Source organism: Nocardia sp. NPDC055053, from assembly GCF_053608285.1.
This window is the reverse complement of record NZ_JBSGVD010000012.1, coordinates 1-55,407: the sequence shown is the minus strand read 5'-3', so window position 1 is coordinate 55,407 and position 55,407 is coordinate 1. Positions and strand designations below refer to the sequence as shown.

The 55,407-nt window shown below is 67.8% G+C and carries 56 protein-coding genes and 2 tRNA genes (1 of these 58 only partly in view); 28 read left to right on the top strand and 30 right to left on the bottom strand.

Features of this window, described 5'->3' with window-relative positions; all coding sequences use genetic code 11:
* Positions 1-397 carry the 5' portion of a TetR/AcrR family transcriptional regulator gene (locus ACWF82_RS15100; RefSeq protein WP_452501520.1) on the bottom strand. The gene continues 239 nt to the left of window position 1, outside the view, so only the first 397 of its 636 coding nucleotides appear in the window; it begins with the start codon at positions 395-397; its stop codon lies off the left edge, out of view.
* A 337-nt stretch (positions 398-734) separates the two neighbouring features.
* Positions 735-1,343 (bottom strand): helix-turn-helix domain-containing protein, encoded by a 609-nt coding sequence (locus ACWF82_RS15095; RefSeq protein WP_452501518.1) that lies wholly within the window; start codon positions 1,341-1,343, stop codon positions 735-737.
* A gap of 15 nt (positions 1,344-1,358) precedes the next feature.
* On the opposite strand from ACWF82_RS15095, the gene ACWF82_RS15090 reads away from it, so the two are divergent.
* The gene (locus ACWF82_RS15090) at positions 1,359-2,270 is read left to right on the top strand and encodes an MBL fold metallo-hydrolase (protein ID WP_452501516.1); all 912 of its coding nucleotides are present in this window, start codon (positions 1,359-1,361) and stop codon (positions 2,268-2,270) included.
* A 182-nt stretch (positions 2,271-2,452) separates the two neighbouring features.
* Here the strand turns inward: ACWF82_RS15090 and ACWF82_RS15085 are convergent, their stop codons facing one another.
* Entirely contained in the window at positions 2,453-4,621 is a 2,169-nt protein-coding gene (locus ACWF82_RS15085) for an MMPL family transporter (protein ID WP_452501514.1), read from the bottom strand.
* A 144-nt stretch (positions 4,622-4,765) separates the two neighbouring features.
* On the opposite strand from ACWF82_RS15085, the gene ACWF82_RS15080 reads away from it, so the two are divergent.
* Positions 4,766-5,362: a TetR/AcrR family transcriptional regulator gene (locus tag ACWF82_RS15080; protein ID WP_452501513.1), complete on the top strand. Its 597-nt coding sequence runs from the start codon at positions 4,766-4,768 to the stop codon at positions 5,360-5,362.
* Positions 5,363-5,395: 33 nt separating this feature from the next.
* On the opposite strand, the gene ACWF82_RS15075 is transcribed toward ACWF82_RS15080, so the two are convergent.
* The 7 genes from ACWF82_RS15075 to ACWF82_RS15045 form a co-directional block, all read right to left on the bottom strand.
* Positions 5,396-6,850, bottom strand: a complete 1,455-nt coding sequence (locus ACWF82_RS15075; RefSeq protein WP_452501512.1) for an NAD-dependent succinate-semialdehyde dehydrogenase — start codon at positions 6,848-6,850, stop codon at positions 5,396-5,398.
* Positions 6,850-8,190 carry a 4-aminobutyrate--2-oxoglutarate transaminase gene (gabT, locus tag ACWF82_RS15070; RefSeq protein WP_452501510.1) on the bottom strand — a complete coding sequence of 447 codons (1,341 nt, stop codon included), beginning with the start codon at positions 8,188-8,190 and terminating at the stop codon, positions 6,850-6,852. The genes ACWF82_RS15075 and gabT overlap by 1 nt, the downstream gene beginning before the upstream one ends.
* A 67-nt stretch (positions 8,191-8,257) precedes the next feature.
* The gene (locus ACWF82_RS15065; protein WP_452501508.1) at positions 8,258-9,688 is read right to left on the bottom strand and encodes a gamma-aminobutyraldehyde dehydrogenase; all 1,431 of its coding nucleotides are present in this window, start codon (positions 9,686-9,688) and stop codon (positions 8,258-8,260) included.
* Positions 9,689-9,697: 9 nt separating this feature from the next.
* Entirely contained in the window at positions 9,698-11,080 is a 1,383-nt protein-coding gene (locus tag ACWF82_RS15060; RefSeq protein WP_452501507.1) for a flavin monoamine oxidase family protein, read from the bottom strand.
* A gap of 19 nt (positions 11,081-11,099) precedes the next feature.
* Complete coding sequence (locus ACWF82_RS15055) at positions 11,100-12,440, bottom strand: NAD(P)/FAD-dependent oxidoreductase (RefSeq protein WP_452501506.1); 1,341 nt, start codon at positions 12,438-12,440, stop codon at positions 11,100-11,102.
* On the bottom strand, positions 12,437-13,408 hold the full coding sequence (locus ACWF82_RS15050; protein ID WP_452501504.1) for an alpha/beta fold hydrolase: 972 nt from the start codon (positions 13,406-13,408) through the stop codon (positions 12,437-12,439). The genes ACWF82_RS15055 and ACWF82_RS15050 overlap by 4 nt, the downstream gene beginning before the upstream one ends.
* A complete protein-coding gene (locus ACWF82_RS15045; protein ID WP_452501503.1) occupies positions 13,401-14,966 on the bottom strand; it encodes a flavin-containing monooxygenase in 1,566 nt (521 codons plus the stop codon). The genes ACWF82_RS15050 and ACWF82_RS15045 overlap by 8 nt, the downstream gene beginning before the upstream one ends.
* 244 nt (positions 14,967-15,210) lie before the next feature.
* Here ACWF82_RS15045 and ACWF82_RS15040 point away from each other — a divergent pair, with 244 nt between their 5' ends.
* Positions 15,211-15,705 carry an SRPBCC family protein gene (locus ACWF82_RS15040; protein ID WP_452501501.1) on the top strand — a complete coding sequence of 165 codons (495 nt, stop codon included), beginning with the start codon at positions 15,211-15,213 and terminating at the stop codon, positions 15,703-15,705.
* Between the two features lie 26 nt (positions 15,706-15,731).
* Here ACWF82_RS15040 and ACWF82_RS15035 read toward each other — a convergent pair whose 3' ends face one another.
* The 5 genes from ACWF82_RS15035 to ACWF82_RS15015 all read right to left on the bottom strand — a co-directional run bounded on the left by ACWF82_RS15035 (position 15,732) and on the right by ACWF82_RS15015 (position 20,219).
* Positions 15,732-16,958: a PucR family transcriptional regulator gene (locus ACWF82_RS15035; protein WP_452501499.1), complete on the bottom strand. Its 1,227-nt coding sequence runs from the start codon at positions 16,956-16,958 to the stop codon at positions 15,732-15,734.
* Between the two features lie 88 nt (positions 16,959-17,046).
* A complete protein-coding gene (locus ACWF82_RS15030) occupies positions 17,047-18,204 on the bottom strand; it encodes a Zn-dependent alcohol dehydrogenase (RefSeq protein ID WP_452501497.1) in 1,158 nt (385 codons plus the stop codon).
* 87 nt (positions 18,205-18,291) lie between these two features.
* Entirely contained in the window at positions 18,292-19,083 is a 792-nt protein-coding gene (locus tag ACWF82_RS15025; RefSeq protein WP_452501495.1) for a phytanoyl-CoA dioxygenase family protein, read from the bottom strand.
* Between the two features lie 335 nt (positions 19,084-19,418).
* Positions 19,419-19,670 carry a hypothetical protein gene (locus tag ACWF82_RS15020; protein ID WP_452501494.1) on the bottom strand — a complete coding sequence of 84 codons (252 nt, stop codon included), beginning with the start codon at positions 19,668-19,670 and terminating at the stop codon, positions 19,419-19,421.
* Between the two features lie 369 nt (positions 19,671-20,039).
* Entirely contained in the window at positions 20,040-20,219 is a 180-nt protein-coding gene (locus ACWF82_RS15015) for a hypothetical protein (RefSeq protein ID WP_379310343.1), read from the bottom strand.
* A gap of 544 nt (positions 20,220-20,763) precedes the next feature.
* Here ACWF82_RS15015 and ACWF82_RS15010 point away from each other — a divergent pair.
* The 4 genes from ACWF82_RS15010 to ACWF82_RS14995 all read left to right on the top strand — a co-directional run bounded on the left by ACWF82_RS15010 (position 20,764) and on the right by ACWF82_RS14995 (position 24,892).
* Positions 20,764-22,134 carry an ATP-binding protein gene (locus tag ACWF82_RS15010; RefSeq protein WP_452501491.1) on the top strand — a complete coding sequence of 457 codons (1,371 nt, stop codon included), beginning with the start codon at positions 20,764-20,766 and terminating at the stop codon, positions 22,132-22,134.
* 61 nt (positions 22,135-22,195) lie between these two features.
* Positions 22,196-23,071, top strand: coding sequence for an ABC transporter permease (locus ACWF82_RS15005; RefSeq protein ID WP_452501489.1), 876 nt, complete (start codon positions 22,196-22,198; stop codon positions 23,069-23,071).
* Positions 23,064-23,897 (top strand): ABC transporter permease, encoded by an 834-nt coding sequence (locus ACWF82_RS15000; protein ID WP_189032919.1) that lies wholly within the window; start codon positions 23,064-23,066, stop codon positions 23,895-23,897. The genes ACWF82_RS15005 and ACWF82_RS15000 overlap by 8 nt, the downstream gene beginning before the upstream one ends.
* A 2-nt stretch (positions 23,898-23,899) precedes the next feature.
* Positions 23,900-24,892, top strand: coding sequence for an ABC transporter ATP-binding protein (locus ACWF82_RS14995; protein ID WP_452501487.1), 993 nt, complete (start codon positions 23,900-23,902; stop codon positions 24,890-24,892).
* 1 nt (position 24,893) lies between these two features.
* On the opposite strand, the gene ACWF82_RS14990 is transcribed toward ACWF82_RS14995, so the two are convergent.
* Positions 24,894-25,214, bottom strand: coding sequence for a hypothetical protein (locus ACWF82_RS14990; RefSeq protein ID WP_379030081.1), 321 nt, complete (start codon positions 25,212-25,214; stop codon positions 24,894-24,896).
* Positions 25,215-25,559: 345 nt separating this feature from the next.
* Between ACWF82_RS14990 and ACWF82_RS14985 the strand changes: the two genes are divergently transcribed.
* Positions 25,560-26,090 (top strand): DUF4254 domain-containing protein, encoded by a 531-nt coding sequence (locus tag ACWF82_RS14985; protein WP_452501485.1) that lies wholly within the window; start codon positions 25,560-25,562, stop codon positions 26,088-26,090.
* A gap of 3 nt (positions 26,091-26,093) precedes the next feature.
* Here the strand turns inward: ACWF82_RS14985 and ACWF82_RS14980 are convergent, their stop codons facing one another.
* Genes ACWF82_RS14980 through ACWF82_RS14970 form a run of 3 tightly spaced genes read right to left on the bottom strand, consistent with a single transcriptional unit; the run spans position 26,094 to position 28,683 of the window.
* On the bottom strand, positions 26,094-26,408 hold the full coding sequence (locus ACWF82_RS14980) for a hypothetical protein (protein WP_452501483.1): 315 nt from the start codon (positions 26,406-26,408) through the stop codon (positions 26,094-26,096).
* Positions 26,409-27,557, bottom strand: a complete 1,149-nt coding sequence (locus tag ACWF82_RS14975) for a fatty acid desaturase family protein (protein ID WP_379310349.1) — start codon at positions 27,555-27,557, stop codon at positions 26,409-26,411.
* A 34-nt stretch (positions 27,558-27,591) separates the two neighbouring features.
* Positions 27,592-28,683: a ferredoxin reductase gene (locus tag ACWF82_RS14970; RefSeq protein WP_452501481.1), complete on the bottom strand. Its 1,092-nt coding sequence runs from the start codon at positions 28,681-28,683 to the stop codon at positions 27,592-27,594.
* 143 nt (positions 28,684-28,826) lie between these two features.
* On the opposite strand from ACWF82_RS14970, the gene ACWF82_RS14965 reads away from it, so the two are divergent.
* Positions 28,827-29,480, top strand: a complete 654-nt coding sequence (locus tag ACWF82_RS14965; RefSeq protein ID WP_452501479.1) for a TetR family transcriptional regulator — start codon at positions 28,827-28,829, stop codon at positions 29,478-29,480.
* A 200-nt stretch (positions 29,481-29,680) separates the two neighbouring features.
* Here the strand turns inward: ACWF82_RS14965 and ACWF82_RS14960 are convergent, their stop codons facing one another.
* On the bottom strand, positions 29,681-31,006 hold the full coding sequence (locus tag ACWF82_RS14960) for an MFS transporter (protein ID WP_452501477.1): 1,326 nt from the start codon (positions 31,004-31,006) through the stop codon (positions 29,681-29,683).
* A 114-nt stretch (positions 31,007-31,120) separates the two neighbouring features.
* On the opposite strand from ACWF82_RS14960, the gene ACWF82_RS14955 reads away from it, so the two are divergent.
* Both ACWF82_RS14955 and ACWF82_RS14950 read left to right on the top strand, forming a co-directional pair.
* The gene (locus ACWF82_RS14955; protein ID WP_452501476.1) at positions 31,121-31,675 is read left to right on the top strand and encodes a PadR family transcriptional regulator; all 555 of its coding nucleotides are present in this window, start codon (positions 31,121-31,123) and stop codon (positions 31,673-31,675) included.
* On the top strand, positions 31,672-33,702 hold the full coding sequence (locus tag ACWF82_RS14950; protein WP_452501474.1) for an oxidoreductase: 2,031 nt from the start codon (positions 31,672-31,674) through the stop codon (positions 33,700-33,702). The genes ACWF82_RS14955 and ACWF82_RS14950 overlap by 4 nt, the downstream gene beginning before the upstream one ends.
* 194 nt (positions 33,703-33,896) lie before the next feature.
* On the opposite strand, the gene ACWF82_RS14945 is transcribed toward ACWF82_RS14950, so the two are convergent.
* Positions 33,897-35,009 carry a phosphotransferase enzyme family protein gene (locus ACWF82_RS14945; protein ID WP_452501472.1) on the bottom strand — a complete coding sequence of 371 codons (1,113 nt, stop codon included), beginning with the start codon at positions 35,007-35,009 and terminating at the stop codon, positions 33,897-33,899.
* A 313-nt stretch (positions 35,010-35,322) separates the two neighbouring features.
* On the opposite strand from ACWF82_RS14945, the gene cmrA reads away from it, so the two are divergent.
* The 3 genes from cmrA (at position 35,323) to ACWF82_RS14930 (ending at position 38,069) form a co-directional block, all read left to right on the top strand.
* Positions 35,323-36,126: a mycolate reductase gene (gene cmrA / locus ACWF82_RS14940; RefSeq protein ID WP_452501470.1), complete on the top strand. Its 804-nt coding sequence runs from the start codon at positions 35,323-35,325 to the stop codon at positions 36,124-36,126.
* Positions 36,127-36,280: 154 nt separating this feature from the next.
* Positions 36,281-37,576 carry a diaminopimelate decarboxylase family protein gene (locus tag ACWF82_RS14935; protein ID WP_452501468.1) on the top strand — a complete coding sequence of 432 codons (1,296 nt, stop codon included), beginning with the start codon at positions 36,281-36,283 and terminating at the stop codon, positions 37,574-37,576.
* A gap of 178 nt (positions 37,577-37,754) precedes the next feature.
* Complete coding sequence (locus tag ACWF82_RS14930) at positions 37,755-38,069, top strand: hypothetical protein (protein ID WP_452501466.1); 315 nt, start codon at positions 37,755-37,757, stop codon at positions 38,067-38,069.
* 11 nt (positions 38,070-38,080) lie between these two features.
* Here the strand turns inward: ACWF82_RS14930 and ACWF82_RS14925 are convergent, their stop codons facing one another.
* Positions 38,081-39,733: a helicase HerA-like domain-containing protein gene (locus ACWF82_RS14925; RefSeq protein WP_452501464.1), complete on the bottom strand. Its 1,653-nt coding sequence runs from the start codon at positions 39,731-39,733 to the stop codon at positions 38,081-38,083.
* A gap of 101 nt (positions 39,734-39,834) precedes the next feature.
* Between ACWF82_RS14925 and orn the strand changes: the two genes are divergently transcribed.
* From orn to ACWF82_RS14910, 3 genes are all read left to right on the top strand, one after another.
* Positions 39,835-40,473 carry an oligoribonuclease gene (orn, locus tag ACWF82_RS14920; RefSeq protein ID WP_189032886.1) on the top strand — a complete coding sequence of 213 codons (639 nt, stop codon included), beginning with the start codon at positions 39,835-39,837 and terminating at the stop codon, positions 40,471-40,473.
* 55 nt (positions 40,474-40,528) lie between these two features.
* Positions 40,529-40,601: transfer RNA gene (locus tag ACWF82_RS14915), tRNA-His, on the top strand.
* Positions 40,602-40,727: 126 nt separating this feature from the next.
* Positions 40,728-42,038 (top strand): FAD-binding oxidoreductase, encoded by a 1,311-nt coding sequence (locus ACWF82_RS14910; protein ID WP_452501462.1) that lies wholly within the window; start codon positions 40,728-40,730, stop codon positions 42,036-42,038.
* 15 nt (positions 42,039-42,053) lie between these two features.
* Here ACWF82_RS14910 and ACWF82_RS14905 read toward each other — a convergent pair whose 3' ends face one another.
* Positions 42,054-42,578, bottom strand: coding sequence for a CGNR zinc finger domain-containing protein (locus ACWF82_RS14905; protein WP_452501461.1), 525 nt, complete (start codon positions 42,576-42,578; stop codon positions 42,054-42,056).
* A 25-nt stretch (positions 42,579-42,603) separates the two neighbouring features.
* Between ACWF82_RS14905 and ACWF82_RS14900 the strand changes: the two genes are divergently transcribed.
* Positions 42,604-42,780, top strand: a complete 177-nt coding sequence (locus ACWF82_RS14900; protein ID WP_452501459.1) for a hypothetical protein — start codon at positions 42,604-42,606, stop codon at positions 42,778-42,780.
* Between the two features lie 108 nt (positions 42,781-42,888).
* Entirely contained in the window at positions 42,889-43,242 is a 354-nt protein-coding gene (locus ACWF82_RS14895; RefSeq protein ID WP_189032880.1) for a hypothetical protein, read from the top strand.
* A gap of 84 nt (positions 43,243-43,326) precedes the next feature.
* Here the strand turns inward: ACWF82_RS14895 and ACWF82_RS14890 are convergent, their stop codons facing one another.
* The gene (locus ACWF82_RS14890) at positions 43,327-44,535 is read right to left on the bottom strand and encodes a L,D-transpeptidase (protein ID WP_452501457.1); all 1,209 of its coding nucleotides are present in this window, start codon (positions 44,533-44,535) and stop codon (positions 43,327-43,329) included.
* 354 nt (positions 44,536-44,889) lie between these two features.
* Here ACWF82_RS14890 and ACWF82_RS14885 point away from each other — a divergent pair.
* The 3 genes from ACWF82_RS14885 (at position 44,890) to ACWF82_RS14875 (ending at position 46,646) form a co-directional block, all read left to right on the top strand.
* A tRNA-Lys gene (locus tag ACWF82_RS14885) sits at positions 44,890-44,962 on the top strand.
* Positions 44,963-45,582: 620 nt separating this feature from the next.
* Positions 45,583-46,227 carry a transglycosylase SLT domain-containing protein gene (locus tag ACWF82_RS14880; protein ID WP_452501455.1) on the top strand — a complete coding sequence of 215 codons (645 nt, stop codon included), beginning with the start codon at positions 45,583-45,585 and terminating at the stop codon, positions 46,225-46,227.
* Between the two features lie 74 nt (positions 46,228-46,301).
* Positions 46,302-46,646 carry a hypothetical protein gene (locus ACWF82_RS14875; protein WP_452501453.1) on the top strand — a complete coding sequence of 115 codons (345 nt, stop codon included), beginning with the start codon at positions 46,302-46,304 and terminating at the stop codon, positions 46,644-46,646.
* Positions 46,647-46,656: 10 nt separating this feature from the next.
* Here the strand turns inward: ACWF82_RS14875 and ACWF82_RS14870 are convergent, their stop codons facing one another.
* Positions 46,657-47,277 (bottom strand): LysE/ArgO family amino acid transporter, encoded by a 621-nt coding sequence (locus ACWF82_RS14870; protein WP_452501452.1) that lies wholly within the window; start codon positions 47,275-47,277, stop codon positions 46,657-46,659.
* Positions 47,278-47,349: 72 nt separating this feature from the next.
* On the opposite strand from ACWF82_RS14870, the gene ACWF82_RS14865 reads away from it, so the two are divergent.
* On the top strand, positions 47,350-48,246 hold the full coding sequence (locus ACWF82_RS14865) for a LysR family transcriptional regulator ArgP (RefSeq protein ID WP_452501450.1): 897 nt from the start codon (positions 47,350-47,352) through the stop codon (positions 48,244-48,246).
* Positions 48,247-48,278: 32 nt separating this feature from the next.
* On the opposite strand, the gene ACWF82_RS14860 is transcribed toward ACWF82_RS14865, so the two are convergent.
* The 3 genes from ACWF82_RS14860 to ACWF82_RS14850 all read right to left on the bottom strand — a co-directional run bounded on the left by ACWF82_RS14860 (position 48,279) and on the right by ACWF82_RS14850 (position 50,440).
* Positions 48,279-49,082 carry an alpha/beta fold hydrolase gene (locus ACWF82_RS14860; protein WP_452501449.1) on the bottom strand — a complete coding sequence of 268 codons (804 nt, stop codon included), beginning with the start codon at positions 49,080-49,082 and terminating at the stop codon, positions 48,279-48,281.
* A gap of 80 nt (positions 49,083-49,162) precedes the next feature.
* Positions 49,163-49,753, bottom strand: coding sequence for a hypothetical protein (locus tag ACWF82_RS14855; RefSeq protein ID WP_452501447.1), 591 nt, complete (start codon positions 49,751-49,753; stop codon positions 49,163-49,165).
* Positions 49,754-49,975: 222 nt separating this feature from the next.
* The gene (locus ACWF82_RS14850; RefSeq protein ID WP_378847696.1) at positions 49,976-50,440 is read right to left on the bottom strand and encodes a MarR family winged helix-turn-helix transcriptional regulator; all 465 of its coding nucleotides are present in this window, start codon (positions 50,438-50,440) and stop codon (positions 49,976-49,978) included.
* 68 nt (positions 50,441-50,508) lie between these two features.
* Between ACWF82_RS14850 and ACWF82_RS14845 the strand changes: the two genes are divergently transcribed.
* Both ACWF82_RS14845 and ACWF82_RS14840 read left to right on the top strand, forming a co-directional pair.
* Positions 50,509-51,486, top strand: a complete 978-nt coding sequence (locus ACWF82_RS14845; protein WP_452501445.1) for a pirin family protein — start codon at positions 50,509-50,511, stop codon at positions 51,484-51,486.
* Between the two features lie 135 nt (positions 51,487-51,621).
* A complete protein-coding gene (locus ACWF82_RS14840; protein ID WP_379039782.1) occupies positions 51,622-51,918 on the top strand; it encodes an excalibur calcium-binding domain-containing protein in 297 nt (98 codons plus the stop codon).
* Between the two features lie 70 nt (positions 51,919-51,988).
* Here the strand turns inward: ACWF82_RS14840 and ACWF82_RS14835 are convergent, their stop codons facing one another.
* Positions 51,989-52,222: a DUF3618 domain-containing protein gene (locus ACWF82_RS14835; protein WP_373291758.1), complete on the bottom strand. Its 234-nt coding sequence runs from the start codon at positions 52,220-52,222 to the stop codon at positions 51,989-51,991.
* A 71-nt stretch (positions 52,223-52,293) separates the two neighbouring features.
* Between ACWF82_RS14835 and bcp the strand changes: the two genes are divergently transcribed.
* On the top strand, positions 52,294-52,767 hold the full coding sequence (bcp, locus tag ACWF82_RS14830) for a thioredoxin-dependent thiol peroxidase (RefSeq protein ID WP_452501443.1): 474 nt from the start codon (positions 52,294-52,296) through the stop codon (positions 52,765-52,767).
* On the opposite strand, the gene ACWF82_RS14825 is transcribed toward bcp, so the two are convergent.
* On the bottom strand, positions 52,768-53,490 hold the full coding sequence (locus ACWF82_RS14825) for a TetR/AcrR family transcriptional regulator (protein WP_452501441.1): 723 nt from the start codon (positions 53,488-53,490) through the stop codon (positions 52,768-52,770).
* A 116-nt stretch (positions 53,491-53,606) separates the two neighbouring features.
* Between ACWF82_RS14825 and ACWF82_RS14820 the strand changes: the two genes are divergently transcribed.
* Positions 53,607-54,563, top strand: coding sequence for an ATP-binding cassette domain-containing protein (locus tag ACWF82_RS14820; RefSeq protein WP_452501439.1), 957 nt, complete (start codon positions 53,607-53,609; stop codon positions 54,561-54,563).
* A gap of 25 nt (positions 54,564-54,588) precedes the next feature.
* A complete protein-coding gene (locus ACWF82_RS14815; protein WP_452501437.1) occupies positions 54,589-55,377 on the top strand; it encodes an ABC transporter permease in 789 nt (262 codons plus the stop codon).
* Positions 55,378-55,407: the final 30 nt, after the last annotated feature.

Sequence of the window (55,407 nt, the reverse complement as noted above, 5' to 3'; positions counted from 1 at the left end):
TCAACCGGGCGCGGACGGGCGCGAGCCGGTCGGCTATCCGGGCCCGCGACCCGGCTTCGTCCAGGCGCAGCAGCAGCTGGAACTCGTCGCCGACAGCCCACAGCGCGACCGCCATATCCGCGGTCGCCCGGGCGGGCGGTTGCGCGGTGTCGATACCGTCGAGTGCGCGACCGACCTGCTCGAAGGCCTCGTCGAGCATGCCGTCGATCAGCGCTTCCCTGGTGGGGAAATGACCGTAGAGGGTGCGGCGGACCATCCCCGCGGCCACAGCGATGTCTTCCATACTCGCCAGGGGATTTCGCAGCAACTCGTCCCCGGCCACAGCGACGATGCGTCGTCGGTTGGCCAGCGCACGCGGCCCGAGGCCGACGGTGGTCGAATGCGTCGTCGCAGTCACGTCCGTCCTTTCACCCACCACCATCCCACACCTGCGCAAAGGTGTGCAAAAGGCCGTCCGCGGCTCACCGGGCTGATGATCGGCGACCACAACGACTCATTTGATGGAGGCGTTCGTCGCCTGTATCCGGATGACACGGAAGCATCCCGTGATCGCGCGCGTTGGAACCGGACCACTTCGCGACTGCCGTGATGCGGCACTGCTGCGATTGGGAGTCTGGTGGTGGCCGCACTGCGTTGGTACGCCGTACGACATCCTCCCGAATCAGCTGCCTGATCTCCTGCGCCATCCCTCAGCTTGCCGGAGGGGCCAGATCCGGCCCGCAAGCTGCGGCCGTTCAGGTTCTGCGCGAGATGACCATGATGTATTCGCAGGGAGCGTCCGTTCGGTTGGCGAAGCCGTGGTCCGCGTCGGCCTGGAAGAACAGGGAGTCGCCTGCATTCAGGATCTCGCTGATCCTGCCGATCGCGACGGTGAGGGTGCCTTCGAGCACCACGAGTTGCTTCTCCGAACCCGGCGGATACGCGGGCAGCAGCCCGGTAGAGACCTGTGCGGGGAGGTAGTGGACAACCATCTCGCCGCCTCCCGCGCCCGGGGCCGCCGACACCATGTGCCGTTCGAATCCAGTTTCCGGATCACGGAAAACGGGGCGATCGTTCTTGCGCAGGACAACGGCCACACCGGACGCGGCGGCAGCTGCTCCACCGATCAGGTCCGAGAGTGACGCGTCGAGCGCGTGGGCGATCCTGGACGCGACGCCGATCGTCGGGCTCTTCTCACCGCGTTCGACCTTGGACAGCATCGCCCGGCTGACCGACGACTGCGTGGACAGCTGTTCCAGCGTCAGGCCCGCGTCCTCGCGGCGTCGCCGTACGTTGCGGCCGAACGCGCCTGCCAGGTCATCACGGTGCTGTGGTTCGGCCACGTTTCCGTCTTGCTCGACCACCGTGCTCCTCGATCGATGGATACCTCGCTGCAGTGTAGACTTTCTCCTAAAGAAGATTTAGTCTTCCATCGGAGAGGCGCGATACGCGCCCACCACGATGGAGGTTCCATGCGTTTGATCTCGAGTGGCCGGCACCATGCCACGTTCGAATTCGGCGGTCTGCAGGTGATCTCGTTGCGAGACGGGTACATCGACATGCCACCGACACGGCTCCGCGACGAGGAGGGGCGCATGCTCCCCGCGCTGCCGACCGCCGTGCCGCTGGCCGGCGGCAACTTGCGGCTGTCGGTCAACGCCTTCTTCGTCACCGACGGCACGCGGTCGGTTCTCATCGACACCGGCGCGTCCGACGTCTGGCACGACCCCACCATGGGATTGATCTACGACGCACTCGACGAAGCGGGAATCGACCGCGCGCAGGTCACCGACGTAGCCATCACCCACAACCATGAAGACCACGTGAGCGGCCTGATCACGCCGGACGGTTCAGAGGCGTTCCCCGAACTCGAGCGCGTGTGGATCGGCGCGGGCGACACCTCGGTGTTCACAGGGCGGCTCGAGCCGATCCGCGACCGGGTAGTACCCGTGTCGGAGAAGGTCGCGATCAATGACTGGGTCACAGCGATCCCGACGCCGGGCCACACACCCGGTCACACCGTCTACGACGTCAGGAGCGGCACCGACCACCTTCTCGTCTGGGGCGACACCGTTCACGTTCCCACGCTCCAATTCGATCAGCCGAACGTGTCCTGGGAGTTCGACGGCAACCAGTTCCAGGCCCGCGCCGCGCGAGCGGCCCTGCTCGAACAGCTGATTCAACCGGACCACTTCGTAGCAGGCGCCCACCTCGACTCACCCGGCATCGCCCGCGTAACCCCCTCCAGCGATGGTTACGCGCTGGAATATCTCGCACCCCCGATCGGCTGATCGAGCCTGTCGGCACCGTGGCCGCGCTCGCAATGGCGGCCGAGGAGGACGAGCTCGTCTGCTCCGCGTAGATCACCTCGTCGACTCGAATCCGGGGAGCACCTGTGGCCCGCGATACGACGCAGGACGACGACCGGACGACCCCGGCATGTGAGTGCCGGGGTCGTTGTCACCGAAGCCGGTCAGGCGTGCACGGTTTCACGCCTTGGTGTGGATGTCGACGTGGTCGGTTCGGGCAGTGATTCCCCCTCGATGTCGACGTGGGGCAGAAGGCGTTCGAGCCAGCGGGGCAGCCACCAGGCGTGGCGGCCGAGCAGGGCCATGACCGCCGGGATGAGGGTCATCCGGACGAACAGCGCGTCGAACAGCACGCCGACACCCATCGCGAATCCGATCGGCCCGATCATCGTGTTGTGGCTGAACAGGAATCCGGCGAAGACCGCGATCATGATCACCGCCGCCGCGGTGATCACCCGAGCGCTGCCTGCATATCCGATGCGCACCGCGGCCAGCGCGGAGTACTTCCCGCTGACGTAGGCCTCCCGCATCCGGGACATCAAGAACACCTGATAGTCCATCGCCAGGCCGAACAGGACGCCGATCAGCAGGATCGGCAGGAACGCCAGGATCGGTGCGGGCTGGTGCACGTTCAGCGCCGAGCCGAGCCAGCCCCACTGATAGACCGCGGTCGTCGCGCCGAGCGCGACCGCCAGCGACAGCAGGAATCCCAGCGCCGCGGTGAGCGGCACGAGTACCGACCGGAACGCCAGCATCAGCAGTGTCAGTGCCAGACCAACCACCACGATCAGAAATGGGACCAGCGCGTCGGAAAGCTTGCGGGCTACGTCGATCCCGATCACGGTTTCGCCGGTCAGGTGCAGTGCCGCCCCCTGCTCGGCGCGCAGTTCGGGTCCGGTGTCACGGATGGCACGCACCAGATCGGCGGTCTGTTCCGAACTGGGTGCGGTCGTGGGGACGACCACGAACTGCGCGGTGTCGCCCGCGCCGTTGACCTCTGACGGCAAGACCATCGCGACGCCGGGCAGAGCGCTGATCCGATGCGCCGCGGCCTGGGTCTGGGCCTGGATCCGGGCGGAGTCGCCTTCGACGACCGCGACGAGTGGACCGTTCAGCCCGGGGGTGTAGGCCTGGGCGATCAGGTCGTAGGACTCGCGCGACACGGTGCCGGTGGGGTCCTGCCCAGCGTTGGGCAGGCCGAGCCGCAGTTCCAGAACCGGCAGCGCGAGCACGGCGAGCGCCGCGATTCCGGCGACCAGAGTGATGATCGGATGGTTGGTGACGGTCTGGCCCCAGCGATTGGGTCGCCTGGCGCCCTCGGTCGCCATCAGCCCTCGCCCATACGGGATGAGCCGTGCACCGGCGAAACCGAGCACCGCGGGCAGCAGGGTGATGGCCAGCGCCACAACGATGCTGACGCAGGCTGCTGCGGCCAAGCCCATGCTGGTGAGGAACGGGATCCCGGCGATCGCCAGCCCGCACAGGGCGATGAGCACCGTCGCGCCGGCGAACACGACAGCGCTGCCCGCGGTCCCGATCGCCCTCGCCGCCGACTCACGCACCGCCATGCCGTCGGCGAGCTGCTGACGGTGGCGCGAGACGATGAACAGCGTGTAGTCGATGCCCACCGCGAGACCGAGCATCAACGACAACGCGAGGGTCGCCGAAGACGCATCGAACAGGGTCGAGACCGCCACCACACCCCCGGTGCCCACACCGACGCCGACCAGCCCGATCAGGATCGGCAACCCCGCGGCCAGCAGCGACCCGAAGGTCACCAGCAGCACGCCCATCGCGATCGCGACACCGACCACCTCGGTAGGACCGACGAACGAGGACTCCGAGTAGTACGGACCGCCGGTGAGCAAGGGCCGCAGGCCCATCGCCTCGAACGTCGTGTGCACCTGGTCGACTGCTGACTTCGCGGCCGGATTGATCGGCCGGGCGAAGGTGATGTCGGTGAACGTGACATCACCGCGGGCGGCGACCGTTGGCGAGGCGGGGGTAACGGTCTGGATGCCCGGCGTGCTGGTCAGCGTGGACAGCTCGGCGTCGATCCGGTCCAGCGGCAGACCCTGGCCGGCCGGTGCCCGCAGCACAAGGCGAGCCGCCGCCTCGCCGGGTGTGGTCGGAGCCCCTTCGCCGAAGCTGTCCACCAGCACCTGCTGGGCGCGATCGGATTCGGTTCCCGGAATTTCGAACTTGTCGGAAACCTTGGCGCCCAGGGTGATTCCGACGGCAGCGACGACAACGGCGATGAGTGACCAGGCCGCGACCACCCACCACCGATTTCGGAAACAGAGATCGCCGAGGCGATACAGAAGACGAGCCATGCCTACCTACCTCCGGGAAGTAACCTACAAGTGATGGTTTACCGACAGATGTCGGTTTACCTACAGGTGTAGGATAACGAGGAGAGACCTGCAATGGTCAACGTGTTGCGCGACACAGGGGTCGTAGATGTAAAGGTGGAGATTGTGAATCGAGCGCAGACCGATCAACGCAAACCGGCCGCCGACGACGCGCGGGTGCTGCGCAGCCGCGGCCTGTTGCAAGACGCGATCCTCGATCTCGGGCAGGGAGGCCCGGTGGACGGCATCGCGATCTCCGACATCACCCAGCGTGCGGGCGTGAGCCGCAGTACGTTCTACGACCACTACACCGACAAGGAGACGTTGCTCGCCGACGCCATCGAACGTCACGCGCTCGATGCGGGGGTGTCACTACGAACTGAGGGGCTCGACGGTGGGCTGCCCGATCAGCCGCCGCAGTTCCTGATCGACTACATCGTGCACATCGCCGATCACGCGCAGCTGTACCGCAATGTGCTCGGCGCCCACGGCTCGGCGGCGGTGCACGCGCGACTGGCCCGCAGCATCGCCACCGTCTTGATCGACGGCATCCGACTGCTCGAGGCGCACGAGCCGGTGGTGTCGACGGTCCCGGCCGCGGTCGACGCGGCCGCGCTCGCAGGTGCGATGCTGGCTGTCATCGCCCACTGGCTCGAAGAGCTACCGGACACGCCTGCGACCGTGGTCGCGGCCTGGATCTGGGAGATCCTCACCCGGGGGTGAAGTCCAGCGCGGCCCGGAGGCCGGCCGAGAGCTCTACTGCAGGGCGATGTACTTGGTTTCGAGGTATTCCTCGATGCCCTCGGTTCCCGCTTCGCGGCCGAGGCCGGATTCCTTGATTCCGCCGAATGGAGCGGCGACGTCGGAGATGATTCCGCGATTCACACCGACCATGCCGGTTTCGAGGGCGTCGGACACGCGCAGCGCCCTGTTCAGGTCTCGGGTGTAGATGTATGCGGCCAAACCGAATTCCGTGTCGTTGGCGGCGGCGACCCCCTGGTCCTCGCCGTCGAATCCGATGATCGCGGCCACCGGCCCGAAGACCTCTTCGCGCACGATGCGCGCGTCGGCGGTGACCTCGGCGAGCACGGTCGGGGTGTAGAAGTAGCCGTCCCCGTCCGCGTAGGTACCGCCGGTGGTGACCACCGCGCCCTTGGCAACCGCATCGGTGACCAACTCGGCGACAGCGCGCCGCTGTTTGTCGGTGATCAGCGGGCCCACCTGAACGCCGTCGAGATGACCCGGACCGATCTCGAGTGCCCGCATCCGTTCGGTGAGCCGCTCGGTGAATTCCATCCGCACTGCGTTGTCGACGTGGAAGCGATTCGCGGCGGTGCACGCTTGGCCGGTGTTGCGCATTTTGGCCGCCATCGCGCCGTCGACCGCGGCGTCCAGGTCGGCGTCGGCGAACACCACGAACGGCGCGTTGCCGCCGAGTTCCATCGAGCTGCGCAGCGCCTGTTCGGCCGCACGGGCCAACAGGAGCTTGCCCACTGCGGTGGAACCGGTGAAGGTGAGCTTCCGAAGCCGGGGGTCGGCGAACATCGGATCGGTCAGTTGTGCTGATCGCGAGGTAGGCAGGATCGACAGCACGCCCGACGGCAGCCCGGCCTCGGCGAGAACTTGGCCGAGTAGCAGCATGGTGAGTGGAGTTTCGGAGGCAGGCTTGACCACCATGGTGCAGCCGGCGGCGAGCGCCGGGGCGATCTTGCGGGTACCCATGGCCAAGGGGAAGTTCCACGGCGTGATCGCCAGGGTCGGGCCGACCGGCTGTTTGGTCACCAGGATTCGGCCGGTCCCCGACGGTGAGGAGGTGTAGCGTCCGCTGATCCGCACGGCTTCCTCGGCGAACCAGCGCAGGAACTCACCGCCGTAGCCGACCTCGGCGTAGCTGTCGGCGAGCGGTTTGCCCATTTCCAATGTCATCAGCAGGGCGAAATCATCTGCGCGAGCTGTCACCAGTTCCCATGCTCGGTGCAGGATTTCGGCTCGTCGACGTGCTGGGGTCGCAGCCCAGTCCGGCTGTGCGGCTGCTGCTGCGGCCAGCGCCGTTGTGCCGTCGGTCACGTCGGCGTCGGCCACTTCGACCAGTACCGCGCCAGTGGCGGGGTTGTGCACAGGGAATGTTGCCCCGGTGGCCGCGGGGACTTGCGCACCGCCGATCCACAGGTTCTTCGGCAGCGTGGCGAGCAGGGCGTCGCTGCCGGTCATCAGCGACTCACCGCTGCGCGCAGTACGTCGCCGAGCACGGTGATGCCATCGGCGAGCAAGTCGTCACCGATCACCAGCGGTGGCAGCAATCGGATCACATTGGCGTTGGTACCGCACGTCAGCAGCACGACGCCCTGGGAAAGTGCTTCGGCGGCAACCCGCTTGGTGAGATCGGGGTCTGGATCGGTGCTGCCGGGATGGACGATTTCGATAGCCAGCATCGCACCGCGGCCGCGCACGTCGCCGATGACACCGGTCTGGTCGGCCAGGTTCTGCAGGCGTGGTCTCACCGCGCGCTCGATCGCCTTGGCCCGGGCCGGAAGGTCGAGGTCGCGCATCGTCTGCAGCGTTGCCAGCGCGGCCGCGCAGGCCACCGGGTTGCCGCCGTAGGTGCCGCCGAGCCCGCCCGGGTGCACCGCATCGAGCAGTTCGGCGCGGCCGGTGATCGCGGCCAGCGGCAGGCCGCCGGCGATGCCCTTGGCCATGGTGATGATGTCGGGCTCGACCGTCTCGTGTTCGCTGGCGAACCAGGTGCCGGTTCGCGCGAACCCGGTCTGCACCTCGTCGGCGATGAACACCACACCGTGCTGTCGGGCCCAGTCCGCCAGTGCCGGAAGGAAACCCGGGGCCGGAGTGATGAAGCCGCCTTCGCCCTGAATCGGTTCGATGATGATCGCGGCCAGCGAGTCCGCGCCGATCTGTTTGTCGATCTGATCGATGGCGCGGCGGGCGGCGAGATCGCCGGTCAGCCCGTCGCGGTAGGGATAGGAGGTCGGCATCCGATACACCTCGGGCGCGAACGGCCCGAACTGCGCCTTGTAGGGCATCGATTTCGCGGTCAAGGCCATGGTGAGGTTGGTGCGACCGTGGTAGGCGTGGTCGAAGGCCACCACCGCGGTCTTGCCGGTAGCCAGCCGCGCCACCTTGACGGCGTTTTCCACTGCCTCGGCGCCGGAGTTGAACAGCACGGTGCGCTTGTCGTGTGCGCCCGGGGTCAGTGCCGCGAGATGTTCGGCAACCTCGATGTATGCCTCGTACGGGGTGACCATGAAGCAGGTGTGGGTGAAGCGGCGGGCCTGCTCGGCCACCGCGGCGGCTACCGCCGGGTTCGCGGCGCCGACGTTGGTCACCGCGATGCCCGAGCCCAGGTCGATGAACGAGTTACCGTCGACGTCGACGATCACGCCGCCGTCCGCGTCAGCGGCGTACACGGGCACCGTTGAACCGACCCCGGCAGCGACCGCGCGCTTGCGCCGATCCGCCAGTGCCGCCGAACGCGGCCCTGGCAGCGTGGTGACGATATTGCGTTGCTGCGCAAGACGGTAGGCGATGTCGATCATCGGAATGTTCCCCTCTGAATGGATCGATAGTGTCGGAAATTCGGAGTTTGCTCCACACCGACGACGTTCAGTCGTGCGTGCTCATCACGTGCTTTATCCGGGTGTATTCCTCGACGCCGTAGGCAGACAGGTCTTTGCCGTATCCGGAGTATTTGAATCCACCGTGCGGCATCTCGGCGACCAGGGGGATGTGGCAGTTCACCCAGACGGCACCGAAATCCAGTGCCCGAGTGAGTCGTTCGACGGTGCCGTGGTCCGTGGTCCACACGCTCGACGCCAAGCCGTAGTGCACGTCGTTGGCGTACTCGATGGCTTGGGCCTCGTCGGTGAAGGATTGCACGGTGAGCACCGGTCCAAAGGTTTCCTCCTGCACGATGTTGTCGTGCTGGCGGACCCCGGTGATGATGGTGGGTTCGAGGAAGTAGCCCTTGTCGCCCACGCGTTTGCCACCGGTGGCGACGTGGGCGTGCGGTGGCAACGCGTCGAGCTTGCCGGTCACCGAGGTGAAGTGGTCGATGTTGTTCAGCGGGCCGTAGAAGGTCCGCGGATCCTCGGGCAGGCCCGGCACCAGATGCTCGGCCCGCTCCACCAGCGCCTCGACCAGTTGATCGTGGATGGAGTGGTGTACCAGGACCCGGGTCGCGGCGGTGCAGTCCTGTCCGGCGTTGAAGAAGGCCGCCTCGGCGATTCCGCCGGCCGCCTTGTCGATGTCGGCATCGCCGAACACCACCGCGGGTGCGTTGCCACCGAGTTCGAGATGGACACGCTTGACCTGCTGCGCCGCCGCGGTAGCGACCTCGATCCCCGCCCGCACCGATCCGGTGATCGACACCAGACCGAGTGCGGGGTGCGAGACCAGTTCCGCGCCGGTGCCGCCGTCGCCGAGCACCACGTTGAAGACCCCGTCGGGCAGAATGCCTTTGGTGAGACGGGCCAGCACCAGAGTGCTTTCGGGAGTGGTGTCGCTGGGCTTGAGGACCACGGTGTTTCCGGCCGCCAGTGCCGGACCGATCTTCCAGATCGCCATCATGAACGGGTAATTCCATGGCGTCACCTGCCCCACCACCCCGATCGGCTCCCGGCGCACATAGGAGGTGAAACCCTCCCTGTATTCCCCGGCAGCTTTTCCCTCGAGCAACCGGGCGGCCCCGGCGAAGAACCGCAGCTGATCGGCGGCAACCGCCACCTCCTCGGTGGCGATGACCGCCCGGGGCTGACCGGTGTTGCGGCACTGCGCTTCGACGATGTCGCCGCTGTGCGCCTCGATCGCATCGGCGAGTTTCAGCAGCGCCATCTGGCGGAGGGCGGGTGTGGTCTTACCCCAGGTAATGAACGCTCGTGCGGCGGCCGCGACCGCTGCCTCGACATCCTCGCGTGTCGAGATGGGCGCCCGGCCGACCACGAACTCGTCCACCGGATTGATCAGGTCGAGAGTCTCGGTGGACCGGGATGCCACGAACTCGCCATCGACATAGTTGCGCAACAAGGTGATCGACATGATTCCCTTTCAGCGTTGCTGTGACAGGGTTCGGCCGACGTCGTCGGCTGCCCGTTGGCCCGCGCTCACCGCGCCGTCGATGTAGCCCTGGTTGAGGGTGGCGGTCTCGGTGCCTGCCCAGTGGATTCGTCCGACCTGTCGGCGGTCGGCGTCGGTGTACTGGGTGATGACGCCGGGCGGGCGGGAGCTGACGCACCCGCTGATCCATGGTTCGTGCGTCCAGTCCTTTTCCAGATAGGCCCTCGGAGACGCTGCCTCGCGACCGAACAGGATGCTCAGGTCGGCCAGGAACGCGGCACGGCGTGCATCGGGATTGTCGAGGATTTCGTCGCTCCACTGCAGGCCGTACCCGGAGCCTGCGGTGCCGACGAAGGTGAGCAGGATTCCGACGCTGCCGTCGGGAGGCGAGTTGTCGACGACGTAGTTGGCGACCGGGAGATCGGTGATCGCTTGGCCGCTGAACCCCTTGTCCCGCCAGAACGGTGTGTCGTAGATCGCGAACAGCTTGCTCTCGGTCCCGTTGCACCACCTGCGCTGCAACATCGCCCGGCGAGTGGGCAGGTCCGGAGAGAACCGGATCCGGTTGGCGTCCGAGGGCGCCATCGCGACGATGACCTGTTCGGCACGGATGTCGACTCGCGCGGAGGACACCAGCACCCCGTCGCTGTCCTGGGTGATCCGCGAGACCGGCGAGTCGAGAACGACCTGTCCCGCCAGGGCTTCGGCCATGCGCAACGAGATCAGCTGGGTGCCGCCGACGACCCGGGATTCCTGGGCGCCGCCGGTGATGTTGACCAGGTGCTCGATCCCGCCGCAGCCCGCGATTCGGGCCAGCTGCACCAACAGCGATGTGCTGTGCAGATCTTCACCGTCGGTGACGGTGAAGGCCAGCTTGAACAGCAATCGAACTTCCTTGGTGAAGGAATTGGCATCGATCCACTGCCCGAAGGTGATGCTGTCCCAGTGGCGAGCCTCGGCGGCAGTCCATGGCGCGTCGAGCGGGACCGTTTTCGCCATCCGCTCGAGGCGCAGCTGCAGCTGCGCATAGTCGGCCATGACGATCGGGTTCAGCGGCGGTATCGTCCCGCGGAACAGCTTCTTCTTGCCCTTGCGCAAGTAGATGGACTTGCCCTCGACGTAGGTTTTGAACGTGTCGAGGCCGAGTTCCTTCAGCAGCGCCAGCACATGGTCCTGGCCGGGCCCGACCCATTGCCCGCCGCCCTCGGTGATCACGCCGGGGCCGACATCCAGGTTGACGGTACGTCCGCCGACCCGGTCGCTTGCTTCCAGCACGATGACAGAATGTCCGGCCTGTTCGAGTCGGCGGGCCGCGGTGAGGCCCGACACTCCTGCACCGACGACGACGACGTCGGCTGTCAGTTGCTCGGTCATGAGGTGCTTCCTCCTGTGACTATCGAGTGAGTGGGTTGCGGCGGTCGAGCCGATCCGCGAAACGATCGAGCCTCCACACCGCGCGAAGCGCCGCTGGGCTGGAAGCGGGCGAGGGAGCGAACCGGGGTCGCGGCCGCCATACCGCCTGGAGGTCGTCGGCAGGGTCGTCGCCGCAGAGCCGGTCGGCGAGCAAGCTCCCGAGGTAGGGGCCCTGCGCCAGCCCGTGACCGTTGCAGGCGATCGCGTAGTAGATGTTCTTCTCCGCTTCGCCGGCGACCGGGAACCACGATGCTGTCATCGCGATCCACCCGCCCCAGGCACGCTGCGGTGCCACATCGTGCAGCGAGGGGAAACGATCGCGGAATCCTCGTACCAGGTCGGCGACAACGCCCGGGTCCGGAGTGCGGGCTCCGAGCACTCCGCGGGTGGTTTCGGGCTGGCGGACACCGAAGATGATCGTGTTGTGCGGGGTGAGCCGGAAGCTCTCGAGGACCAGGTGGTGGGTCGAGATACCCACTCGGCTCGTCCAGCCGGTCTCACGCAGACGTTCGGGGTCGATCGGCTCGGTTTCGACGAGGGTGACCCACAGCGGCGCGGTCATGTTCCGTGGGGCTGCCGCCAGGTCGCGGGAGTGGGCGTTGCTGGCGATCACGACGCTGTCCGCGTGGAGATGGCCGCCGCCGGTGGTGACCGTCACGCCCCTGCTGGTGGGCTGGATCGATCCGACTGGGCTGTGCTCGAAGACCTTGACCCGCGAGTTGAGCAATGCTGTCCGGAGACCACGCGCATACTTGCCGGGATTGATCAGCCCGCCGGCACGCTCGTAGATGCCGCCGAGAAAAGCGGTCGGTAGCCCGAACTCCGGGCCGTCGACGAATTCGGCGTCGGCTCCCGCCTTGGCGAGGATCTCGGCGTTCCATCGCGATCGCTTGAGCTGTCCCCGCGTGACAGCGGCGATCACGTTCCCGGTTCGTTCGTAGTCGCAGTCGATTCCGTGCCGGTCGATCAACGTGTTGGAGAAGTCGACCGACGCATCGGCGAATCGGATGACCCGGCGCAGGCGCCAGGGATGCATCGCGGCCAGCATCTGTGCATCGCCGGCCAGGGTGTTGGTCAGGTATCCGGCATTGCGCGACGCGGCGCCCCACCCGAGGAATTCCGATTCCAGCAGTGCGACGTCGGCGCCTCGTTCCGCGAGCCGCAGAGCGGTGGCCATGCCGAGATACCCGCCGCCCACCACAGCGACGTCAGCGGTGACCTCGCCCGCGAGCGGCGAGGAGTACTCGGCAGGCTGGTCGATCCAGCCGCTGAACGAGGAGTACACGATCCCGTCCTCGGCGATGGTGTCTGTCTTTTTCATCGGTTTCCTCCCGGTCGCTTTCTGGGTGCGGGACGGCGGCGGCGCTGTGCCTTCTCCGGTCGCGCGCTGTGCTTGTCGATGTGGGCGGCGATGCGTTCGACGATCAGGTCGGCCAGCGAGTCCGGGATGTGGTGGCCCATGCCGGCGATGACGAGGTGCCGCGAGTTGGGGATGGCGGCCGCGGTGGCCTCGCCTCCTGAGGGATCGACGAGGGGGTCGCGGTCGCCGTTGAGGACGAGCGTGGGCGCGCTGATCGTGCGCAGGTCGGCCGTGCGGTCACCGGTTGCTTGAATGGCCTGCAACTGGCGTTGCATGCCCGCGGCGCCGTCGCCGGCGGTCCTGTCCCATTGGGTGGCTGCGTGCTCTGCCTCGGCGAGCTCGTCGATGGGATACCCCGCGCCCGCCAGATTGGCGGTCAGCCGCAGGTGTGCTTCTACCGCCTGTGGTTTCGTCCGCGGTGACTGTGTCGCCAGGATCAGGGTCGTCCTCAGCGATGCGCGGCCGACTGCGGGATTGCCGGTTGTCGAGTAGATCGACGTCAGTGATGCTGTGTGCGTGGGGAATTCGGCGGCGACCGTCTGCGCGATCATGCCGCCCATCGATCGCCCGACGAGATGGGCTGGACCGACGCCGAGGTGCTCGAGCAGGTGCGCGCTGTCGGTTGCGCAGTCGGTGAGGGTGTAGGCGTCCGGGCGTGGCCGTGCCGCCGCCAGACGCAGAATCCCTGGGGCGGGGGCCGAGACGAAGGTGGACCGTCCGCTGTCTCGATTGTCCATGCGGACGACGAGGAAACCGCGCGACACGAGCGCTGTCACGAAGTGCTGTGACCACATGGTCAGGCTTTCGCCGAGACCGCCGATCAGCAGGACAGCGGGCTGCCCGGGCTGACCGTCGACGCGATAGCAGACACGGACACCGCTGGGCAGTCGGGTGAATTGATCCGGCGCATGCTCGGGGGACTTACGCATGGCCGGATTCCTGTGCCGTTCCGGCCAGTTCGCCGACCGCGATGCTGGGCTTCCCGGCGCTGAAGGGCCGGTCGGTGCTGGCACTGAGGTGGAGGCTCTCGTCGAACAGCGCGCCCCGAAGCAATTTGGCGTCCTCGGGATAGGACAATCCCATCCGCCAGGGCAATTCGGTTCCTTGCCGGGGCACGGTGTGCTGCGAACGCAACACATACCCGGCGCTGATGTCGAGCACCGGCCTGGTCTGCATTCCGGGCTCGGCCACCGCGACCGCGGTGTCGTAGCCGTAGCTGTCCATGTGCGCGAGCAGGTCGCAGAAGTAGCGGCACATCAGGCTGATCTTCAGCGTCCACGACGAGGTCGTGTATCCGACCGCGATCGCCCAGTTGGGGACACCTGAGAGCAGCATGCCGCGGTAGGCGATCGCCTCGGCGAGGTTGACCGGGTTCCCGTCGACTCGCAGGTCCATGCCGCCGAGTAGCTGCAGGTTCAGGCCGGTGGCCGTGACGATGACGTCGGCGTCCAGCTCGCGACCGGATTCGAGCAGGATGCCGGTCTCGGTGAACCGCACGATCTTGTCGGTGACGACCGAGGCGTCGCCGTTGCGGATCGATTCGAAGAAGTCGCCGTCGGGCGCCAGGCACAGCCGCTGGTCCCACGGATCGTAGGGCGGGTTGAAATGGGTGTCGACGTCGAAACCCTGCGGTAGCAGGCCCTTGTTGACGTGGCGGATCAGCGCGCGGCCTGCCCGCGGGAACATGCGCAAACCCTTCACGACCCCGCGATCGAGCCAGATGTTCTTGAACCGGGTCAACGCGTAGCCACGCCGCTCTCCGAACAACTTGGTCAGTGTCAGCGCGAGCGAGTCCACCCGCGGCAGCGACATCACATAGGTCGGGGTGCGCTGCAGCATGGTCACGTGCTCGGCCGCACCAGGGCCAGAGGCCATCGACGGAACGAGCGTGATCGCGGTGGCACCGCTACCGATCACCACCACCTTCTTGCCGGCGTAGTCGTAGCCCTCCGGCCAGTGCTGCGGATGAATGATGTCGCCGGCGAAATCGTCGCGGCCCTCGAAACGCGGGGTGAAGCCCTCGTCGTAGCGGTAATAACCGGTCGCTGCGAAGACCCAGTTCGCCTTGATCTGCTGGTGGGTGACCGACGCACCGCCGTTGTCGATCCGTACCTGCAAGGTCCAGGCCGCCTCGGCGGTGGACCACTCCGCCGAGATCACCCGGTGCCGGAAGCGGATCAACGTCTCCAGCCCGTTCTCCTGCACGGTCTCGCGCAGATAGTCGCGGATGAGCGGGGCATCGGCGATCGCGGCCCTGTCCTTCCACGGTTTGAATTCGTAACCGAAGGTGTGCAGGTCGGAATCGGATCGAATGCCGGGGTAGCGGAACAGATCCCATGTGCCGCCGATGTTGTCGCGGCTCTCGAGCAACACGACGCGTTTGGTCGGGAACGCCTTGGTGGCGTAGCGCGCTGCGCCGATTCCCGAGATCCCCGCACCGATGATCACGATGTCGAACTCCTCGTTGACGATCGTCGACGTGTTCATCACATTCACCCCTTTTTTCCGTTGGTTAGGCGATAACCCCACCCTCCCCGCGGGGCTGCGCCGCCAACTACAGCGCCGTGCCCCCACCTGCCACCACGACAGGTGCACAGTGCACACCGAGCTGGTCCGGGCGATGGTTTTGTCCGGCATGCGCGGGAGAGATGGTGCACTCTGTCGCACCAGCGAAGGATGAGGGTGCATGGCGGCGTGGCGGCAGGCACAGCCTTCGCGCCAGGCTTCAGCCATGTCAGAATTTCACGAATTCAGCGCTTCACGGCTGATGGCGGTGCCGGTGGCGGCGGTGTGGGAGTTCACCGACGACCCTCGGCGCAACGCCCACTGGTGCAACAACGTGCGCGAGGTGACCCGGGTCGACAGCCCGTTCGGAATCGGTCGCAGTTTCGAGGAGATCAGTGTCGTGGCTGGGCCGTTGACGTCGGTCACGACCTGGACCCTGCGCACCACCGTTCATCAACGCGAACGCACCTTCACCGGGAAAGGGTTTCCCGGTGTCGGCGAGATTCGGCCATTCGTGCGGATGGAGGCGGTGACCGACTCCTCGGGTGCCGAGTTCGCGCATGTCACCTACGGGTCATCGATCGAGCTCTCCTACGGCCGGTTCACCCCGATCGTGACACGGTTGCTGCGGCGAATGCTCGCAGCGGAGTTCACGGCCTCGCTGGCCAATCTCGAAAGGCTCGCAGGCCGGTACGCGGCCCGCAACACCGGCAGGCTCTAGCCACAACGCCACTGCCGGCCGCCCGGTCAACGGTCGTCGCGCAACTGCAGATACATCAGCGCGGCGACCACACTGGTCGCGTTCCGGACCAGCGGTTGCGGTAGCAGCCGGTCTGCGCGGGCAATTCGTCGCTCGATGGTGTTGCGGTGGGTGAACAAGCGCTCCGCGGTGCTGGTGGCGTTGAATCGCTCTTGCACGTAGGCGAGCGCCGTTTCGCGCAGGACAGCGTCGGCGGTCGCGAGATCGCCGAGGGTATCGGCGACGAACTGTTCGGCTTGGGCCATATCGGCAGACAAGGCCGCGACGAGCTGGATGTCCTCGTATCGCACAATCCGTCGAACCGAGCCCAGCCGCGCCAGGACCCGCTGCGCGGTCGCCGCATCAAGATGAGTGCGGCGAAAACCCTCGATGTCTCGTGCGGCCCGGCCCAACGCCACCCGGACGCCCGGCAATTCATCCAGCATCGGCCGCATCGTCGACGCCGGCGGAACCTGATCGGCGGGAATCCACAACCACAGGGCGGCGGTGCTCGCGACCAACGTCAAACGCCTACCGGCGCCGCACGCCCGCATCACCTGCTCGGCCGCGGACTCGAGTGCGGTAGCCGCCTCGGTGGAGTCCACCCAGACGATCGCCGCCACATGGCTGCCGGTGAGGGCGTACCCGAGCCGTGCCTCGGCGCGCGCACGACTGATCGGTGCGCCCTCGAGCAACAACTGGGCAGTTGCCTGGCGTTCGGCGTGAGCGCTGCGGGCCAGGTCGGTGCGCTCCTCCTCGACATAGTCGGCGAGCGCGGCCATCGAATCATCGACGAAGGTCGTGATCGAATACCCGGACACTTGGAGCACCTCACGCAACAGGTCGTGATCGCTGGTGGCGGCGAAACATTCCTCTGTCCACCGTCGCCACGCGACGCGCTGGGCGCCACGCCACGAGCCGAGATCGCTGGTGTCCATTCCTCGCCGCACAAGATCGCGGGCGAACTTCAAGGTCTCTGGATCCTCACACGGTGGTACTCGCCGACCGGGGTTGTTGATGGTCGCGGTGAGCCAGTGAATGAGATAGGTCTTGTTCATGCGTCGGTCGCCGACGGCAAGCACGGGATCTTCCACGATGAACCGGTACCGAGTACCGAGTTGGGACGCGGAGAACACTTCGTCGACAGCTTCATCCGCCGAGGGCAGGATACGTTCGGCGACGCCGCGCATCAGCGCGCATACCCGCTCGCTAGGCACCGGCCACAGCTCCTCCATGGATGCACTGTTCACCATCGGCGACTCGATTGCACCCGACTCTCCGAGAATCGGCACGATGCGGCCCATCCAGGCCTGCGGTAGTCCCTCAGCCCTCGACGGCGTCCCGGTCGGGCAGCAGTAGTTGGCGCAGGGCGTGCCCGGCGGCCAGGTCGGCGAGGGCGTCGGCAGCTTCCGACAACGGCCGACGAGCGGAGATCATCGACACCAGATCGAGGCGGCCGGCCATCATTTCGTCCACCAGCTCCGGGATGTCGCGGTGTGGGATGGACGAGCCGTAGTTGCAGCCGAGGATGCGCTGGTCGGCTTCGGCGAGCGCGAGTGGGTCGAATGTCGCGTGTTCACCTAGAGCGGGCAGGCCGACGATCACCGCCGCGCCGCCGAGGCCGAGTGCGGCGATGGCCTGCTCGGTGGTACGAATCTTGCCGATCGCGTCGAACACGTAGTCGTAGCCGTCGGGTATGACCGAACGGAGCGCGGCAACCACGTCGGGCACCGCGGCGGCGTCGACGGTGTCGGTAGCTCCCAGCGTGATGGCCAGCTCGAGCTTGTCGGCCACGACGTCGACCGCGACGATGCGGGTTGCCCCCGCCAGTCTTGCGCCCTGGATGCACGCCAGACCGACTCCGCCGCAGCCGATCACGGCAACGGTGGACTCCGGCCGGACTGCCGCGGTGTTGCGTACCGCACCGACACCGGTCGCGATGGCGCAGCCGATGATCGCGACGTCCTCGAGCGGGGCGTCATCACGGACCTTGATGGCGCCGGAAACCGGGACCACGACTTCCTCGGCGAACGACGACACTCCGAGATAGTGGTGAATGGGGCCGCTCGCGTCCGACAAGCGGGTCGTACCGTCGTACAGCACGCCGCCGGGCGCGACAGTGGACGCCACCAGTGAGCACTGCGCGGGCCGTCCGGCTCGACAGGTGCGGCAGTGCCCGCATCCCGGCACCCACGACAACACGACGTGGTCGTCGATGTCCAACTCGTCGACGCCTTCTCCGACCGCGGTCACCACACCCGATCCCTCATGGCCGAGCACGAGCGGCCGGGGCACCGGCCACGCGCCGGCGGTGACATGCAGATCGGAGTGGCAGACCCCGGCGGCGGCGATCCGTACCCGCACTTCGCCTGGGCCGGGGGGCGCGAGGTCGACATCCTTCAGCACAATGTGGCCGTCGGCGTCGAGGACAACGGCACGAATGCGAACGGGCCGCGAGCGCGCGGTGTCGTGAGTATGCATGCGATACTTCCTGATTCGTGAATCTGAGGTTTGCTACACGGCGGCCCACTGTGGTCGGCCGCCGTGGAGGACCGTCGAAACGACGCCTTACAGACCCAGGCGATCGGCGATCTCGTGCGCGTCGGCCATCCACAGGCCGGGCGATCCGAGCGGAAACTGCGACCGGAACCCGAGCAATTTCTGCACCCGCGCTGGCAGCCCTCGAATCGTGTCGCGGTCGATCAGCAGAGCGTGCGCTTCCTCCGGGGTCAGGAACGACCCTTGGATCGCGATGCTCACTGCCCGTCTGCACTGGTTACGGGTTCGATTCTCGCCGCCACCGTGCAGCACTTTTCCGGAGAAATACAGAGCGTCACCGGCGCTCATCTCAGCCGGAATGGTCTCGTCGGGCACTCCGCGATCACCGAAATCGTCGGCCAGATGAGTGCCGGGAAGAACGCGGGTCGCACCGTTCTCGTCGGTGAAATCGGTCAATGCGACAAGCAGATTGGCGCATACCTCGGGTGCTGACTTGCCCATGGCGGCGAAGGCCGGATAGTTCTCGTTGTCGCGATGCAAGAACTGAGCCCGGTTATCGGGGCCGATCTGAATGACCTGTCCGGTCGAGAGCCACCAGTCCCCGAGCTGCTCGTGGAAAGTCCCGTCGCCCAAGGCGTGGAGAAGATCATCGTCGAGAATCTCGCTGCCGAATATCGGGCTGTGCGTCACCAGATCAGTCATGCGCTTGGTATTCGCGCCGTGGAACTCCTGAACGATCGGGTTCCAGTGCTCCGATCCCGCCGAAGTGCCTGCCAGGGCGGGGTCGAGCTCGGCATTGAACCGCCGAACCTGATCTGCGGACAGGAACTCACTGATGACCACAGCCCCGTCCTCAGCCACGATCTCGAGTATCTCCCGCACGTCTGTCGACCGCGCGACTTTCCGCAAGCCCTGTGGCCGACTCTCTGCCGTCGACGTCATGGTAGCCCTCACCTTCATGTTGACTGTTCAGTGAACTCCGCCGCACAGGCGCTCTGCCGCTGCTGATGTATGTGCTCAGCACTGCGCGTATCGGCGGTGTGTTGTCACTGTGCCCGCGGCGAGGGCCTCCCCGACACAGCGTCGTGCCCCTACCTGCACCTGAGCTTGGTGCACGCTGCACACCTCAGGTGACGCACTGCTCGTGAGCGCGCTGGTTCGGCGCGACGTGACTGTGCGGCCGTCCTCACTGGGGTTCAGCAGTCGGAGGCGTCGGCGACGGCGTCGACGAATTCGTCGATGTCGTCGCTACCGGGGACGAGGATCCACAGCTCCGGGCCGCCCTGGAGCGAATCGAGTTCGGCACAGATGGCGTCGTTCTCGACCCACAACCTGACCGCGACGCGGTTGCGGAAGGCGAGTTCCTTTGTGGCGGAGTCACTGTGGGCGAGCCGCTCGGCGAACTGACTGGCCAGTTCCCGATACAGCGTCCCCACGGAGTTCAACACCTATCTCCTCACTCGAGCCTCCGCCTGCCAGCCCTGAGAGCGCTCGCGCTCCACCGTATTCGAGTTGTGGAATGTCGCGCTGCAGGTAGATGACGGAGTTGCCGACCGGATCGACAACAGTGAACCAGGTCTGTCCAGGACGGAACCGGGGTGATGCGGGGCAGTCCACGCGCCGGCACCCGCCCGGAGCGGGCACGCAACGCGACGGTTTGCGCCGCGACCAGGGACCGGCGGGGCCACACCCTGGTCAGGACCACGCTGTCAGGTCAGGGCCGCCAGGAACTCGCGCAGCAGCCGGTATGGGGGGTGCCCGCATCGGTACTCGTCGCCCCTGGTGTGCCGGGGCGACGTGTCTGCGTATGCGCTACGTCAGTGCGAGTAGTCCCGGAACGTCATGACTCCGCCGACCAGGACGACCATCACCGTGAGGATGTAGACCGTGACGCGGAACCAGGTCGGCCCGTAGAAACTGACCGCCATCGACGCACCGAGCGCCGCGATAATCAGCACCACCCCGTAGAAGGGTGTGCGTTGCTCCCTGTCAACCATTCCTCCAGTGTCCGCTGACGACGCGGCGGTGCCAATGCCCCGGGCGAATCAGGGCCGTGAGGGTGCCGACCCGCTCCGAGTCGACCTTGACCGCCGTGGTGCCCGGCTGCCAGAGCTCGCGTCGGTGCACAGCCCACCCTGGCCGCGGGAGCTGATGCCGATCAAACGCTGGTCGTCGGGGCAGACGAGTTTGTGCGCACCGCTGTCCCAGGCGTTGTCGCCGAGACCCCAGTTCGGATCGTCCCAGGTGTCGCGCCGCACCTCGTTGCGCAGGTCGGCGCCGATGACGCCGGAGTTGCCCCGGTAGCGGGCCGCCCTGGGAGCTGGCCGACCATCGGGACGGGCGGCCCGTGCCCGGTGGATTCCGTTTCCCCGGGTACGGGTAACCTTCCCCTCATGTGGACTATTCTCGCCATTTCCGTGGTCAGCTCCGTGATCATTGCGATCCTGTTCGCCACCGGTTTCCCGGAGCACTGACGACATTCCGGTAGCTGTCGCATAGCTATCAGGCCCCGATACCGGGGTCAGGTGAGAAGATCGCTGGGTGCCGACCAATAGCCAGCCCAGTGCGCGGTCCGACGACGGCCGCTCGTTCGTAGTCACCGATGCCACCGGCAGCGCGCTCGTCGCCGGTTCACTGGCCGTGATCGTCGCGGCCGATCGCCGTCAGCTCGTCCTCGTCGAGGAACGGTCGGAGACCTCACCGGTCCGTCTGCGCGGCCGGTTGATCGGCGAGCTGGTCGACAACGGCATCGACGTGCGCGTCGGCTATCCGTTCACCGACGGCGCCGTCGAACTGGTCGACGCGGAAACCGTCCAGACCCTGCACGAGACGACCGGCGCCCTGCTCGACGTCGGGGTGAACCTCACCCCGCCCGGTGGACCGGCCCGGCTGCTCCCCAAGCGGTTCAATCGGCACACCTTCTGGTGCGGTCAGAGCGGTTCCGGCAAGACCTACGCGCTCGGTGTCGTGCTCGAGCAGGTGATCGCGCACACCGCGCTGCCCGTGGTGATCTTCGACCCCAATTCCGATTTCGTCCGGCTCGGCGAGACAGCCACGGACGCGAGCGGCCCCACCGCCGACGCGCTGCGCGCCCGCGACATCCGGGTGCTGCGCCCGCACTCCGGGCAGCCGTTGCGTGCCAGGTTCACCGCGCTGCCGCTGACCTCCAAAGCCGCGATCCTGCAGATCGATCCGATCGCCGACCGGGAGGAGTTCAGCGAGCTGCTCCATCTCGCCGACCAGCTCGCCGCCGCCGAACTCGACGACGCCCTGCCCGACCTGCGAGGCTCGGAGTCCGCGGCACAGCGGCGTCTCGCCATGCGGATCGAGAACCTGGGTCTGCTCGACTGGGAGGTGTGGGCACGCCAGGATCGGGCGGTGACCGAGGTCGTCGACGAGCGACCCGATGCCACTGTTCTCGACCTGGGCGGATTCTCCACGGCCGCACAGCAACTCGTCATCGCACTGGCCCTGCTCGACGACCTCTGGGCGCGGCGCGAGGAACGGCGTCCCGTCCTGCTCGTCATCGACGAGGCGCACAATCTGGCCTCGCCGCAACTGGATTCGCCGATCGCCGTCGCGGTGCGCGAGCGGTTGATCCAGATCGCCGCCGAGGGCCGCAAATTCGGCCTCTGGCTGCTGCTCTCGACGCAGCGGCCGTCGAAGGTGCACCCCGGCATCATCTCCCAGTGCGACAACCTCGCCCTGATGAAGATGACCTCGCCCGTCGACCTCGCCGAACTCGGCACCTACTTCGGCTACGCGCCGTCGGCCCTGCTCGACCGCTCCCCCTGGTTCCGCCAGGGCGAGGCCCTGTTCGCCGGTGGTTTCGTCCCAGCGCCCGCCCTGGTGAAGGTGAACCAGCGGGTCACGCCGGAGGGCGGCAGCGACGTCGGGGTGCCGATGCGCTGAGCAGTCGCGATAGTGCCGTTTTCGTCCGGATCACGGTGGGGCGGCCTAGAGTTGACTGATTGTGCGGGGCGATGCGGAGGGGGACGGCCGACTAGCCATCGCGGTGTGCCACCGTCCGTTCCGTCGTCGCAGGCCGAGCTCTGCCGGGGTGTACTGGAAGCTGGCGCGGGCCGGGTTCAAACGGCAGGCGCAGTACAAGCTGGCGATGTTCGCCGGGCTGTTCACCAACTGTGTGTTCGGTTTCGTCCGCGCGGCGGTGATGGTGGCCGCGGTGCGCGCCGCGGGCGATTTCGGCGGCTACGACGAGGGAACCATCGGCGCCTACGTGTGGCTGTCGCAGGCGTTGCTCGGCGCGACGCAGTTCATGGGGCCGCCGATCGACCTGGTCGAGCGGATCAAGACCGGTGACGTCGCCATCGATTTCCTGCGCCCGGTCGACGTCCAGTTCGGCTACCTGGCCACCGACATGGGCAGGGCCGCCTGCACCTTCCTGCCGCGCGGCGTGCCGAGCATCGTCATCGGCGCGGCGACCTTCGGCCTGTCGATGCCGACGACGCCGGTGGCCTATCTACTCGGTCTGATCAGCGTGCTACTGGCGGTGGCGCTGTCGTTCCTGTGCCTGTTCGCGGTGGCGCTGATCGGGTTCTGGGTGGTGGAGATACGCGGAATCCGGGTGCTGTACCAGATCGTCGGCACCTTCCTCGCAGGGCTTTTCGTCCCGGTTCACATGTTTCCCGACTGGCTGCGGACCATCGCCATGGTCACCCCGTTCCCCTCCATCCTGCAAGCCCCGATCGATACGCTGTCGGGGCGGGTAACCGGAGTGGATGCCGTGATAACCGTTGCGGTGCAAGGCTTCTGGGTCCTGCTGATCGGACTTGTCGGCAGAGTGTTGCTGCGCGCGGGACAACGCAGGCTGGAGGTACAGGGTGGCTGAACCCGATTCCGCGCGCATCGTGTCCGGGACCTGGTTCACCCCCTATCTCGCAGTATTGCGTTCGCGTGTGAAAGCACAGCAGGTGTACCGGCTCTCGTTCGCCACCGAGGTGTTCAGCGCCTTCCTCATCGGGCTGGTCGAGTTCGCCGAGGTGTGGGTGATCTTCCACAATGTCGGCACGCTCGGCGGTCTCGACACCAATGCGGCCCTGTTGCTGTTCGGGTTGTCCAACACCTCGTTCGCGCTGGCCCAGGTGCTGGTCGGGCATCTGGACTCGCTGCCTGCGATGATCAGGATGGGCACACTCGACGCCTACCATCTGCGCCCGCAACCGCTGCTGCTCCAGCTGATCACCAGCGACATCTCGTTACGCAGGCTCGCACGCGCCGCCGTCGCGGTGATCGTGCTCGCCGTCGGGTTGTGGCGCAACGAAATCGACTGGGGCATCGCACCGGTTACCTTGATCGTGATCACCCTGCTGAGTGGAATCGCGCTGTTCTGTGGCCTTTTCGTATGCGCAGCAGGACTACAGTTCTTCCTGATCGACGGTGCCGAGCTCACCAACAGCTTCACCTACGGCGGATCGTTCGCCGCGATGCAGCCTGCTTCGGTGTTCCCCGCGCCGCTGAAGCTGTTGTTCGGGTTCGCGATTCCCGTCGCGTTCACCGCCTACGTGCCGACGATAGCGCTGCTCGGTCTCCCTGGACCGCCGCTGTTGCCCGCGTGGTCGGCCTGGCTGACACCGGTCGCGGCGGCGTGGGTGTGGTTGCTGGCGTTCGCGGCGTGGCGGATAGGGACGAGGCACTATCAGGGAGGAGGGGGATAACGATGGACGAACACAGCGGGTCGGAACCGATCATCGACATCGACGACCTCACCCGGCAGTTCACGGTCTACCGCAAGAACGGCAGCCGCTGGCGCAGACACCGGGACAGAATCACCGCCGTCGACCGGATGAGTTTCCGGATCGAACGCGGGACGGCGGTCGGCTATATCGGCGCCAACGGCGCGGGCAAGTCGACGACGATCAAGATGCTCACCGGCATCCTGGTGCCGACCACCGGGACCGTGCGCACCTGCGGCCTGGAGCCGGTGCGCCAGCGCAAGGAGCTGGCCTCGCGGATCGGCGTCGTTTTCGGGCAGCGCTCCCAGCTGTGGTGGGATCTGCCGCTGCACGAATCGTTTTCGATCCTGGCGGCGATCCACCGCCTCGATCCCGACATCGCCGACAAGCGCACGCACGAGCTGGTCGAGCAGCTCGAGATGGCCGATACACTCGACACCCCGGTGCGCCAGCTCTCGCTCGGTCAGCGCATGCGCGCCGAAGTGGCTGCCGCGCTGCTGCATTCGCCGGAACTGGTGATCCTGGACGAGCCGACGATCGGCCTCGACGTGCTGTCCAAGCAGCGGCTGCGCGAATTCCTGCGGGCCGAGCGGATCGAACGCGGGACGACGCTGCTGCTCACCACCCACGACATGGGCGATATCGAGCGGCTCTGCGATCGGGTCCTCGTCGTCGATCACGGGAGACTGGTGTACGACGGTTCACTGACCGGACTCGGTGCCACCGTCGGCGCCCGCCGGGTACTCGTGGTGGATCTGGCCGCGCCGACACCGGATCTCGACGATCTGCCGTGCGGCGCGCAACTGCTGTCCAGCGAGGCGGGCGGCATGCGTCAGCGGCTGGCCTTCGACGCCGAGCACACCACGGCGGCGGAGCTGCTGGCGTCGGTGTCGGATCGGGCGCAGGTGCGCGATCTGTCGATCGAGGAGCCCGGGATCGAGGACGTGGTGCGCCGGATCTACGAGTCGGCGCGCTGATTCAGCTCGGCGCGTTCGGATTTCCGGAGTACAGGCTGATCTCGCCGCTCTCGCCGAGAAAGGCGTTGACCAGCATGATCCGCTGCGCTTGCAGGTCGGAGTCCTCCGGTGCGCTGGTGGTGATCGAGATCTGCGGGATGGCGGCCCAGTTCACGACATAGCGCTCGGGCGGTCCGTCGTCGTCGGACAGCCGCGCGATCCGGAACACCGACACCGCGCGGCGCTCCATGAGGTCGCCGACGACGTCGGCGATTCGCTGCGGGTCTTCCAGGGCGAACAGGAACCCGAAGGTCAGCTCGGGTGAGGACACATAGGCGGGCACATTTGTCGAGGTTAGTGCATGCGGGGGTGTCCGCGGTGATCCGATTGCCGGAAATGCGCCGGTGGGTAACACGGGGGACGTCGCGTGGTGACCCCGTTGTAACGGTCGATAACAATTTCCGCCGACCCCGGAATTTGTACACCCCACTATTGCGCGGCCGCGCCGAATCGCGCTTTCCTGAGAGGGTCCCGATTTTTCCCCGGGCCGTCTTCCTCACCGCAGCGTCGCGGATATTCGTCGACGCCCGGGCGGGGCTACGCCGGCGCCGGGGAGTGGACCTCCCCCGAATCCTCCCCGGCTCTGGCGTATCCAAGCTCGAATTCAGCGTATTCAGGGGCGTGCACCATGCCGACCGATCCCGGCCATCGTGTGGATGCCGCGCAACTCCCGCCGCCCTCGGCGCTGTTGCGGGCTTTTCTGGAATCCAGTGATCCCGACCCGCTGCGGCACCGGGTGCTCGACGCGGCAGGCAGGCTGGCCCGCTGCCACGAGCGCAGGCGCTCGGCGATCGAGGCGGCGCGCGCGCCGGAGGCGCCGAGCAGCCGGGTCGCGGCCTGCGGCAGGCTCATCGACGACATCGACCACGATCGCGCCGCCCTCATCACCCGCATCGACGAGTGGGTCGCCGCCAATGTGGCGCACCGGGAGGGCGCTTCCCTGCACACCGAGACCCTCGGCGCGGTGATCGACCGGATGGCAGCGAAATGGATCGCCGCCCAGCAGGCGCTGGGCGGCGATCCGGTCGAGCCGACGACACCGCGGCAGTGGGAGGCCCGGATCCATCTGCACTGGTCCCGGCTGGCCGAATTGACCGACGGCTACCGGGATCTGATCACCGATGTCACCGAGCACCGCAGGCGGTTGCCGGTGTGGTGACGCTCAGTTCTTGTCGGTGACCTCGGCCTCGACGAACACCGTCTCGACCCCGGCGTCCTCGCCGACCGGGACGTCCTCGGTCTCGGCCTCGACGAACGCGCCGGCGGCACGCTCGTCGTCGAGCTGCTGCTCGGCATCACGGCGGGCGGCCGCGGCGGCCTCGTTCATCTCGATCGCGTCGGTGACGAACTCGCCGATCTCCCGCGCGACCTCGGCCACCACTCCGGTGATCAATGTCGCGATATTGCCGACATGCCGGGCACCGGAGGACGTCAATTCCTGGACAAGATCTTTGTTGCTTTCGAATTTCCCGATCATTTACACGCCCACTTCGGTTGCCTTCCGATTACGCACAACGATAACACCGGGGGTCGGCGCCCTCTTGACGAAGCGATCCGGCACCGACAGCAGGAAGATCTTGGCCCAGACCGAGCCGATCTGCTTGGCGAAACGGCCGGTGTTGTAGGGCAGACCGTACTTCTCGGCCAGCGCCTTCACCTCGGGCGCCATCTCCGGGTACCGGTTGGCCGGGATGTCGGGGAACAGGTGGTGCTCGATCTGGTGCGACAGGTTGCCCGACATGATGTGGAACAGCTTGGAGCCCTTGATGTTGGCCGAGCCGAGCATCTGCCGGACGTACCACTCACCGCGGGTCTCGACCTCGGTCTCCTCCTTGGTGAACGTCTGTACACCAGCCGGGAAGTGGCCGCAGAAGATGATCGAGAAGGTCCACAGGTTGCGCACCAGGTTGGCGGCGGCGTTGCCGGCCAGGGTGTGCAGGAACAGCGGGCCGGTCAGCGCGGGGAAGACGACATAGTCCTTGAGGACCTGCTTGCCCGCCTTCTTGCCCTGCCCCTTGAGCAGCGGCTTGAGGTCGGACCACTTGCGCTTGCCCTTGATGATGTTGTCGGCCTCGAGGTCGTGCACCATCACGCCCCACTCGAACAGCACCATCAGCAGGAAGGCGTAGATCGGGTTGCCCAGGTAGTAGGGGTTCCACTTCTGGCCCTCGTCGATGCGCAGGATGCCGTAACCGATGTCGCGGTCCATGTCGTGGACGTTGGTGTAGGTGTGGTGCATGTAGTTGTGCGAGTGCTTCCACTGGTCGGCCGGGCAGACCGTGTCCCAGTCGAATTCGCGGGAGTTGATGCCGCGCTCACGCATCCAGTCGTACTGACCGTGCATGACGTTGTGGCCGATCTCCATGTTGTCGAGGATCTTCGACACACCGAGCGCCGCCACGCCCGCCAGCCAGAACGGCGGCAGGAAGCCCAGGTACATCAGCCCGCGGCCGGCGATCTCGAAGCCACGCTGGGTCTTGATGATCTTGTAGATGTAGTCGCGGTCGCGTTCGCCCAGGTCGGCTTCGACGCGGGCGCGCAGGTCGTCGAGCGCCTGGCCGAGCTCCTCGACCTGCTCCGGGGTCAGGATGACCGGGCCGTCTTTGCCTTCGGTGAGGATCGTCATGGCTGTATCTCCCCTTCGTTGGTTGATCGGTTGTCTAGAGGGCGATGTCGACGTCGCCGACCGCGGTGTTCACGCAGATCTGGATCTGCTTGTCGGGGTCGGCGTCGAGTTCGCCGGTGCGCAGGTTGCGGGTGCAGCCGGAGACCTTGGTCGCGGTGCAGGAGAAGCAGATCCCCATGCGGCAGCCGTATTCCGGGGTCAGGCCCGCGGATTCGGCCTGGTCGAGCAGCGATGCTCCGGTGTTGTCGGCGGCGACGTCGCTGCCGGAGAAGGTGATGGTGCCGGTGGCCTCGGCCGGGTCGGCCGGGACGGTGGTGAGGGTGAACTCCTCGCTGTGCACGCGGTCGGCGAGACCCTCGGCCTCGAAGATGGTCCGCACGGCCCGCATCAGCGGCGGCGGCCCACAGACGAAGGTCTGCGCTTCGGCGAACCACGGGGCGACCCGCTCGAGCTCGTCGTAGTCGAAGAACCCACTGCCGGTGGAGGTTTCGCCGTTCACCACGGCGCCCGGCTCGACCGGGTACCGGTATTCCACCCGGAAGTTGGGGCGGCGGTTGGCGATCGCGGTCAGCTCGGCCCGGTGCGGCACCATCTCGGGCTGACGCGCGTAGTGCAGGAAGGTGACTTCACCGGTGAAGCCCTCCGCGTCGAGGGTACGCACCATCGACAGCACCGGGGTGATGCCGCTGCCACCGCTGACCAACAGCACCCGGTCCGGGCGCTGCCCGGGTAGCGCGAACACGCCGGCGGCGGGCGCCAGGTCGACGACCATGCCCGGCTTGGCGTTGTCGTGCAGGTAGTTCGACACCAGCCCGCCCGGGTGCGCCTTCACTGTCAGCTGGATGAAGCGGTCACCCCGGCTCTCCGGATCGATCGGCGAGTAGCAGCGGGTGTGGCGGACGCCGTTGATCGAGACGCCGATCTGCACGTACTGGCCTGCGGTGTGGCCGCGCCACTGCCGGGACGCGCGCAGGGTCAGCGTCACCGAGCCGGGCACCGCGTGCGAGACATGGGTGACCTCGGCGCGCAGCTCCCGCGCGGTGAGCGCGGGGCTGACCAGCTCCAGGTACCGGTCCAGCGGATGCGGCGTCGTCAGCGTCTGCACCAGATCGATCAGTCCCACCATGCGTCTTGCCCCTCTGCGGAAGTCCTTCGGCATGCGATTCACATTTCAGTGCACGCCTGTACACTCACCAGTGTGCCGGATGGACCCATCCCGCTGTCAACCGGCAAAGATGTGAGGCGGGCAACATATTCAGGGAAGCGACTATGGTGAACGGATGTATGCTCACCGATGTGACTGAGCAGGCAGGAACCCGCAACGAGCGCAAGGCGCACACCCGTGCGGCCCTCCTCGAAGGCACCCTGACACTGGCCGCCGACCGCGGCTTCGCGGCGCTGAGCCTGCGGGAGATCGCCCGCTCGGCCGGCATCGTGCCCACGGCGTTCTATCGCCATTTCGCCTCGCTCGACGATCTCGGCGCCACGCTGGTAGACGAGGGCGTGACGGCGCTGCGGCTGGCATTGCGCGAGGTCAGGCGCAAGCCGGACGCGCATCTGGCCGATACCGTGCGCTTCGTGTTCGAGCAGGTACGGGCCAAGCGCGCCCTGTTCGGTTTCCTGATCCGCGAACGCCACGGCGGGCCCGCCCCGCTGCGCCAGGCGATCGCGATGGAGATGCAGCTGATCGTGCGCGAGATCGTGGCGGATCTGTCCCGGCTGCGCGCGCTGGACAGCTGGAGCACGACCGAGCTCGAGATCGCGGCCGACCTACTGGTCACCACGGTCACCGACGGCATCGCCGCCTACGTCGCCGCCTCGCCGCGCGAGGAGGCCGCGGTGGTCGCACGCACGGTCATGCAGATGCGCCTGATCGCCTTGGGCATCGGCGGCTGGGTGCCATCCCGCCTCCCCGAGAATTAGGCCGGTCGTCGGCACGGCGCCGGGAATCGCGCCGGGCCTGCGGTTGGTCGAGTAGCCGGGTTCTGGGCGTACCCGGCGAGTTACCCATGTGCGCACGAAATCAGTGTGTCCGGCCGGGCGATTACCTGGGCCGGTAGGGATTCGGAGTACGGCTGTTCACAGATCGTGCGGTATCGAGTCGGTGATACCGCACAAATCCGTTACTCCGCACGCACCGGCGCGCGCACCGGCAGCAGGACGAGCAACCCCGCGAGCAGGACGACGAGCAACCCGGCGATGCCTGCCCGGTCGCTGTGGAAGATCGAGACGAACACCCCGAACAGCGCGGGCGCGAGGAACGACACCGCCCGCCCGGTCGTGGTGTACAGCCCGAACATCTGCCCCTCGCGTCCCGGCGGCGCCAGGCGCGCCAGGAACGAACGCGCCGAAGCCTGCGCGGGCCCGACGAACACGGTGAGCGCGAGCCCGAAGATCCAGAACATCAGCGTGCCGGACACCACCAGCAGCACCAGTCCGCACAGGATCATCCCGACCAGCGAGGCCACGATCACCCGCTTGGGCCCGAGCCGGTCGTCGAAGCGTCCCGCCGTGATCGCCGCCGCACCGGCCACGACATTGGCGGCGATGCCGAACAGCAGCACATCGGCATCGGCGAAGCCGTACACCTGCACCGCGAGCACCGCGCCGAAGGTGAACACCCCGGCCAGGCCGTCGCGGAACACCGCGCTGGCGAGCAGGAACCACACCGTGTGTCGGTCCTGCGCCCACAGTTCCTTCACATCACGCCACAGCACGCGGTAGGAACCGAGCAGACCGGCCCGCGCCGCGCCGGGATCGGCCGTGGTGCGCGGCAGTTCGGGTACCGCGAACAGCACCGGCAGCGCGAACGCGGTGAACCAGACCGCGGCGAGCACGATGGCCAGCCGGACATTGAGGCCCTGATCGGTGGGTATCCCGAGCACACCGCGGGTATCGCCGTCTCCGGCCAGGAAGCCGACGTAGCAGATCAGCAGCAGCACGATGCCGCCGAAATAGCCCATCGCCCAGCCGAATCCGGAGACCCGCCCGACCGTGGCCGGTGTCGACACCTGCCGCATCATGGCGTTGTAGGGCACCCCGGCCAGCTCGAACACCGCCGAGGCGAAGGCCAGCAGGGCGAGGCCGAGCCACAGGTCGTGGTAGTCGTCGCGGACGAAGAACATCAGCGACATCGCGCCGACGGTGAGCGCCGTCAAGGTCGCCAGTGCCCGTTTCCTGGAGCCGACGGCGTCGAAGTACTGCCCGCAGACCGGCGCCGTGAGCGCGACGACCAGGCCCGCGGCGGCCAGTGCCCAGCCCAGCCAGGCGCTGGCCGGAGTATCGCCCGGCAGGTCGTCGCCGACCTTGTCGGTGAGATACACCGAGAACACGAAGGTCAGGGTGACGGCCTGGAACGCCGACGACCCCCAGTCCCACAGCCCCCACGCCAGCACCTGCCCGCGTCCGGCCGCCTCGCCGACGGTCTCGGACGCGTTCACCTCGGTCATGGCCGAAGCGTAATGGGCATCGCGGCGCCCGGCAGGACACATCGGCGTTTCGGCACGCCGCCATTCATATGAACCTGGTTGCATAGTACCGCGCGTTCCGGATACTCTCGTCCCATGGCACTGGAGCACGCGCTGCTGGTCTCGCTCAGTGAACGGGCCGGCTCGGGCTATGAACTCGCTCGCCGATTCGACAAGTCGATCGGCTACTTCTGGAGTGCCACCCACCAGCAGATCTACCGGGTACTCAAGCGTATGGAGGATTCCGGCTGGGTGACCGTGGAATCGGTGACTCAGCAGGGAAAACCCGACAAGAAGGTGTACTCGGTCGCGCCCGCCGGTCATACCGAACTGGCCCGCTGGATCGCCGAACCCACCGAGTCCAGCCCGTCCCACGACGAACTCGGCGTGAAGATCCGCGGCGCCGCGTACGGCGACATCGACGCCGTCTGCGCCGAGGTGGCCCGCCACCGCGCCCAGCACGCGCAGCGACTCGACGAGTACCTGCTCAGCGAAAAGAAGTTCTTCCCGGCACCGGACCAGCTCTCCGGCGCCGCTCTGCATCAGTATCTGGTGCTGCGCGCGGGCATCCGCGCGGAGTCCGGCTACGTCGAATGGTGCGACGAAGTACTGCAGGCCCTGCGACCGCGAAAAGGTGACAACCACCCATGACTGCCTACCCCCACCTGTTCGAGCCACTCGACCTCGGCCACACCACCCTGCGCAACCGGGTGGTCATGGGCTCCATGCACACCGGCCTGGAAGACCGCGCCTGGGACACCAACAAGCTGGCGGCCTACTTCGCCGAGCGCGCCCGCGGCGGTGTCGGCCTGATCATCACCGGCGGTTACGCCCCCAACCGCACCGGCTGGCTGCTCCCGTTCGGCGGCAAGCTGACCACCAAGACCGAGGCCTACCGCCACCGCAGGATCACCAAGGCGGTGCACGCCGAGGGCGGCAAGATCGCCATCCAGATCCTGCACGCCGGCCGCTATTCCTATATGCCGACCAGTGTTTCGGCCTCGGCGATCAAGTCCGCGATCAACCCGTTCAAGCCACGCGCGCTGTCGGGCAAGGGCGTCGAGAACACCATCGACGACTACGCCCGCTGCGCCGAGCTGGCCAAGTTCGCCGGCTACGACGGCTGCGAGATCATGGGCGGTGAGGGCTATTTCATCAACCAGTTCCTCGCGCCGCGGGTGAACAAGCGCACCGACAAGTGGGGTGGCACGCCGGAGAACCGGCGCAGGCTGCCCGTCGAGATCGCCAAGCGCATCCGCGCCAAGGTCGGCCCCGACTTCATCATCGTGTTCCGGCTGTCGATGGCCGAACTGGTGGAGAAGGGCCAGACCTTCGAGGAGATCATCGCCCTCGCCCAGGAATTGGAGGCCGCGGGCGTCGACATCCTCAACACCGACATCGGCTGGCACGAGGCGCGGGTGCCCACCATCGTCACCTCGGTGCCGCGCGCTGCGTTCGTCGAGTTCACCGCCAAGATCGCCCGCAAGGTGACCATCCCGGTGTGCGCGTCGAACCGGATCAACATGCCCGAGATCGCCGAGGAGATCCTCACCCGCGGGGACGCGGCGCTGATCTCGCTGGCCCGCCCGCTGCTGGCCGACCCGGAATGGGCCAACAAGGCCGAGGGTGATCGCACCGACGAGATCAACACCTGCATCGCCTGCAACCAGGCCTGCCTCGATCACGCCTTCGGCAACAAGAAGGTGTCGTGCCTGGTCAACCCGCGCGCGGGCAGCGAGACCACGCTGCAGCTGCTGCCGACGCGCCGGGCCAAGCGCTTCGCGGTGGTCGGTGCCGGTCCGGCCGGGCTCTCGGCCGCGGTCAGCCTCGCCGAGCGCGGCCATCACGTCGACCTGTTCGAGGCCGACGACAAGATCGGCGGCCAGTTCGACATCGCCCGCCGCATCCCCGGCAAGGAAGAGTTCGACGAGTCGATCCGCTACTTCCGCCGCAAGATCGAGCTGACCGGTGTCACCCTGCACCTCGAAAAGCGGGTCGACGCGGACGAATTGATCGCGGGCAAGTACGACTCGGTGGTGCTGGCGACCGGTGTGCGCCCGCGCATCCCCAACATCCCCGGCATCGACCATCCGATGGTGCTGTCCTACGCCGAGCTGGTGAAGGAGGAGAAGCCGGTCGGCAAGAAGGTCGCGGTGATCGGTGCCGGTGGCATCGGCTACGACGTGAGCGAATACCTCACCGTCGAGGGGCATCCCACGCTCAAGCTCGACGAGTGGAAAGAGGAGTGGGGCGTGGACTCCGAGGACGAGCAGGCCCGCGGCCAGCTCAAGGAGCCCAAGCCCTCCCCCGCCGCCCGCGACGTGGTGCTGCTGCAGCGCAAGTCGACCCCGTTCGGCAAGGACCTCGGCAAGACCTCCGGCTGGGTGCATCGCGCCGCGATCAAGGCCAAGGGCGTCGAGCAGGTCGGCGGCGTGAACTACGAGCGCATCGACGACGCCGGCCTGCACATCAGCTTCGGTGAGAAGCACGAGAAGCCGCGCGTCATCGAGGTCGACAATGTGATCGTCTGCGCGGGCCAGGAATCGGTGCGCGAACTCGAGGAGCCGCTGCGCGCGGCCGGTGTCGACCTGCACCTCATCGGTGGCGCCGACCTGGCCGCCGAACTCGACGCGAAGCGGGCCATCGACCAGGGCACCCGCCTGGCAGCACGCCTGTAATCCCCGAACCCGGTCGTCCGACGCGACGGACGATCGTCGCACCGCCCCGCGCACCGAACTCGCATCCGGTGCGCGGGGCGGTGTTCTGTTCCGGGCAGGACGGTGCCTGCGTGCGCTGTCGGTGGCCGGACCGCGGATCAACACCGACGGCTGCGCCGCGCTCGGCGGATAGGCGCGGCGAACGTCAGGCGAGACTATTCGGCGGTCGCATCGCGAACGAGGGCGCACAGTTCCTGTCCAGCCGGTGTCCGGAACCAGGACAAGTGGCCGAGTAGCCAATCCTGGTAGGCGATCTCGGCGTTGCGTGGCTCGGCGGCGATGGTCAGGAAGTAGTCGATCTCGGACAGCTCGTAGCCGATATGCACGAGGGGGAGCAACTCGGCGAGCAGGGTTTGTTCGGCGCCGGAGAGCGGGCGCGCCGACCGGTACCCCTGGATCAGGGCACGCACCTGGTCCTCGCGGACGTGCGCAGGTCCGCCGTCACGGAGCGAAACCCAGTCCACCACAGCGCGTTCGATGGCGATGGCCAGGTCGAAGACGGCAGTCGTACGGTCCGCGAGACCGAAGTCGAACACCGAGGTGACCTCGCCGGATTCCCACAGCAGGTTGGTCGCGTGCCAGTCACCGTGCGTCCACAGCGGTGCCACACCGGTGAGATCCACTCGCAGGTCAGGTATTTCGGCGCGCCAGTCGCGATCGGCGAGGAACCTGGCGACGGCGGGGCGACGAGCGATGTGCCACTCGAAGGCGCTCACGGCGTCTGCACCGTGCAGGCTGGCAACCAGTGGCCGCGCGGGTCGCGCCTCAGCATCGAAACCTGCTGCGGCCAGGTGTAATCGGGCCAGCATCGCTCCGGCCGCAGCGGCGTCAGCCGGGTCGCGGTACGGCGTCCAGGAGAAGTCGGCGCGATACCGGTCCTCCCCCAGACCCGCACGGTGCACTTCGTAGACGAAGCCGTCGGACACTCGATCAGCCGCGCCCTGCGCCGCGGTATCCACGATGGACCGCACTTCGGGCACCGGAATGCCCGCGTTGCGCAGGTGCGCCATGAACCGGTGCTCCTCGGCGAGCGCCGTCTGATCGCGCAGCCGCAGCGGCAGCCGCTTCACGACAACCTGCGCACCGTCGCTCAACCGCACGCCCACCGTCGACGACAGCGGTCGCGCACTGCGCCATGCGATCTCGGCGGGCTCAGGTCCACCCCAGGTCGCGGCGACAGCCCTGGCGATCTCGTCCTCGGTCAGCGGCGGCCAGGTCGGCGCGGCCGTCGGCTCATCGCCCATCCCGAACACGTGGTGATCAGTCATCGCCGTCGGCACACGTTCGCGAAGGACTGACCGGTCTCGCACGACATGAGCACCGCGAAGAACGCCCAGCCCCCGGTGATCCCGAGATCGGTCCAGAAGGCGGCCTGGTCGGCAAAGCCGAAGGTGCGCGGCGGCTCGGTGGTGAGCAGCAGCGGCGCATCCCGATCGGCGCGGTTCGGTGATCGGTCGTCATGACAGGTGTCAGCCTATGGGCCCGGCGCCCGGATCACGCGACCTTCGCGGACGACCCGCGTCGCAACGGCCGCCCGACGTGGCCACCGCCCGGTCGACGCCGATCCCCTAAGCTCCCCGTGTGAGCTTGCCCTCCCCCACTGCAGACAATCGTGCCGTCGTCACCGGCGCGTCCTCCGGTATCGGCACCGCGCTGGCCGCCGAACTGGCCGGACGCGGTTACTCGCTGATCCTGGTCGCCCGGCGCGGTGAGGTCCTCACCGAACTGGCCCAGCGGCTGACGCTCGCGCACGGCATCACCGCCGAGGTGCGCGCGGTCGACCTCGCCGACCGCACGCAGCGGGCCAGTCTCGTCGACGAACTCGCGGTGCGCGATATCGCGATCCTGTGCAACAACGCGGGCATCGCCACCTTCGGCCCGGTGGCCGAGCTGGACTTCGCCTACGAGCGGGCGCAGATGGAACTCAACGCCACCGCCGTGCACGACCTGACCCTGGCCGTGCTGCCCGGCATGATCGAGCGCAAGGCGGGCGGCATCCTGATCAGCGGCTCGGCCGCGGGCAATATGCCGATCCCGAACAACGCCACCTACGCGGCGTCGAAGGCATTCGCCAACACCTTCTCCGAGTCGCTGCGCGGCGAACTCAAGGGCAGCGGCGTCAACGTCACCCTGCTCGCGCCCGGTCCGGTGCGCACCGAGACCCCGGCGCCCGAGGACGAGTCGATCGTCGACAAGATGGTCCCCGATTTCCTCTGGGTCTCCTCGGAGTACACCGCCAAGGTCTCCATCGACGCGCTGGCCCGCAACAAGATGCGCATCGTGCCCGGCCTGATCAGCAAGGGCATGAGCGTCGCGGGCAATTACGGCCCGCGCGCGGTGACCGCCCCGATCGCGGGCGCGTTCTACAAGAAGCTGGGTAACTGACACTCGCCTGGCGGGTTGCCACGTCAGCAACCCGTCAGGAATATCGTCCAGGTGGTCAAGGACCCGTAAACAGCGAGTTCAGCGGCCTGCCGGCGGCGTAGTCCTGGAATCGGCCCCGCCGTTCGGAGCGCGGGGGCGTCCCCAGGAGACCACCGTGACGTTGCTCGACATCTTCCCGTCGTTGCGCGCGACCACCGTGCCGCGGCTCGACCCCGCGGTCTGGCCTGCCGACACCCACTACGATGCCGACGGCCGGATCACCCTCGGCGCGGTGGCACTCGCCGATCTCGCCGACCAGTTCGGAACCCCGGTCCACGTGGTCGACGAAGCCGAGGTGCGTGAACGCTGCCGCGCCTACCGCAAGTACTTCCCCGACGCCGAGATCGTCTACGCGGGCACCGCGTTGATGGTCGGCGCGGTGGCCCGCTGGGTCGCCGAGGAGGGCCTGTCCGTGCAGGTCGGGTCGGCGGGCGAACTGTCGGTGGCGCTGGCCGCCGGCATCGAACCGCGCCGGATCGTGCTGCACGGCAACGGCAAGACCTTCGACGAACTGCAGGCCGCGGTGGCCTGCGGCGTCGGCCGGATCGTCATCGGCTCGCTCACCGAGATCACCTTGCTCGCCGCGCTGGCGACCACACCGCAGCGGGTGCTGTTGCGCGTCGCGCCCGGCATCGAGGTACCCGGCGGCCCCCAGTTCGGTTTCCCGCTCGGCGGCGATTCGTTCGAGACCGCTGTCGCCAGGATCGCCACCCAGCCGAACCTGCAGCTCATCGGACTGCACTGCCATCTCGGCGCGCAGATCCACAATCCCGACCACTACGGCGAGGCGATCCGCCGGATGATCGGCGAGATGGCCTGGATCGACAACGAATACGGCCTGCCGCTCACCCATCTCGACATCGGCGGCGGGCACGCGGTGGCCTACCGCAGCGGTGACGCCGAGCTCAACCTGCACGAGCTCGCCGACATCCTCGACGACGCACTGGACGCGGCCTGCGCGCGGCACCGCTTCCCGCGCCCCGCACTCACCATGGAGCCGGGGCGCGCGATCGTCGCCAGGGCCGGTGTCACCCTGTACCGGGTGCTGGCCGTCACCGAGACCACCGACGGTGGCACCCGGGTGATCGTCGACGGCTGCGGCCAAGGCGGCGGGAACGGCAGCGCCGTCGTCGTCAACCGGCACCCGACCGGCGCGCAGCTGACCGCGTCCGTCGCGGGCAGGCACAGCGAATCCGGGCAGCTCATCGCCACCGGGGTGCGCCTGCCCGCCGATCTGCGCCCTGGCGAAGTACTCGCCGTGCCGTGCACCGGCGCCTACCACCACGGGCTGGCCTCGACCTACCGCACCGTCGGCAGGCCGCCGATCGTCGCCGTCGCCGACGGCCGCGCCACGCAGTTGCTGCGCCGGGAGACGACCGCGGATCTGCTGATGCGCGAACTCGCCGAATAAAGCCGGTATTTCCGCCGCCATCGGTCTGGTGGCGGCACGGTCGCGCGCCTACTATCAGATAAGTCGGGGAAAATCAACCAACTCGACAGACGGCGCGTCGGCTCCGAGGACGAGCGCGCCGGAAAAGGCAGCCATGAAGATCTACGGAACACGCGAGACCGGCCTACGCCGGCTACTCATGAGTATGGCAGTGGTTGGTGCGGCCGTCACCTTCCCACTGGCAACGGCGACCCCAGCACTCGCCCTGCCCGCCGCCGTCCCCGACCTGGTACAGACCGATCGCGGAGGGTGCAACGACTGGAACCGCGGCTACGGCTACGACCGCTGCGACCGCAACTACCGCTGTGACTACAACTGCGACCGTAACTACCGCTGTGACAACGACTGGTACGGCCGTGGCTATGACCGCTGTGACCGCGGCCACGGTGGCGGCTACGGCGGAGGCTACGGCTGGAACAACTGGTTCCCCTGGGGCTGGTTCGGTAGCAGCTGAGCCGAATTCCGCTAGCGCCGCCGGGTGCCGAAGATACTGCGACTGATCTCGCGACCGGCGGCGCTCGCTGCTGACCGCAGGAAGCTCTTTACCGCCGGGTTTTTCATGATCCGCTCGGCCGCCGAGTCCTCTTCCTGCGGTGCTTGCGCGCGCCCCGGCGCCTGCGGCGTCTCGGGCGCCGGAGCCGCGGCGGCCACACTGGCCAGCAGCATTTCGTAGGCCGACTCCCGATCGATGCTCTGCCCGTACTTACCCTGTAGCGCGCTCGACAGCGCCTTGGATTTGATCCGGTCGTCGCCGATGGTGTCCATCAGCGAACGCGGCGGCGCGATCTTGGTCCAGGCGACCGGTGTCGGCGCGCCCTTCTCCGAGAGCACGGTGACGATCGCCTCGCCGGTCCCCAGCGAGGTCAGCGCTTCCTCCAGGTCGTAGACCGTCGACTTCGGATAGGTCCGCACCGTCTTGGCCAGCGCCTTCTGATCGTCGGGGGTGAACGCGCGCAGCGCGTGCTGGATCCGGGCGCCCAGCTGCGACAGCACCGGATTCGGGATGTCGGTGGGCAACTGGGTGCAGAAGAACACACCGACGCCCTTGGACCGGATCAGCTTCACCGTCTGCTCGACCTGCTGCAGGAAGGCCTTGGACGCGTCGGCGAACAGCAGGTGCGCCTCGTCGAAGATGAAGACCAGCTTCGGCTTGTCGACGTCACCGACCTCGGGCAGCGTCTGGAACAGGTCGGCGAGCACCCACATCAGGAAGGTGGAGAACAGCACGGGCCGCGCCGCCTGCTGGCCGAGCTCGAACAGTGTGATCACGCCCTGCCCGCCCGCGGTGCGCAGCAGGTCGGCGGGGTCGAGTTCGGGTTCGCCGAAGAACGTGTCGCCGCCCTCGGCTTCCAGATTCACCAGGGCGCGCAGGATCACGCCCGCCGTCTGCGCCGAGACACCGCCGATGCCCTTGAGATCTTCCTTGCCCTCGGGGCTGGTGAGGTGGGTGATCACCGCGCGCAGATCCTTCAGATCCAGCAGTGCGAGGCCACGCTGGTCGGCCCAGTGGAAGATGAGCCCGAGGGTGGATTCCTGGGTGTCGTTGAGGCCGAGCACCTTGCTGAGCAGGATCGGGCCGAACGAGGTGATCGTCGCCCGGATCGGCACGCCGATGCCGCCGGTGCCGAGCGAGACGAACTCGGTGGGGAACCCGCTCGGCGCCCAATCGCTCGCGCCGGTCTCGGCGGCGCGGCCGCGGATCTTCTCGTTGTCCTCGCCCGGTTCGCTCAGCCCCGACAGGTCGCCCTTCACATCGGCCATCACCACGGGAACGCCCGCGCGGGACAGCTGTTCGGCGATGCCCTGCAATGTCTTGGTCTTGCCGGTGCCGGTGGCGCCGGCGACGAGTCCGTGCCGGTTCATCATCCGCAGCGGAATGCGCACGCGCGCCGCGGGATCCGCCGCACCGTCGACCATCACCGTGCCGAGCTCGAGCGCCGGCCCGTCGAACGCGTAACCCGCGGCGATCTCCCCGGCCTCGCCGGATGCGGCCGGCCCGGTGTCGGCGGCGGCTTCCTTCTCCGCTGCCTCCGCCGCCGCGGCCGCTTCGGCGGCGACCCGCGCGGCCTCCTCGGCCGCCTTGCGTGCCGCTGCCGCCTTCTCCTTGGGGGTGGTCATTCGCGCGTCCTCCGTCTGGTCATGACTGCCGTACGCAAGAAATGCTCGAAACGTCTGCGGGGAATTCCAAGCAAACTGTATCGCCCGTTAGGGTGACTCAGGTGTCCGACAAACTCTTGGTCTGGATGGATTGCGAGATGACGGGGCTCCGTCTCGACAGCGACAAGCTGATCGAGATCGCCGCGCTCGTGACCGACAGCGACCTGAACATCCTCGGTGACGGTGTCGACATCGTCATCCACGCCGACGACGCCGCACTCGCCTGCATGCCACCGGTCGTCGCCGACATGCACGCGAAATCCGGTCTCACCGAAGAGGTCCGGCGTTCCACCGTGACCATCGAGCAGGCCCAGGCCGAGGTGCTCGACTACATCCGCCAGTACGCGCCCACCGCGCGCACGGTGCCGCTGTGCGGTAACTCGATCGCCACCGACCGCGGCTTCATCGCCCGCGACATGCCCGAACTCGACGAGCACCTGCACTACCGGATGGTCGACGTGAGCTCGATCAAGGAGCTGTGCCGCCGCTGGTACCCGCGGATCTACTTCGGCCAGCCGGAAAAGGGCCTCGCGCACCGCGCCCTGGCCGACATCAAGGAATCCATCCGCGAGCTCGAGTACTACCGCCGCACCGCGTTCGTGCCGCTGCCCGGACCCTCCACCACCGAGATCGCGGCGGTCGCCGAAGCCGTCACCGAGGCCATCGATGTCACCGGATCAAGCCCCCGACCAGCGGATTAGGGCTTGGAGGCCGAGACAAGCTAGTATTTACCGCGCCGGTGAATAACCGGTGATGGTGACTGTAGTTCAGTTGGTAGAGCACCAGGTTGTGATCCTGGCTGTCGCGGGTTCGAGTCCCGTCAGTCACCCCGAACAGAAGGGCCGGTCCGCGAGGACCGGCCCTTCTGCGTTTCACGGGCACTGGCGGGGATGTCACACTCGCCGGTCCTCTGTCGTCGACTCGGTGGACAACCGAGAGAAATGAGGATTCGGCCATGGGTATCGACGAACTGCGCGGCGCCGTCCGCGGGACGGTGTTCCTGCCGGGCGACCAGGGCTTCGACCAGGCAGCCCGACCGTGGAACGTGGCGGTGACGCAGTCGGTCGCGGCCGTCGTCGAGGTCGCCGACGCCGGCGACATCGCGGGCGTCGTGCGCTACGCCCGGCGAGCAGGCCGCACGGTGGTGACCCAGCCGACCGGCCATGGCGCCACCGGCGACATCGAGGACACGATCCTCGTCCGCACCGGCAAGCTCGACAGCATCGCGATCGACCCCGACCGGCGCCTGGCCCGCGTCGGTTCCGGCGCGCAGTGGGGACGCGTGCAATCCGCGGCCGCCGCGCACGGACTGTCCGGCCTGGCGGGCAGCAACCCCGTCGTCGGTGTGACCGGATACACCCTCGGCGGCGGGTTCGGCTGGCTGGCCCGCGCGCACGGCTGGGCGGCGAACGCGGTCCGCGCGGTCGACCTCGTCGATGCCGCAGGCGAACAGACCAGGGTGACCGCCGACTCCGACCCTGAGCTGTTCTGGGCCCTGCGGGGCGGCGGCGGCGACTTCGGGATCGTCACCGCGCTCGAGTTCGATCTCGTCGAACTGCCGCAGCTCTACGGCGGCCGGGTGAGCTGGCCCGCCGAGCAGACCCGCGCGGTGTTCGAGATGTTCACCGCGCTCACCGCCGACGCGCCCGCCGAGCTGTCTGTGTGGTTGCAGCGCTACCAGATCCCCGGCGCGGCGCCGACGGTCGCCATCGACTTCGCCTACCTCGGTGATCCGGCGCAAGGACATGCGCTGACCCGCGTCCTCGACACCATGCCCGGCACTCTCGCCGATACCCGTGGGGCGATGACGCCGGACCAGATCGGCACCATCACGGCCGAACCCACCGATCCGAGCCCGTCCCTGTCGCGCGGCGAACTGCTCACCGATCTCGGCGACGCGGTCGTGAAGACGATCATCGACGCACCCGTTGCCCCGCTGCTCAACATCCAGATCCGCGGCCTCGGCGGCGCGCTGGCCCAGAGCGGCCCGGACGACGGCGCGCGCGGAAAGGTCACCGAGCCCTACGCGCTCTATCTGCTCGGCCTCGGCCTGCCGCACCTGATCGACGACGTCACGGCCGGTTTCGCCACGATCCTGGACGGACTCGGCCCGCACATCACCGGCGCCAAGCCCTACACCTTCCTCGCGCCCGGCGAATCGGCCAGCGCGGCCTTCGACGAGCCGACGCTGACCCGGCTCCGCGAGATCAAGCGAGCCCGCGACCCGCACAACACCCTGCGCGCCAACTTCCCTGTGCTGGAGTGACGCCGGCCGGGCCCGTCACCCGGCGACGCGGCCGGCGCGGTGCCTGCGCACCGCAGATCGGTTCGCGCACGCCGGGCTGCAGAAACGCTGGCTGCCGTTGCGCGAGGTGTCGGCGTACACCCGCGCACACCCTTCGGCCGCGCACTCACCGAGCCGGTCCATCCCCAGCCCGGTCAGGTGCAGTGCGGTGCCGACGGTGATCAGCGCGGCGACCTGGCGATCGGTCGGCACTCCGGGGTCGCGGAAATGCAGGTGCCAGCCGTCGCCCGCGTGGTCGGTCAGGCGGGGCGCCGAGGCGTACTCGGCGAGCAGCACGTTGAGCGATGCCGCGCGTTCGGTCCGGTCCGCACACGCCACCACCCGCCGCCAGCGCGCCAGGAACGCCGTCACCGACGCCAGATCGTCGTCCGTCGGCGCCTTGGACAAGACAAGGCCCGCCGCGGCACAGCGCTCGCCCAGCTCCGCGGCACTCCCACACGGCTCGTTGAGCAGGTCGACGCCGAGCTGCACCGGCTCCCGCCCGTAATGGTTGTAATGCACAATGCCATTACATCAGACTCGAAGCATGAGCAGCCACACCACGCACACCTGGCGGATCGAGTCCTGCCACCGCACCAGCGAGGGCCTCATCGCCTACCAACGGTGCCGCTGCGGCGCCCGACGGGTCGTCGTCGGCGACCCCGGCGTCAGCATCTCGGCCGAACTCCACGGCGCCGACCACGGACTAGCCGCCACGGCGTAGCTCGCAGGTGGCCGGTGCCATGACGAACATCACGTTTGACCGCTACACTCTGGACCACTGCCCAGATGTGGGGCATATCTCTCAGTGCTCGACCGGAAAGACCCCTTGATGAAGCGTTCCACCGTCGTCGCCGCCTTCGCGGCCGCCACCGCGCTCGGCCCGATCGCGGGGACCGCGGCGGCCGAGTCGCCCGGCCTGCCCCTGTCCCCGTATGTCGCCGCCGCGCCGACGGCCACCGGCGATTTCGGCCTGCCGACCGAGCAGCCCGAGTCCGGCTCGGCGCAGAGCGGCTCCACCACCGGCGTCGAGACCACCGGCTCCTCCGGCACCGGCTCGGCCGGCCTGCCCAACCTGGACCGGCTGCTGTTCGGCGGCCGCATCCTGTGCGGCGCACTCGGCAGCGCGCTCGCCGTCGCGGGCGAGGCGATGATGGACTGCAGCGACCTGCCGACACCCGCCTGAACCACCCGTTCACCAACATTCACAAGCAAAGGGCCACCGGAAATTTCCGGTGGCCCTTTGCTTTTCGCGAATCAGCCGCGAGGATCAGGCGGCGTCGGCGTTGCCCGCCTTCCATTCCGGCCACGGAATGTTCCAGTCGCCCAGACCGTCGACACCGGACAGGGTGCCGCCGACGGTGTTCTTGATGATCGTGATGTCACCACGCTTGGCGTTCTCGTACACCCAGCGCGCGTTCGCCGGGCTCAGGTTCAGGCAGCCGTGGCTGGCGTTGGAGTAGCCCTGCTGCCCGATCGACCACGGGGCCGAGTGGAAGAAGATGCCGCTGTAGGAGATTCGCGTCGCGTAGTCGACCGGGGTGCGGTAACCGTCCGGCGAGTTCACCGAGACGCCGTAGGTCGAGGAGTCCATGATGATCTTCTCGTGCCGGTCGCTGACGATGTAGATGCCGTTGTCGGTGGGCGTGCTGTCCTTGCCCATCGAGGTCGGCATGGTCATGATCACCTGGCCGTTGCGCTCCACCGTCACCTGGTGGGTGTTGTCGTCGGCGGTGAAGACCTGCGCGTCACCGATGGTGAAGAACGAGTGGATGTTGTCCTGGCCGTAGAGCCCCTTGCCGAGGTCCTTGCCGTAGACGTTCACGTCGATGGTCACCTTGGTGCCCGGTGCCCAGAAATGCTCTGGCCGCCACCGCACTTCGCGATTGTTCACCCAGTAGAAAGCGCCCTCCACAGCGGGCTCGGTGGTGATCTTGATGGCGTCCTGCGCCGCCCGCCGATCGGGGATGTTCTCGTCGAACTGGATGGCCACCGGCTGACCGATGCCGACAACCTCGCCCTCGCCGGGGAGCAGGTAGGGCTTGGTCTGGCTGTTCGGCGAGCTGGTGGTGAAGCTCAGGGTCGACGAGTTCACCCCGCCGAGGCCGATCGCCGACGCCGTCAGGTTGTAGGTCTTGCCGTAGCCGAGCACCTCGGTGGTCGCCCAGGAGCGGCCGTCGGACGCCAGCCGCCCGGAGACCGGGCGGCCTTCCTTGTTCGCGAGCGTGACCTCGGTGAACTTGCCGTCTTCGACCTGGAAGGCCAGCGGCATGCCGGGCGAGACGCCGACCTGCCCGTCCTTGATCGTCGACACCAGTTTCGGCTTGATCAGCTCGGTGATCGGGTTGCGGTCGATCGCGACCTCGACCCCAGCTCCCTCCGCCGCCGAGCACGCCGACGCCCCCAGCGCGAACACCGCGAGCAGTGCCACCGGAACGATCGTCCGCAGCGACCGAGGTCGCCCCCGCTTCTTACCCATGTCAACCCCGTTTCCGTACCGACGCAATAACGTGTGTGCGCCGCAGATCCCACCGACGCCTATCGTTCGTGCCATCCGCGTCGGCGGGGGCGACCGAGATCGTCGTCCCGCCATTCTGCCAGCCCGCCCGGTCGTGACCAACGGGATAGACCCCGCGACACGACCAAGTCACAATCGTTAGATACGTGCCGGGGCCCGTATCGTTAACACTTCGAAGAGCCTCGCATTGTTGCTGGTCAGAGCCCGATTTCACTTTCCGGCCCCAAGCCTGTTAATGTTTGTTCCGCACCGGAGAGCGGGGCGAACGGAGAAGCCGAGAGGCTCTCTCCTAGAGTCGCGATCCGAGCAAACCAAGCGCCATTAGCTCAATTGGCAGAGCAGCTGACTCTTAATCAGCGGGTTCGGGGTTCGAGTCCCTGATGGCGCACAGCAGACCGCATCCCGGCAGTTACCGAAACTGCCGGGATGCGGTCTTTCTGCGTCAGGTCTCAGCGTTCGGCAACGGTCACGATGTCGTTATCGAATCGACCTGGACAACGGCACTCAACGCCACAGCAGTCCCGATCCGGACACGCTGGAGCTGCGCAAATGATCGCGAAACCCGATTTGGGCAAACTTTTTCTGTGACGCGCGGCACATCCGAATCAGCAGTAAACCCCCTGCATAGATAACGATTCCGCAACTGCCCGGTGGAGCGACCAAGATCGTCGGCGTTTGCCGTTCAGGTTTCGTTCACCTTGCGTTAACCCGTCGTGACCATTCTGCAATCAGGTCACAAACAGACCTGCGGTTTGGTTAGCCCCGAGGTATCCAACTTCCGGAGCACGAGAACCGAACAGCGCGTGGTCTCCCCGCAGCCAGCTGTGGAGCACCGTGCGACGCGCGGACCGCCGACGAGCGAGTCCGACCCCGACAGCGTCGCACATTCCCATACAGACAGAAACAACACATCGCCTGACCGGCGTGCGCCGCTGCGCGCGCTGCGCGATCCACCGAGCCCCTACCAGGGCCTGCGTCGCCAGACAGAGATGAAGGAACAGAAAAGCAATGCTCAACAAAGACAAGCTCAGCACCGTTATCGGCCGTCGTTCGCGCCGTGAGGCGTTCACCGTGGCGGTCGCCGCGGTCGGTCTGGTCGCCGTAGCCGCGTCCTCCGCCGTCTCCTTCGCCGACGACAGCGTGCCCGAGCGTGCAGCCATGGTCGTCGAGCAGGCGGAGAGCATCCCCGCCGTCGGCGCCGCCCCCGCCGTCATCGAGGCGATCCCCGCTCCGGCCCCCGCGCCTGCTCCCGAGGCCGCTCCGGCCCCCGCGCCTGCTCCCGAGGCCGCCCCGGCCCCGATGCCCGAGCCCGCCCCGGCCCCGCCGGTGTACGCGGACAACCTGGACGGCTGGATCCGCGAGGCCCTCGACATCATGGCCGCCAAGGGCATCCCCGGCAGCTACGACGGCATCCACCGCAACATCATGCGCGAGTCGACCGGTAACCCCCAGGCGATCAACCTGTGGGACTCCAACGCCGCGATGGGCATCCCCTCCAAGGGCCTGCTCCAGGTGATCGACCCGACCTTCGCCGCGTACCACGTCGAGGGCACCCCGTTCGACGTCTGGAACCCGGTCTCCAACATCGTCGCGGCCTGCAACTACGCCGCGCACCGCTACGGCTCGATGGACAACGTCAACAGCGCCTACTGAGCCACCTGACGGGTGAACGCCCGCGCCCCGGTCATCGCCGACCGGAGCGCGGGCGTTCGTCGTAGGATGGGCCTGTGCCAGACAGCGCCGATCAGGCACCCGATCACGCGCATTCCGACGCGGCCACCGCGAGCCGCGCCACCAAGGCCCGCCGCCTGGCCGGCTACGCCTGGTCCCGCGATATCCGCGGTGCCGAACTACTCGACCTGTCCGCGTCCGCCCTGCGCAAACTGGCCAGGGCCGCCGACACCAATCCACCCAGCACCGGTGAGACCTGGCAGGTGGTCGCGGACCTGCTCGACCAGAAGGACGCGTGGGCCGCGCGCAACCCCGGTCACGCCGCCGCGGTGCGCACGCACGCGGACGAGAAGCTGCTCTGGGTGAAACCACCCGTCAAGCCATGGGCGGCCGAGTCCTGAGCCCGCGCTGTCAGGAGACGACGAGGCCGATCGCCAGCGCGAACATGATCACCGCGATCAGCGAATCGAGAACGCGCCACGCGGCAGGCCGCTCGAACAGCGGTCCGAGGCGGCGCGCGCCGTAACCCAGCGCCAGGAACCAGACGACGCTGGCGACCATCGCGCCCGCGGCAAGGAACCAGCGATCCGGACTCGCGTAGGTGCTCGCGAAGGAACCGAGCAGCACGACCGTGTCCAGGTAGACGTGCGGATTGAGCCAGGTCAGCGCCAGGCAGGTGAGCACCGAGGCGCCGACGGCCACCGAGGCGCCCGCGGCTTCGGCGATCAGCGCCGACGAACTCATCGCCCGCCGTACCGCCAGCACCGCGTACCCGATCAGGAAGGCCGCGCCCGCGTACCGGGCCACGGTCACGATGGCGGGCACCGCCTCGACGACGGTGCCGAAGCCGGCGACTCCCGCCGCGATCAGCACGATGTCGGAGACGGCGCAGACGGCGATCACCGGCAGCACATGCTGACCGCGCACTCCTTGGCGCAGCACGAACGCGTTCTGCGCGCCGATCGCCACGATGAGCGAGAGACCGAAACCCAATCCGGAGAGGGCGGCCAGTGCCGCGGAAGATGCCGTCACGTCTTTCGACGTTAAGAGACCATCAATTTTCAGGCCAGCTAATGATTCTTCACTACCATTAGAATCACTGATGTGGATCTGCAACTGGACCAGTTGCGCGCGCTCGACGCGGTGCTCACCGAGGGCACCTTCGAGGCGGCGGCGCGACGGTTGAACGTCACCCCGTCGGCGATCAGCCAGCGGATCAAAGCGCTGGAGGAGGCGGCGGGCCGCATCCTGGTGCAGCGCTCGAAACCGGTGCGCGCCACCGAATCCGGGCTCGCGGTGCTGCGGCTCGCGCGTCAGGTCGCGTTGCTCACCGGTGACACCGCACGCGAACTCGGCGACACCGATCGGCCCGCGGGCCGCCCCGCCAGGATTCCGATCGCCGTCAACGCCGATTCGCTGGAGACCTGGGTGATGCCCGCCCTGGCGGGGGTGCGCGGCCGGATCTACTTCGAACTGCACCGCGAGGACGAGGAACACACCACCCGGCTGCTCCGCGACGGCACGGTGATGGCCGCGATCACCGCGACGGCGACTCCGGTGCAGGGCTGCAAGGTCGAACCGCTCGGCGCCATGCGGTACCAGCCCCTCGCGACCCCCGATTTCGCGCGGTACTGGTTCCCCGACGGCGCACGCCCCGGCTCGTACGCGGACGTGCCGATGATCCAGTTCGACCGCAAGGACGACCTGCAGTTGCGGCACGTCCGCGGCCGGTCGTCCCGGCCGATCGATCCCCCTATGCATTTCGTACCGTCCTCCAACGCCTTCGGCGACGCGGTGCGGCTCGGCATGGGCTGGGGCATGCTGCCGGATCTGCAAACCGAAGAGGACAGGTCCGCGGGAACTCTCGTCAACCTCGACGGCCGGTCCCACATCGATGTGCCGCTGTACTGGCAGCAGTGGAAGCTCGACTCCCCCGCGCTGAGTGCCGCGGCGCAAGCCATCGCGACAGCCGCGGCGACCAAGCTGATCCAGCTGTCGTGAACGGAGTCAGGCCGCTCGATGAGCGTGGGTGATCAAGCGGCGCAGAGGAATTCGACGAGTACGCGATTGATCTCGTCGGGCTGTTCGAGGTAGCCGTAGTGCCCGCAGCGCTCGATCTCGGCATAGCGGGCGCCCGGAATCACCTCGGCGACCTCGCGGCAGAACCGCGGCGGCACCATCTGGTCGTCGGCGAACCCGACGACCAGGCTGGGCACGGTGATCCGCCGATACGCCTCGCGCCGGTCCTGCGACCGATCCAACCCCAGCTGCGCGCGGGTGCCCGGAGTGCCCTTGCCCGAAGTGAATTCGAAGATGTCGAGCCATTCCTGCGCCTTGCCCGGGTCGGCCAGGGTATGCGGGGACAGATTGAGCATCGCCTTGACCGCGGCCGCGTACTCCGGCGGCAGCTGGATCCCCTTGTCGAACAGCGCCTGCTCACCCCGGTTGAGCGTGCTCGCCGGCGGATGCGGACGCGCCGTGGCGGCGAACATGACCGCCTTGCCCAGCAACTCGGGCCGCGCCAGCGCGAGCTCGGCCGCCACCCGCGCCCCCATCGACGTACCCACCACATGGGCGGGCACCCCCAGATGCTCGATCAACGCCGCGGTGTCACCGACCAGGTCGGCCATCGTGATCCCCGCCGCCGACTCCGAAGACGGCGCGATCCCCCGATTGTCGACCGTGGCGACCCGGAACCCCGCCTTGACCAGGGCAGGCACCTGATAGGTACGCCAGACACGGCCAGGACTGCCACTCCCCATCACGAGCAGAACCAGCGGCCCCGACCCGGTGACGTCGTAGTTGAGCTGAATGCCGTTGAGCGAGACGATGGGCATAGGCCGGAACCCTACCGCGCCCTCCCGGACACCTGAGTCATGCGGACCAGGTCGGACCTCGTCGACGAACGACCAGCAGCTCAGCCCGCGGTCGCGGCGAAATACGCGGTGCGCACGGCGACCTGCGGTGGTGGCGGGAAGTCCGGGTTGCCCGAGCCGAGTGGGCCGACGGCCACCTGCCAGGTGGTCGACGAGGTGTCGATCGCGGTGCGGGCGTTCGACGGTTGCAGGACCACGTCGTTGCCGCCGGTGCAGGAGTACGCGCCGACCAGGCCGTCGGAGCGGCCGCCCCACGCGCCGCCGACGCGGATGCGGCAGTGGCGGCCGTCGGCCAGTTCCAGCGCCCAGGGTTCGGGGGAATCGGTGCGGGCGACCGGAGTGAGGGGCGGGGTCACCGTGTAGCGGCGCAGGGTGCGCTGCCAGGGGTCGTTCGCGCACAGGAGGGTGGTGTTGCCGGGTGGGGCCCAGCAGACATCGGCCGAATCGGCGGAGGCCCCGCAGCCGGAGTAGATGCCCTGGGTGTTCGCCGAACGGCTGGGCTGGGGGTATTTGCAGTCCAGCGCACCGAACGGGTCGGGGCTGGTGACGGTGAACCCGTCGCTGGGCTGACCCGCGGCGTTCACGGCCACGACCGAGACGATGGCGGTCGCCTGTCCGGGCGACGAAGTCACCACTGGCGAGGTTGACGTGACGGGTGCCCCTGATTGCCCGCTCGCCTCGGCATGCGTCGCCGACACAGACGAGTCCTCGGACGGCGCGGACGAGCACCCGGCGAGCAGAACCACACCCACCGCGGCTACGACACCGGCGAACCTAGCTCGAACGTTCATGGCCACCCCTCGGTCCGACGAGCTCCGACCCTCGACTGTGCATCGGCCCGAGACGCGAAACCGTTAACCGGGCAACGATGTTCGGTCGTCGCTCACCGCGATCACCTTCTCCGACAGTGTCCGCAGCGCGGTGCTCTCCCGCTGGGTCAACCGGTCGACGAACAGGTCACGCACCAGCTCGACGTGCTCGGGCGCGGCCCGGCCGAGCACCGCGCGGCCCTCCTCGGTCAGCGAGACCACGATCCCGCGGGCATCGTCCTCGGCGGGCCTGCGGTCGACGAGTCCGCGCGCCGCCATCCTGGCGAGCTGCTTGGAGAGCCGGGACTTGTCCCAGCACACCTCGCCGGCCAGTTCCTTGGCCCGCATGCACCCGTTCGGCGTCGCCGACAGCGGCACCATCAGCTCGTAGTCGGCCATCGACAGACCGTGCTCGGCCAGGCCCGCCGCGATCGCCGCGTCCAGACGCTGGCGCATGCGGATATAGGCCTGCCAGGTCTGCTGCTCTTCCTCGGACAACCATCGGGTCACGGGAATGATCCTAGAACCCATTTGGTTGACATGGAAACAAAGCACTCGAGGACCAGGAGGCGCATCCCATGCCCGCAATCACCGTCGACGACATCATGGTGCTGCCCCGGCTGCCCCGCCCCGATGTCACCGAGACCCAGCGATCCGTCCGCCAGATCGTCACCGCGTCGCGCCAGCGGGAAGGCGCGGGCTTCGAGGTGACCCGGCCGTTCCCGAGCGTCGACCTGCGCTCGGCCGACCCCTTCATCCTGCTCGACCAGATGGGCCCCGTCGCCTACGAGCCCTACGAGGCCAAGGGCGCGCCCTGGCATCCGCATCGCGGCTTCGAGACCGTCACCTACATGCTCGACGGCACCATGGTCCACCACGACTCGCAAGGTGGCGGCGGCGTCATCAGCGAGGGCGACACACAGTGGATGACCGCGGGCTCCGGCATGCTGCACGACGAACTGCCCGAGGAGAAGCTCGTCATCTCCGGCGGCACCTTCCACGGCATCCAGCTGTGGGTCAACCTGCCGCGCGCGAACAAGTTCGCCACCCCGCGCTACCAGGACCTGCGCGCCGGTGAACTGACCCTGGTCAGCTCGCACGACGGCGGCGCGCTCGTCCGCGTCATCGCCGGTGAGCTCGCCGGTTTCGCCGGCCCCGGCTCCACCTACACCCCGATCGCCTACGCCCACGCCTCGCTCGTACCCGGCGCGCAGCTGGAGACTCCGTGGCCAACGAACTACACCGCGATGGCCTACGTGCTGTCGGGCAGCGGCACCGCCGGCGTCGATCGCAGGCCGATCGGCACCGGGCAGCTGGTGGTCTTCGGCAAGGGCGACGCGATCACGCTGACCGCCGACACCGCCCAGCACAGCACCACCGGCGATCTCGAGGTGCTGCTGCTCGGCGGAATGCCGTTGCGCGAACCGGTGATCCAGTACGGGCCGTTCGTCATGAACACCCGCGAGGAAATCATCGAGGCGATGGAGGACTTCCAGGCGGGCCGGATGGGCACCATCCCGGCCGAGCATCTGACCGGACGACGCCTGGGCGAATAACCGACCGCCTGTCGCGGCGATCTGCTAGGGCCCGCGCGGTTGACAACCGGACGCCCCGTCACAAAGGTGGACGGGGCCGCCCGGCCACGAAGTGCCCGGGCCCACAACCGAACCGCCGCAGACATAGAGGAATCAATGAACGTTCGCCGGCTTACCGTCAGCCTCGCCGTCGCAGGGCTGTCCCTGCTCGCCGCCCCCGCCGCCCACGCCGATCAGGTGACCGGGTCCTCGGGCACCGGCTCTTCCAGCTTCGATTCCATCCTGAACGCGACCGGCTCGGCCAACCTGGTCCAGACCGGTTCGGCCGGCGGTGCCTTCCGCAACTGCGACGAGGCCATCGCCGCGGGCCGCGCCCCGCTGTTCCGCGGCGAGGCGGGCTACTCCCCGCACCTCGACCCCGACGGCGACGGGTTCGCCTGCCCGACGGTCTGAGGTAGTACCGAAAAAAGAACACCCGATGTGGCGGCTGCCGCATCGGGTGTTCTTTGTGTGTCGCCGGAATTCAGCGACGGAAGATCTTCACCAGGACCAGGCCCGCCACCAGGGCGCCCGCGCCGATCAGTGTGTATTTGACCTTCGGCTCGTTCAACTTGGCGACCACGATCGCCTTGGTGTCGTCCGCGATCCGCTGCGGATCGGCGCGCACCGCCAGTTCGTCGAGTGTCGTCGCCAACCGGGCGCGCGCGATTTCGATCTCGCGCTCGATCCGGTCGGTGTCGTCCTTGGCCACCGTCACCTCCAGTATGTGTCTGCTCGCCGACGAGTCTATCCATGCCTTCACCGGACCCGGTCGGTTACCGTGCGGTGGTGACCGACAACCATCGCCTCTCCCCCGGAGACACCGCACCCGATTTCACGCTGCCCGACGCCGACGGCAAGGATGTGTCGCTGTCGGACTACCGCGGACGCAAGGTGATCGTCTACTTCTACCCGGCCGCGAGTACCCCCGGCTGCACCAAGCAGGCCTGCGATTTCCGCGACAATCTGGCCGAACTCGGCGGCGCGGGCCTCGACGTCATCGGCATCTCGCCGGACAAGCCGGCCAAGCTGGCCAAGTTCCGTGACGCCGAGGGCCTGAACTTCCCGCTGCTGTCGGACCCCGAGCGCCAGGTGCTCGAGGAGTGGGGCGCGTTCGGCGAGAAGATGATGTACGGCAAGACCGTCACCGGCGTGATCCGCTCGACCTTCCTGGTCGACGAGCAGGGCAAGATCGAACTGGCCCAGTACAACGTCCGCGCCACCGGCCACGTCGCCAAGCTGCGCCGCGACCTGTCGGTGTAGTCAGCCGAAGGTGCGGATGAAGACCTCGTAGCCGTCCAGCAGCCGCGCCAGACCGAACTCGAAATCGGCTTTGTCCCAGTCGATCTCGTCGTCGTGGAAGGCGGAGGCGGACAGCGCGGCCGACACCGAGGGAAAGCGCTGCGGGTCGAGCACCCTGGCCATCACCGAGGCGAAGTCGCCGTCCTCCTCCGTCTGCAGGTCCCGCACGGCCCGGCGCTTGCCCACCACGAACATCGACAGGTTCATCACGAGCTGGAGCTTGATCGGCTCGGGGACCGCCGTCTCGCCGAGTAGCCGGAGACCGGCGTCGAGCCAGGCCATGTTGTTGGGCCCCATCGGCGGCCGGTTCAGCGGGATGTCCACCCACCACGGGTGACGGCCGATCCGCTCGAACTCCGCGCCGGCCCACCGCTCGAGACCAGGCCGCCACGGCGTTCCCGCCGCGATCGCGGGCGGCTCGCCGACCACCCGGTCCATCAGCAGATCGATCAGCGTGTTCTTGCTGTCGACATAGCGATACAGCGACATGGCGGTGAAGCCGAGTTGCTTGGCGACCCGGTTCATCGACAGCGCCGCGTACCCCTCCGCGTCGGCCACCGCGACGGCGGCGTCCAGGATCTGATCAAGGGTGAGTCCGCGCCGTGGCCCGCGCGCGCCGGGCTGCTCGAGCCCCCACATCAGCTCGACCGACTTCGGTAACGCCGTGTCGCCGGACGTCGTCATCTGCTCCCAGCCTCCTCCGCTCCCCTCGACTCTAGCCGGGCGGCCTCTTGCGCCCATGAACTGCTTACTCTATAAACTATGTTTATTCCATAAACAGTTTCTCGATCGGAGAACTCATGACGCTCGAACCATCGCCCGCGCTCTCGGTCCACGGGCTGCGCAAGGCCTTCGGCGCGCGGGTCGTGCTCGACGACCTCGACCTCGAGGTCGAATCCGGCACCGTCTTCGCCCTGCTCGGACCGAACGGCGCGGGCAAGACCACGCTGGTCCGCATCCTGGCCACCCTCATCCGGCCCGATCACGGCGACGTGCGCGTCTTCGGGCACGACGCCGTGCGCGCGGCCGACACCGTCCGCGGCCTGATCGGTGTCACCGGGCAGTACGCGGCCGTCGACGGCGTGCTCACCGGTGCCGAGAACCTGCGGCTCACCGGCAGACTGCTGCACCTCGGCACCGCCGAGACCCGGCGACGCGGCGTCGACCTGCTCGACCGCTTCGAGCTCACCGCCGCCGCCGACCGGCCGGTCTCCGCCTACTCCGGCGGCATGCGCCGCAGGCTCGACCTCGCCATGAGCCTGATGGGCAGGCCACGCCTGGTCTTCCTGGACGAACCGACCACCGGCCTCGATCCGCGCAGCCGCCGCGACCTCTGGGCCGGGATCCGCGAACTCGCGGCCGAGGGCACCACCGTCTTCCTCACCACGCAGTACCTCGAGGAGGCCGACCAGCTGGCCGACCGGATCGCCGTGCTCGACGGCGGGCACATCGTCGCCGACGGCACGCCGGAGGAACTCAAACGCCTCGTCCCCGGTGGCCACATCCGGTTCCGTTTCGCCGATCAGCGCCTGCTCACCGCCGCCGCGCACGCCGTCGGCGACCACGGCCACCTCGACGCCGAGCAGCTGACCCTGCAGGTGCCCTCGGACGGCAGCGCGGCCGAGATCAAGCGGCTGCTCGACCGTTTCGCCGAGCTCGACATCGCCATCGACCAGCTCAGCGTGCACACCCCCGACCTCGACGACGTCTTCTTCGCCCTGACCGGCCGGGCCGACCGGGCCGCGTCGGCCGCCTGAGCCCTCCACCGAAACGAGACCGACCATGACCACCCAGTCCCCCACCCTGCGAGCCCTGCACACCGCCCAGGACTCGATCACCATGCTGGACCGCAATATCCGGCACACCGTGCGCAGTCCCGACACGATGATCATGACCATCGCGCTGCCGGTGATGATCCTGCTGATGTTCGTCTACGTCTTCGGCGGCGCGATGGACGCCGGCCCGGGGCCCTACATCGACTACGTGGTGCCCGGAATCATCCTGCTGTGCGCGGGTTTCGGCGCCTCGACCACCGCGGTCGCGCTCTCGACCGACCTGGCCGAGGGCATCATCGACCGGTTCCGCACCATGGCCATCGCCCGGTCGGCGGTGCTCACCGGACACGTCGCCGAGAGCGTGCTGCGCAATCTGCTCACCTCCGCCGTCGTGATCGGGGTGGCGGTGGTGCTCGGCTTCCGGCCGACCACCGACCCGCTGCGCTGGCTGGGCGTCGTCGGGGTGCTGGCGATGTTCGTCTTCGCGCTGTCATGGCTCGCCGCCGCCCTCGGCCTGCTCGCCCGAAACCCGGAGGCGGCCAACGGCTTCACCTTCTTCTTCATGTTCCTGCCGTACGTGAGCAGCGCGTTCGTGCCGACCGAGACGATGCCGACCTGGTTGCACGCCTTCGCCGAGCACCAGCCGGTGACCCCGGTGATCGAGACGATGCGCGGCCTGCTCATGGGCACGCCGATCGGCGACAGCGCGCTGCTGGCCGTGCTGTGGTGCGCCGGCATCGCCGTCGCCGGATATGCCGCCGCCGGTGTGCTGTTCCGGCGCCGAACCAGCGTCTGACAACGGAATGAGCGAGGGGCCGCGCGGTAT

Excerpts from the sequence above, each read along its gene's own strand:
- ACWF82_RS15090 (WP_452501516.1), top strand. The coding sequence starts at position 1,359 with ATGGATACCTCGCTGCAGTGTAGACTTTCTCCTAAAGAAGATTTAGTC.
- ACWF82_RS15085 (WP_452501514.1), bottom strand. The coding sequence starts at position 4,621 with ATGGCTCGTCTTCTGTATCGCCTCGGCGATCTCTGTTTCCGAAATCGG.
- ACWF82_RS15075 (WP_452501512.1), bottom strand. The coding sequence starts at position 6,850 with ATGACCGGCAGCGACGCCCTGCTCGCCACGCTGCCGAAGAACCTGTGG.
- gabT (WP_452501510.1), bottom strand. The coding sequence starts at position 8,190 with ATGATCGACATCGCCTACCGTCTTGCGCAGCAACGCAATATCGTCACC.
- ACWF82_RS15065 (WP_452501508.1), bottom strand. The coding sequence starts at position 9,688 with ATGTCGATCACCTTGTTGCGCAACTATGTCGATGGCGAGTTCGTGGCA.
- ACWF82_RS15060 (WP_452501507.1), bottom strand. The coding sequence starts at position 11,080 with ATGACCGAGCAACTGACAGCCGACGTCGTCGTCGTCGGTGCAGGAGTG.
- ACWF82_RS15055 (WP_452501506.1), bottom strand. The coding sequence starts at position 12,440 with ATGAAAAAGACAGACACCATCGCCGAGGACGGGATCGTGTACTCCTCG.
- ACWF82_RS15050 (WP_452501504.1), bottom strand. The coding sequence starts at position 13,408 with ATGCGTAAGTCCCCCGAGCATGCGCCGGATCAATTCACCCGACTGCCC.
- ACWF82_RS15045 (WP_452501503.1), bottom strand. The coding sequence starts at position 14,966 with ATGAACACGTCGACGATCGTCAACGAGGAGTTCGACATCGTGATCATC.
- ACWF82_RS15040 (WP_452501501.1), top strand. The coding sequence starts at position 15,211 with ATGTCAGAATTTCACGAATTCAGCGCTTCACGGCTGATGGCGGTGCCG.
- ACWF82_RS15035 (WP_452501499.1), bottom strand. The coding sequence starts at position 16,958 with ATGGAGGAGCTGTGGCCGGTGCCTAGCGAGCGGGTATGCGCGCTGATG.
- ACWF82_RS15030 (WP_452501497.1), bottom strand. The coding sequence starts at position 18,204 with ATGCATACTCACGACACCGCGCGCTCGCGGCCCGTTCGCATTCGTGCC.
- ACWF82_RS15015 (WP_379310343.1), bottom strand. The coding sequence starts at position 20,219 with ATGGTTGACAGGGAGCAACGCACACCCTTCTACGGGGTGGTGCTGATT.
- ACWF82_RS14995 (WP_452501487.1), top strand. The coding sequence starts at position 23,900 with ATGGACGAACACAGCGGGTCGGAACCGATCATCGACATCGACGACCTC.
- ACWF82_RS14985 (WP_452501485.1), top strand. The coding sequence starts at position 25,560 with ATGCCGACCGATCCCGGCCATCGTGTGGATGCCGCGCAACTCCCGCCG.
- ACWF82_RS14980 (WP_452501483.1), bottom strand. The coding sequence starts at position 26,408 with ATGATCGGGAAATTCGAAAGCAACAAAGATCTTGTCCAGGAATTGACG.
- ACWF82_RS14975 (WP_379310349.1), bottom strand. The coding sequence starts at position 27,557 with ATGACGATCCTCACCGAAGGCAAAGACGGCCCGGTCATCCTGACCCCG.
- ACWF82_RS14970 (WP_452501481.1), bottom strand. The coding sequence starts at position 28,683 with ATGGTGGGACTGATCGATCTGGTGCAGACGCTGACGACGCCGCATCCG.
- ACWF82_RS14965 (WP_452501479.1), top strand. The coding sequence starts at position 28,827 with ATGGTGAACGGATGTATGCTCACCGATGTGACTGAGCAGGCAGGAACC.
- ACWF82_RS14960 (WP_452501477.1), bottom strand. The coding sequence starts at position 31,006 with ATGACCGAGGTGAACGCGTCCGAGACCGTCGGCGAGGCGGCCGGACGC.
- ACWF82_RS14955 (WP_452501476.1), top strand. The coding sequence starts at position 31,121 with ATGGCACTGGAGCACGCGCTGCTGGTCTCGCTCAGTGAACGGGCCGGC.
- ACWF82_RS14950 (WP_452501474.1), top strand. The coding sequence starts at position 31,672 with ATGACTGCCTACCCCCACCTGTTCGAGCCACTCGACCTCGGCCACACC.
- ACWF82_RS14945 (WP_452501472.1), bottom strand. The coding sequence starts at position 35,009 with ATGACTGATCACCACGTGTTCGGGATGGGCGATGAGCCGACGGCCGCG.
- ACWF82_RS14930 (WP_452501466.1), top strand. The coding sequence starts at position 37,755 with ATGAGTATGGCAGTGGTTGGTGCGGCCGTCACCTTCCCACTGGCAACG.
- ACWF82_RS14925 (WP_452501464.1), bottom strand. The coding sequence starts at position 39,733 with ATGACCACCCCCAAGGAGAAGGCGGCAGCGGCACGCAAGGCGGCCGAG.
- ACWF82_RS14910 (WP_452501462.1), top strand. The coding sequence starts at position 40,728 with ATGGGTATCGACGAACTGCGCGGCGCCGTCCGCGGGACGGTGTTCCTG.
- ACWF82_RS14900 (WP_452501459.1), top strand. The coding sequence starts at position 42,604 with ATGAGCAGCCACACCACGCACACCTGGCGGATCGAGTCCTGCCACCGC.
- ACWF82_RS14895 (WP_189032880.1), top strand. The coding sequence starts at position 42,889 with ATGAAGCGTTCCACCGTCGTCGCCGCCTTCGCGGCCGCCACCGCGCTC.
- ACWF82_RS14890 (WP_452501457.1), bottom strand. The coding sequence starts at position 44,535 with ATGGGTAAGAAGCGGGGGCGACCTCGGTCGCTGCGGACGATCGTTCCG.
- ACWF82_RS14880 (WP_452501455.1), top strand. The coding sequence starts at position 45,583 with ATGCTCAACAAAGACAAGCTCAGCACCGTTATCGGCCGTCGTTCGCGC.
- ACWF82_RS14860 (WP_452501449.1), bottom strand. The coding sequence starts at position 49,082 with ATGCCCATCGTCTCGCTCAACGGCATTCAGCTCAACTACGACGTCACC.
- ACWF82_RS14845 (WP_452501445.1), top strand. The coding sequence starts at position 50,509 with ATGCCCGCAATCACCGTCGACGACATCATGGTGCTGCCCCGGCTGCCC.
- ACWF82_RS14840 (WP_379039782.1), top strand. The coding sequence starts at position 51,622 with ATGAACGTTCGCCGGCTTACCGTCAGCCTCGCCGTCGCAGGGCTGTCC.
- ACWF82_RS14825 (WP_452501441.1), bottom strand. The coding sequence starts at position 53,490 with ATGACGACGTCCGGCGACACGGCGTTACCGAAGTCGGTCGAGCTGATG.
- ACWF82_RS14820 (WP_452501439.1), top strand. The coding sequence starts at position 53,607 with ATGACGCTCGAACCATCGCCCGCGCTCTCGGTCCACGGGCTGCGCAAG.
- ACWF82_RS14815 (WP_452501437.1), top strand. The coding sequence starts at position 54,589 with ATGACCACCCAGTCCCCCACCCTGCGAGCCCTGCACACCGCCCAGGAC.